At 44.6% G+C, this 55,716-nt stretch carries 67 protein-coding genes (2 of these 67 running past the window's edge); 49 read left to right on the top strand and 18 right to left on the bottom strand.

Annotation, left to right across the window (positions count from 1 at the left end; genetic code table 11):
- The 27 genes from rplW to RT064_RS03360 all read left to right on the top strand — a co-directional run.
- Positions 1-227, top strand: partial view of a 50S ribosomal protein L23 gene (rplW, locus tag RT064_RS03230; RefSeq protein WP_007115547.1) — the 3' portion only. The gene continues 97 nt to the left of window position 1, outside the view; only the last 227 of its 324 coding nucleotides appear in the window; its start codon lies beyond the left edge, outside the window; the stop codon is at positions 225-227.
- Positions 228-237: 10 nt separating this feature from the next.
- Positions 238-1,068, top strand: a complete 831-nt coding sequence (gene rplB / locus RT064_RS03235) for a 50S ribosomal protein L2 (RefSeq protein WP_007115548.1) — start codon at positions 238-240, stop codon at positions 1,066-1,068.
- An 11-nt stretch (positions 1,069-1,079) separates the two neighbouring features.
- Positions 1,080-1,355, top strand: coding sequence for a 30S ribosomal protein S19 (rpsS, locus tag RT064_RS03240; protein WP_007115549.1), 276 nt, complete (start codon positions 1,080-1,082; stop codon positions 1,353-1,355).
- A 10-nt stretch (positions 1,356-1,365) separates the two neighbouring features.
- Positions 1,366-1,695, top strand: a complete 330-nt coding sequence (gene rplV / locus RT064_RS03245) for a 50S ribosomal protein L22 (protein WP_007115550.1) — start codon at positions 1,366-1,368, stop codon at positions 1,693-1,695.
- 1 nt (position 1,696) lies between these two features.
- Positions 1,697-2,449, top strand: coding sequence for a 30S ribosomal protein S3 (gene rpsC / locus RT064_RS03250; RefSeq protein WP_007115551.1), 753 nt, complete (start codon positions 1,697-1,699; stop codon positions 2,447-2,449).
- 5 nt (positions 2,450-2,454) lie between these two features.
- The gene (gene rplP / locus RT064_RS03255; RefSeq protein ID WP_007115552.1) at positions 2,455-2,868 is read left to right on the top strand and encodes a 50S ribosomal protein L16; all 414 of its coding nucleotides are present in this window, start codon (positions 2,455-2,457) and stop codon (positions 2,866-2,868) included.
- Positions 2,868-3,074, top strand: coding sequence for a 50S ribosomal protein L29 (gene rpmC, locus RT064_RS03260; protein ID WP_007115553.1), 207 nt, complete (start codon positions 2,868-2,870; stop codon positions 3,072-3,074). The genes rplP and rpmC overlap by 1 nt, the downstream gene beginning before the upstream one ends.
- Before the next feature lie 2 nt (positions 3,075-3,076).
- Positions 3,077-3,361 carry a 30S ribosomal protein S17 gene (gene rpsQ, locus RT064_RS03265; RefSeq protein WP_007115554.1) on the top strand — a complete coding sequence of 95 codons (285 nt, stop codon included), beginning with the start codon at positions 3,077-3,079 and terminating at the stop codon, positions 3,359-3,361.
- Positions 3,362-3,477: 116 nt separating this feature from the next.
- Positions 3,478-3,846 carry a 50S ribosomal protein L14 gene (rplN, locus tag RT064_RS03270; protein ID WP_007115555.1) on the top strand — a complete coding sequence of 123 codons (369 nt, stop codon included), beginning with the start codon at positions 3,478-3,480 and terminating at the stop codon, positions 3,844-3,846.
- 7 nt (positions 3,847-3,853) lie between these two features.
- Positions 3,854-4,171 (top strand): 50S ribosomal protein L24, encoded by a 318-nt coding sequence (rplX, locus tag RT064_RS03275; protein ID WP_036593426.1) that lies wholly within the window; start codon positions 3,854-3,856, stop codon positions 4,169-4,171.
- Between the two features lie 19 nt (positions 4,172-4,190).
- Complete coding sequence (gene rplE, locus RT064_RS03280; protein WP_007115557.1) at positions 4,191-4,730, top strand: 50S ribosomal protein L5; 540 nt, start codon at positions 4,191-4,193, stop codon at positions 4,728-4,730.
- An 18-nt stretch (positions 4,731-4,748) separates the two neighbouring features.
- Positions 4,749-5,054, top strand: coding sequence for a 30S ribosomal protein S14 (gene rpsN / locus RT064_RS03285; protein ID WP_007115558.1), 306 nt, complete (start codon positions 4,749-4,751; stop codon positions 5,052-5,054).
- An 11-nt stretch (positions 5,055-5,065) separates the two neighbouring features.
- Positions 5,066-5,464, top strand: a complete 399-nt coding sequence (rpsH, locus tag RT064_RS03290) for a 30S ribosomal protein S8 (RefSeq protein ID WP_065263086.1) — start codon at positions 5,066-5,068, stop codon at positions 5,462-5,464.
- 73 nt (positions 5,465-5,537) lie between these two features.
- Positions 5,538-6,071, top strand: coding sequence for a 50S ribosomal protein L6 (gene rplF, locus RT064_RS03295; RefSeq protein ID WP_007115560.1), 534 nt, complete (start codon positions 5,538-5,540; stop codon positions 6,069-6,071).
- Between the two features lie 11 nt (positions 6,072-6,082).
- Entirely contained in the window at positions 6,083-6,433 is a 351-nt protein-coding gene (gene rplR / locus RT064_RS03300; RefSeq protein ID WP_007115561.1) for a 50S ribosomal protein L18, read from the top strand.
- Positions 6,434-6,435: 2 nt separating this feature from the next.
- Positions 6,436-6,933: a 30S ribosomal protein S5 gene (gene rpsE / locus RT064_RS03305; protein ID WP_007115562.1), complete on the top strand. Its 498-nt coding sequence runs from the start codon at positions 6,436-6,438 to the stop codon at positions 6,931-6,933.
- A gap of 16 nt (positions 6,934-6,949) precedes the next feature.
- Positions 6,950-7,129 carry a 50S ribosomal protein L30 gene (gene rpmD, locus RT064_RS03310; protein WP_007115563.1) on the top strand — a complete coding sequence of 60 codons (180 nt, stop codon included), beginning with the start codon at positions 6,950-6,952 and terminating at the stop codon, positions 7,127-7,129.
- Complete coding sequence (gene rplO, locus RT064_RS03315) at positions 7,129-7,569, top strand: 50S ribosomal protein L15 (protein WP_007115564.1); 441 nt, start codon at positions 7,129-7,131, stop codon at positions 7,567-7,569. Before rpmD ends, rplO begins: the two co-directional genes overlap by 1 nt.
- Positions 7,570-7,575: 6 nt before the next feature.
- A complete protein-coding gene (gene secY, locus RT064_RS03320; RefSeq protein WP_065253363.1) occupies positions 7,576-8,913 on the top strand; it encodes a preprotein translocase subunit SecY in 1,338 nt (445 codons plus the stop codon).
- A 19-nt stretch (positions 8,914-8,932) separates the two neighbouring features.
- Positions 8,933-9,049 (top strand): 50S ribosomal protein L36, encoded by a 117-nt coding sequence (gene rpmJ / locus RT064_RS03325; RefSeq protein WP_040403280.1) that lies wholly within the window; start codon positions 8,933-8,935, stop codon positions 9,047-9,049.
- A 155-nt stretch (positions 9,050-9,204) separates the two neighbouring features.
- On the top strand, positions 9,205-9,561 hold the full coding sequence (gene rpsM / locus RT064_RS03330) for a 30S ribosomal protein S13 (protein WP_007115566.1): 357 nt from the start codon (positions 9,205-9,207) through the stop codon (positions 9,559-9,561).
- A gap of 20 nt (positions 9,562-9,581) precedes the next feature.
- The gene (gene rpsK, locus RT064_RS03335; RefSeq protein ID WP_007115567.1) at positions 9,582-9,971 is read left to right on the top strand and encodes a 30S ribosomal protein S11; all 390 of its coding nucleotides are present in this window, start codon (positions 9,582-9,584) and stop codon (positions 9,969-9,971) included.
- A gap of 10 nt (positions 9,972-9,981) precedes the next feature.
- Positions 9,982-10,623, top strand: coding sequence for a 30S ribosomal protein S4 (rpsD, locus tag RT064_RS03340; protein WP_135889650.1), 642 nt, complete (start codon positions 9,982-9,984; stop codon positions 10,621-10,623).
- Positions 10,624-10,652: 29 nt separating this feature from the next.
- Positions 10,653-11,660 carry a DNA-directed RNA polymerase subunit alpha gene (locus RT064_RS03345; protein WP_007115569.1) on the top strand — a complete coding sequence of 336 codons (1,008 nt, stop codon included), beginning with the start codon at positions 10,653-10,655 and terminating at the stop codon, positions 11,658-11,660.
- Between the two features lie 20 nt (positions 11,661-11,680).
- Positions 11,681-12,040, top strand: a complete 360-nt coding sequence (rplQ, locus tag RT064_RS03350) for a 50S ribosomal protein L17 (protein WP_036593417.1) — start codon at positions 11,681-11,683, stop codon at positions 12,038-12,040.
- 89 nt (positions 12,041-12,129) lie between these two features.
- A complete protein-coding gene (locus RT064_RS03355; protein WP_313061578.1) occupies positions 12,130-12,882 on the top strand; it encodes a TSUP family transporter in 753 nt (250 codons plus the stop codon).
- 53 nt (positions 12,883-12,935) lie between these two features.
- Positions 12,936-13,505, top strand: coding sequence for a DUF4126 domain-containing protein (locus RT064_RS03360; RefSeq protein WP_007115572.1), 570 nt, complete (start codon positions 12,936-12,938; stop codon positions 13,503-13,505).
- Here RT064_RS03360 and radC read toward each other — a convergent pair.
- Positions 13,502-14,179: a RadC family protein gene (gene radC, locus RT064_RS03365; RefSeq protein WP_007115573.1), complete on the bottom strand. Its 678-nt coding sequence runs from the start codon at positions 14,177-14,179 to the stop codon at positions 13,502-13,504. The two genes, RT064_RS03360 and radC, sit on opposite strands and share 4 nt — an antisense overlap.
- Positions 14,180-14,266: 87 nt before the next feature.
- Between radC and coaBC the strand changes: the two genes are divergently transcribed.
- A complete protein-coding gene (gene coaBC, locus RT064_RS03370; RefSeq protein ID WP_313061420.1) occupies positions 14,267-15,628 on the top strand; it encodes a bifunctional phosphopantothenoylcysteine decarboxylase/phosphopantothenate--cysteine ligase CoaBC in 1,362 nt (453 codons plus the stop codon).
- A gap of 45 nt (positions 15,629-15,673) precedes the next feature.
- Complete coding sequence (locus RT064_RS03375) at positions 15,674-16,423, top strand: TSUP family transporter (protein ID WP_313061423.1); 750 nt, start codon at positions 15,674-15,676, stop codon at positions 16,421-16,423.
- Here the strand turns inward: RT064_RS03375 and RT064_RS03380 are convergent.
- Positions 16,420-16,959 carry a hypothetical protein gene (locus RT064_RS03380; protein ID WP_135889636.1) on the bottom strand — a complete coding sequence of 180 codons (540 nt, stop codon included), beginning with the start codon at positions 16,957-16,959 and terminating at the stop codon, positions 16,420-16,422. The two genes, RT064_RS03375 and RT064_RS03380, sit on opposite strands and share 4 nt — an antisense overlap.
- A 12-nt stretch (positions 16,960-16,971) precedes the next feature.
- Complete coding sequence (gene rsmI / locus RT064_RS03385) at positions 16,972-17,811, bottom strand: 16S rRNA (cytidine(1402)-2'-O)-methyltransferase (protein ID WP_313061428.1); 840 nt, start codon at positions 17,809-17,811, stop codon at positions 16,972-16,974.
- A gap of 66 nt (positions 17,812-17,877) precedes the next feature.
- Between rsmI and RT064_RS03390 the strand changes: the two genes are divergently transcribed.
- The 7 genes from RT064_RS03390 (at position 17,878) to hisD (ending at position 23,088) form a co-directional block, all read left to right on the top strand.
- Complete coding sequence (locus RT064_RS03390; protein ID WP_313061431.1) at positions 17,878-18,435, top strand: hypothetical protein; 558 nt, start codon at positions 17,878-17,880, stop codon at positions 18,433-18,435.
- A gap of 7 nt (positions 18,436-18,442) precedes the next feature.
- Complete coding sequence (locus tag RT064_RS03395) at positions 18,443-18,847, top strand: YraN family protein (RefSeq protein WP_313061434.1); 405 nt, start codon at positions 18,443-18,445, stop codon at positions 18,845-18,847.
- A gap of 92 nt (positions 18,848-18,939) precedes the next feature.
- Entirely contained in the window at positions 18,940-19,197 is a 258-nt protein-coding gene (locus tag RT064_RS03400; RefSeq protein ID WP_313061436.1) for a BolA/IbaG family iron-sulfur metabolism protein, read from the top strand.
- Between the two features lie 19 nt (positions 19,198-19,216).
- Positions 19,217-20,482: a UDP-N-acetylglucosamine 1-carboxyvinyltransferase gene (gene murA, locus RT064_RS03405; RefSeq protein ID WP_313061440.1), complete on the top strand. Its 1,266-nt coding sequence runs from the start codon at positions 19,217-19,219 to the stop codon at positions 20,480-20,482.
- A 13-nt stretch (positions 20,483-20,495) separates the two neighbouring features.
- Positions 20,496-21,158 (top strand): ATP phosphoribosyltransferase, encoded by a 663-nt coding sequence (hisG, locus tag RT064_RS03410; RefSeq protein WP_313061442.1) that lies wholly within the window; start codon positions 20,496-20,498, stop codon positions 21,156-21,158.
- A 16-nt stretch (positions 21,159-21,174) separates the two neighbouring features.
- A complete protein-coding gene (locus RT064_RS03415; protein ID WP_313061444.1) occupies positions 21,175-21,522 on the top strand; it encodes a gamma-glutamylcyclotransferase family protein in 348 nt (115 codons plus the stop codon).
- Between the two features lie 270 nt (positions 21,523-21,792).
- On the top strand, positions 21,793-23,088 hold the full coding sequence (gene hisD / locus RT064_RS03420; RefSeq protein WP_313061447.1) for a histidinol dehydrogenase: 1,296 nt from the start codon (positions 21,793-21,795) through the stop codon (positions 23,086-23,088).
- A gap of 83 nt (positions 23,089-23,171) precedes the next feature.
- Here hisD and RT064_RS03425 read toward each other — a convergent pair whose 3' ends face one another.
- Together RT064_RS03425 and RT064_RS03430 are read right to left on the bottom strand one after the other, a co-directional pair.
- Entirely contained in the window at positions 23,172-24,284 is a 1,113-nt protein-coding gene (locus RT064_RS03425; RefSeq protein ID WP_313061451.1) for a lipase secretion chaperone, read from the bottom strand.
- 10 nt (positions 24,285-24,294) lie between these two features.
- Positions 24,295-25,344 (bottom strand): esterase/lipase family protein, encoded by a 1,050-nt coding sequence (locus tag RT064_RS03430; RefSeq protein ID WP_313061453.1) that lies wholly within the window; start codon positions 25,342-25,344, stop codon positions 24,295-24,297.
- A 315-nt stretch (positions 25,345-25,659) separates the two neighbouring features.
- Between RT064_RS03430 and RT064_RS03435 the strand changes: the two genes are divergently transcribed.
- Entirely contained in the window at positions 25,660-27,228 is a 1,569-nt protein-coding gene (locus RT064_RS03435) for a TerC family protein (RefSeq protein ID WP_099808434.1), read from the top strand.
- Between the two features lie 71 nt (positions 27,229-27,299).
- Here RT064_RS03435 and RT064_RS03440 read toward each other — a convergent pair whose 3' ends face one another.
- The 3 genes from RT064_RS03440 to RT064_RS03450 form a co-directional block, all read right to left on the bottom strand.
- The gene (locus RT064_RS03440; protein ID WP_313061459.1) at positions 27,300-27,773 is read right to left on the bottom strand and encodes a hypothetical protein; all 474 of its coding nucleotides are present in this window, start codon (positions 27,771-27,773) and stop codon (positions 27,300-27,302) included.
- A gap of 64 nt (positions 27,774-27,837) precedes the next feature.
- Entirely contained in the window at positions 27,838-28,566 is a 729-nt protein-coding gene (locus RT064_RS03445) for a pantothenate kinase (RefSeq protein ID WP_313061461.1), read from the bottom strand.
- A 26-nt stretch (positions 28,567-28,592) separates the two neighbouring features.
- Positions 28,593-29,522 (bottom strand): biotin--[acetyl-CoA-carboxylase] ligase, encoded by a 930-nt coding sequence (locus tag RT064_RS03450; protein WP_313061465.1) that lies wholly within the window; start codon positions 29,520-29,522, stop codon positions 28,593-28,595.
- A gap of 107 nt (positions 29,523-29,629) precedes the next feature.
- On the opposite strand from RT064_RS03450, the gene RT064_RS03455 reads away from it, so the two are divergent.
- Both RT064_RS03455 and RT064_RS03460 read left to right on the top strand, forming a co-directional pair.
- Entirely contained in the window at positions 29,630-30,442 is an 813-nt protein-coding gene (locus tag RT064_RS03455; RefSeq protein ID WP_313061467.1) for a sulfite exporter TauE/SafE family protein, read from the top strand.
- Positions 30,443-30,509: 67 nt separating this feature from the next.
- The gene (locus RT064_RS03460; protein ID WP_135889722.1) at positions 30,510-31,157 is read left to right on the top strand and encodes a LysE family translocator; all 648 of its coding nucleotides are present in this window, start codon (positions 30,510-30,512) and stop codon (positions 31,155-31,157) included.
- 40 nt (positions 31,158-31,197) lie between these two features.
- Here the strand turns inward: RT064_RS03460 and ribA are convergent, their stop codons facing one another.
- Complete coding sequence (ribA, locus tag RT064_RS03465; protein ID WP_313061470.1) at positions 31,198-31,830, bottom strand: GTP cyclohydrolase II; 633 nt, start codon at positions 31,828-31,830, stop codon at positions 31,198-31,200.
- 497 nt (positions 31,831-32,327) lie between these two features.
- Between ribA and RT064_RS03470 the strand changes: the two genes are divergently transcribed.
- Both RT064_RS03470 and RT064_RS03475 read left to right on the top strand, forming a co-directional pair.
- Positions 32,328-34,469 (top strand): 1-deoxy-D-xylulose-5-phosphate synthase, encoded by a 2,142-nt coding sequence (locus RT064_RS03470; RefSeq protein ID WP_313061473.1) that lies wholly within the window; start codon positions 32,328-32,330, stop codon positions 34,467-34,469.
- A gap of 35 nt (positions 34,470-34,504) precedes the next feature.
- Positions 34,505-35,338 carry an inositol monophosphatase family protein gene (locus RT064_RS03475; protein WP_007115595.1) on the top strand — a complete coding sequence of 278 codons (834 nt, stop codon included), beginning with the start codon at positions 34,505-34,507 and terminating at the stop codon, positions 35,336-35,338.
- Positions 35,339-35,588: 250 nt separating this feature from the next.
- On the opposite strand, the gene fdxA is transcribed toward RT064_RS03475, so the two are convergent.
- The 3 genes from fdxA to RT064_RS03490 form a co-directional block, all read right to left on the bottom strand.
- On the bottom strand, positions 35,589-35,912 hold the full coding sequence (gene fdxA, locus RT064_RS03480) for a ferredoxin FdxA (protein ID WP_007115596.1): 324 nt from the start codon (positions 35,910-35,912) through the stop codon (positions 35,589-35,591).
- A 72-nt stretch (positions 35,913-35,984) separates the two neighbouring features.
- Positions 35,985-38,897, bottom strand: a complete 2,913-nt coding sequence (gene mutS / locus RT064_RS03485; protein WP_313061477.1) for a DNA mismatch repair protein MutS — start codon at positions 38,895-38,897, stop codon at positions 35,985-35,987.
- Between the two features lie 163 nt (positions 38,898-39,060).
- On the bottom strand, positions 39,061-40,071 hold the full coding sequence (locus tag RT064_RS03490; protein WP_409519522.1) for an adenosine deaminase: 1,011 nt from the start codon (positions 40,069-40,071) through the stop codon (positions 39,061-39,063).
- Between the two features lie 278 nt (positions 40,072-40,349).
- Between RT064_RS03490 and secA the strand changes: the two genes are divergently transcribed.
- Positions 40,350-43,160 (top strand): preprotein translocase subunit SecA, encoded by a 2,811-nt coding sequence (secA, locus tag RT064_RS03495; protein WP_313061480.1) that lies wholly within the window; start codon positions 40,350-40,352, stop codon positions 43,158-43,160.
- A 115-nt stretch (positions 43,161-43,275) separates the two neighbouring features.
- Entirely contained in the window at positions 43,276-43,701 is a 426-nt protein-coding gene (locus RT064_RS03500) for a hypothetical protein (protein WP_313061482.1), read from the top strand.
- Positions 43,702-43,770: 69 nt separating this feature from the next.
- On the opposite strand, the gene RT064_RS03505 is transcribed toward RT064_RS03500, so the two are convergent.
- From RT064_RS03505 to tsaB, 3 genes are all read right to left on the bottom strand, one after another.
- Positions 43,771-44,571 (bottom strand): class I SAM-dependent methyltransferase, encoded by an 801-nt coding sequence (locus RT064_RS03505; RefSeq protein WP_313061485.1) that lies wholly within the window; start codon positions 44,569-44,571, stop codon positions 43,771-43,773.
- Positions 44,572-44,577: 6 nt separating this feature from the next.
- On the bottom strand, positions 44,578-45,414 hold the full coding sequence (locus tag RT064_RS03510) for an undecaprenyl-diphosphate phosphatase (RefSeq protein ID WP_313061489.1): 837 nt from the start codon (positions 45,412-45,414) through the stop codon (positions 44,578-44,580).
- Between the two features lie 113 nt (positions 45,415-45,527).
- Positions 45,528-46,199 carry a tRNA (adenosine(37)-N6)-threonylcarbamoyltransferase complex dimerization subunit type 1 TsaB gene (gene tsaB, locus RT064_RS03515; protein WP_313061492.1) on the bottom strand — a complete coding sequence of 224 codons (672 nt, stop codon included), beginning with the start codon at positions 46,197-46,199 and terminating at the stop codon, positions 45,528-45,530.
- Between the two features lie 336 nt (positions 46,200-46,535).
- Between tsaB and RT064_RS03520 the strand changes: the two genes are divergently transcribed.
- The 3 genes from RT064_RS03520 to ubiA all read left to right on the top strand — a co-directional run bounded on the left by RT064_RS03520 (position 46,536) and on the right by ubiA (position 49,196).
- On the top strand, positions 46,536-47,351 hold the full coding sequence (locus tag RT064_RS03520) for an oxygen-binding di-iron domain-containing protein (RefSeq protein ID WP_313061495.1): 816 nt from the start codon (positions 46,536-46,538) through the stop codon (positions 47,349-47,351).
- 16 nt (positions 47,352-47,367) lie between these two features.
- Positions 47,368-48,192, top strand: coding sequence for a methyltransferase domain-containing protein (locus RT064_RS03525; protein WP_313061497.1), 825 nt, complete (start codon positions 47,368-47,370; stop codon positions 48,190-48,192).
- 92 nt (positions 48,193-48,284) lie between these two features.
- Complete coding sequence (gene ubiA, locus RT064_RS03530) at positions 48,285-49,196, top strand: 4-hydroxybenzoate octaprenyltransferase (protein WP_313061499.1); 912 nt, start codon at positions 48,285-48,287, stop codon at positions 49,194-49,196.
- Positions 49,197-49,265: 69 nt separating this feature from the next.
- Here ubiA and purN read toward each other — a convergent pair whose 3' ends face one another.
- Positions 49,266-49,958 carry a phosphoribosylglycinamide formyltransferase gene (purN, locus tag RT064_RS03535; protein WP_313061503.1) on the bottom strand — a complete coding sequence of 231 codons (693 nt, stop codon included), beginning with the start codon at positions 49,956-49,958 and terminating at the stop codon, positions 49,266-49,268.
- 159 nt (positions 49,959-50,117) lie between these two features.
- Complete coding sequence (gene purM, locus RT064_RS03540) at positions 50,118-51,164, bottom strand: phosphoribosylformylglycinamidine cyclo-ligase (RefSeq protein ID WP_099834354.1); 1,047 nt, start codon at positions 51,162-51,164, stop codon at positions 50,118-50,120.
- 314 nt (positions 51,165-51,478) lie between these two features.
- Between purM and RT064_RS03545 the strand changes: the two genes are divergently transcribed.
- Positions 51,479-52,705 carry an AI-2E family transporter gene (locus tag RT064_RS03545; RefSeq protein WP_313061505.1) on the top strand — a complete coding sequence of 409 codons (1,227 nt, stop codon included), beginning with the start codon at positions 51,479-51,481 and terminating at the stop codon, positions 52,703-52,705.
- A 463-nt stretch (positions 52,706-53,168) separates the two neighbouring features.
- Positions 53,169-54,224: a tRNA 2-thiocytidine(32) synthetase TtcA gene (gene ttcA / locus RT064_RS03550; protein WP_313061583.1), complete on the top strand. Its 1,056-nt coding sequence runs from the start codon at positions 53,169-53,171 to the stop codon at positions 54,222-54,224.
- A gap of 258 nt (positions 54,225-54,482) precedes the next feature.
- Here the strand turns inward: ttcA and RT064_RS03555 are convergent, their stop codons facing one another.
- Positions 54,483-55,148 carry a DUF2799 domain-containing protein gene (locus RT064_RS03555; protein WP_313061508.1) on the bottom strand — a complete coding sequence of 222 codons (666 nt, stop codon included), beginning with the start codon at positions 55,146-55,148 and terminating at the stop codon, positions 54,483-54,485.
- A gap of 241 nt (positions 55,149-55,389) precedes the next feature.
- On the opposite strand from RT064_RS03555, the gene RT064_RS03560 reads away from it, so the two are divergent.
- Positions 55,390-55,716 carry the 5' end (the start) of a ParA family protein gene (locus RT064_RS03560; protein WP_313061511.1) on the top strand. 429 nt of this gene lie beyond the right edge of the window, so only the first 327 of its 756 coding nucleotides appear in the window; it begins with the start codon at positions 55,390-55,392; its stop codon lies beyond the right edge, outside the window.

The raw sequence follows: 55,716 nt of genomic DNA on the forward strand, positions 1-55,716 counted from the left end.
TTGACACCAACGCGACAAAAAAAGAGATTAAAAAAGCCGTAGAATTAATGTTTGAAGGTGTTGAAGTAGTTAAAGTTAACACTTTGAATGTTAAAGGTAAGACAAAGCGATTTGGTCGCACGGTAGGTCGTCGTCAAGACTTCAAAAAAGCCTATGTGACCTTAAAAGCTGGTCAAGATGTTCAAGTAGCCGACGTAGCAGAACAACCTGCTGCCGACAACGAATAAGGATTACACAATGCCTATCGTAAAAGCCAAACCGACATCACCAGGTCGCCGATTTGTCGAGAAAGTGGTGCATCCACACCTTCATAAAGGTCGTCCTTATGCAGCATTAGTAGAGTCAAAAGGCAAAACTGGTGGTCGTAACAACAACGGTCGCATCACTACCCGTCATATCGGTGGTGGTCATAAACAGCATTACCGTGTTGTTGACTTCAAACGTAACAAAGACAACATCCCTGCTGTTGTAGAGCGTATTGAGTACGATCCAAACCGTACTGCACACATCGCACTACTTAAATATGCAGACGGTGAGCGTCGTTACATTATCGCACCAAAAAAATTGCAACAAGGCGATACCGTTATTTCTGGTGAAACTGCACCAATTCGCCCAGGTAACTGCTTACCACTACGTAGCATTCCAGTGGGTACAGTGATTCACAATATCGAACTTAAAATCGGTAAAGGTGCACAGATCGCTCGTTCAGCAGGTGCTGCGGTTCAATTATTGGGTCGTGATGGTATCTATGCAATCGTTCGTTTACGTTCAGGCGAAACTCGTCGTATCCACGTAAATTGTCGTGCGGTTATCGGTGAAGTATCAAACACTGAAAATAACCTTAAATCATTGGGTAAAGCAGGTGCCAACCGCTGGCGCGGCGTTCGTCCTACCGTTCGTGGTACTGCAATGAACCCAGTTGACCATCCACACGGTGGTGGTGAAGGTCGTAACTTCGGTAAACACCCAACCAGCCCATGGGGTCAAAAGGCTAAAGGCCTTAAAACACGTTCTAACAAACGTACTGACCACATGATTATCCGCCGTCGTCGCGTCAATAAGAAATAAGGAATAATTTCATGCCTCGTTCATTGAAAAAAGGTCCATTCATCGATGCGCACTTGTTTGCCAAAGTTGAGAATGCGTTAGAAACTAACTCACGCAAACCAATCAAAACTTGGTCACGTCGCTCAATGATTTTGCCACAAATGGTCGGCTTAACTATTTCTGTTCATAACGGTCGTACACACGTACCTGTTATCGTAAACGAGCAAATGGTTGGTCATAAACTTGGTGAATTCGCCCCAACCCGTACATATCGTGGTCACGGCGTTGACAAGAAATCTAAGAAATAAGGTGCTCATCATGGAAGTAACTGCAAAATTACGCGGTGCCGCCATTTCGGCACAAAAAGTACGCTTAGTTGCTGACGAAGTTCGCGGCAAATCAATCGAGCGTGCATTAGATATCTTAACCTTTAGCAACAAAAAAGCCGCTAAATTGGTTAAAAAATGCTTAGAATCTGCGATTGCTAACGCTGAGCATAACAATGGTTTAGACATCGATACATTGCGTGTTTCTACCATTTATGTGGATGAAGGTATTACGTTAAAACGTGTTTTACCACGTGCCAAAGGTCGTGCTGACCGTATTAGCAAACGTACTTGCCACATCACAGTTAAGGTAGGAGCATAATATGGGACAGAAAGTTCATCCAATCGGCATCCGTCTTGGCGTAATCCGTAAATCAAACGCTAACTGGTATGCAGATCCAAAAAAATACTCTGAATACTTAATCAACGACTTACAAGTTCGTAAATATTTAGAGAAAAAGCTTAAAGCAGCGATGATCAGTGGTATTAGCATCGAACGTCCTACGGGCGCAGCTAAAATCACTATCGCCACGGCACGTCCTGGTATCATCATTGGTAAAAAAGGCGAAGATATCGAAAGCCTACAAAAAGAACTTACCAAATTAATGGGCGTACCAGCACAAGTTAGCATTGAAGAAATCACCCAACCAGACTTAGACGCGCGTCTAGTGGCTGATGGTATTGCTTCACAACTTGAACGTCGTGTCATGTTCCGCCGTGCTATGAAACGTGCTGTTCAAAACAGTATGAAAGCTGGCGCACAAGGTATCAAAGTTGAGCTATCAGGTCGTCTTGGCGGCGCTGAGATTGCTCGCTCAGAGTGGTATCGTGAAGGTCGTGTACCTTTGCATACATTACGTGCAGACATTGACTACTCAAATGTACGCGCAGAAACCACTTACGGTACTATCGGTGTAAAAGTTTGGATTTTCCGTGGTGAAGTGCTTGACGGCATGAACCGTGTATATAATCCAGTCAAAGAAGAAAAGCAAGCACGTGCACCTCAAAAACGTCGTGCTCGTAATGATCGTAGCGACCGCCCACGTAGTGAGCGCCCAGCTAAAGACAGAGGTTAATCGATATGTTACAACCAAAACGTACCAAGTTTCGTAAAGTACAAAAAGGACGTAATACGGGGTTAGCTCACCGTGGTAGTAGCGTATCTTTTGGTACAATCGGACTTAAATCAGTAGAACGTGGTCGTATGACTGCACGTCAAATCGAAGCTGCTCGTCGTACGATTTCACGTCGTATCAAGCGCGGTGGTAAAATTTGGATTCGTGTATTCCCAGACAAACCAATTACCGAAAAACCACTAGAAGTTCGTATGGGTAAAGGTAAAGGTCCAGTAGAATACTGGGTATGCGAAATCAAACCAGGCAAAATGCTTTATGAAATCGAAGGGGTTTCTGACGAGCTAGCAACTGAAGCGTTCACGCTTGCAGCTGCCAAGTTGCCTTTCAAAACCACCATTGTTAAACGGACGATAATGTAATGAAGATCAGTGAACTTAAAGACAAATCAGTCGAAGAGCTGACCCAATTACTAGACGAAAAACAGTTAGAAACATTTCGTCTTCGTATGGCAAAAGCCACTGGTCAGTTAGGCAACACCCATGAGATTAAAGCAAATCGTCGTACGATTGCTCAAATCAAGACTCTTATCTCTGAAAAACAGAACACCGAAAACCAAGGGGCTTAATCATGAGTGAGCAAAATACCAACCAAGCTAACGCTACTGAACAAAGTACAGTCACTGGTAAAGTTGTCAGTGACAAAATGGATAAAACCATTACTGTACTTGTTGAGCGTCGTATTCGTCATGCCAAATACGGCAAAATGATTCGCCGTTCGACCAAACTACATGCTCATGACGAAAACAATGAGTGTGGCGTTGGTGATACAGTTCGTATCAAATCAACACGTCCACTATCAAAAACCAAATCTTGGGTATTAGTAGACGTCGTAGAAAAAGCAGTTAATATTTAATTTAACTTAAATAGATAGTTATAATTGCAAAGCAAGTCAGTAACTGCTACAATACGCCACCTTAAAAATGGCTTATTGTGGCAAAGACTTGTTTTGCCAATTTATGGAGTAACGCGATGATTCAGACTGAAACAATGCTGGAAGTTGCAGACAACAGTGGTGCAAAACGAGTTATGTGCATTAAAGTGCTAGGTGGCTCACATCGTCGTTATGCATCAGTAGGCGACATCATTAAAGTGACTGTGAAAGAAGCAATTCCACGCGGTCGTGTCAAGAAAGGTGATGTAATGAACGCGGTAGTCGTACGCACGAAGTTTGGTGTACGTCGTCCTGACGGTTCAGTACTACGTTTTGATGATAATGCAGCTGTGTTGTTGAACAACAATAAAGCACCAATTGCAACACGTATTTTTGGACCAGTAACCCGCGAACTACGTGGCGAACAATTTATGAAAATTGTTTCATTAGCCCCAGAAGTATTGTGAGGAAAACATGGCAAAATTACGTAAAGGCGACCAAGTGATTGTAATTGCTGGCAAAGACAAAGGCAAGCAAGGTACAGTACTAGCAGTAAAAGAAGACCGTGTAAAAGTTGAAGGCATCAACATCGTTAAAAAACACCAAAAGCCAAACCAACAGACTGGCGTTGAAGGTGGTATTATCGAGAAAGAAGCATTTTTACACATTTCAAATGTTGCAATTTATAATGCAGCAACCCAAAAGGCAGATCGTATTTCTTACCAATTGAATGACGAAGGCAAAAAACAACGCGTTTATCGTTCATCTGGTGAAGTTGTGGCGACTGCATAACCATCTAAGGGTATCAGTAATGGCAAGACTTAAAACACAATATAACGAACAGCTTAAGCAAAAAATTCAGCAAGAGCTTGGTTTAGCCAACGTTATGGAAATCCCTAAAATCACCAAAATCACCCTAAACATGGGTGTGGGTGATGCAGCTCAAGACAAAAAAGTTCTTGAAGGCGCATTAGCGGATATGACGGCAATTGCCGGTCAAAAACCTGTAGTAACCAAAGCTCGCAAATCAGTTGCAGGCTTTAAAATCCGTGAAGAATGGCCAATCGGCTGTAAAGTAACGTTACGTGGCGAACAGATGTACGAATTTTTAGATCGTTTAATCTCAATCGCTATTCCACGTATCCGTGACTTCCGCGGTTTTACAGATAAAGCATTTGATGGCCGTGGTAACTATTCACTAGGTATCAAAGAGCAAATCGTTTTCCCTGAAGTTGACTTTGACAAAATCGACCGTATTCGTGGTTTAGATATTACCATTACGACTACCGCAAAAACTGATGATCAAGGTCGTGCATTGCTTAAAGCATTCGGCTTCCCATTCAAGGGCTAACAGCAAGGATAAGGCAATATGGCAAAGAAAAGTATGATTAATCGCGAATTTAAACGCGAAGCGACTGTTGCTAAATATGCTGAGAAGCGTGCAAAGCTTAAGGCAATTATCAGCGACATCAACGCAACTGACGAAGAGCGTATGGACGCCATGCTGGCATTACAAGCATTGCCACGTGACGCTTCACCTGTACGTTTACGTAACCGTTGTGCATTGACAGGTCGTCCACATGGTTATTTCCGTAAATTTGGTCTTTCACGTAACATGATTCGTGAAAAAGTAATGCAAGGTGATGTACCTGGCGTTCATAAAGCAAGCTGGTAAGGGGAAACAATATGAGTATGCAAGATACCGTTGCTGATATGTTGACTCGTATCCGTAATGCACAAATGGCTCAAAAAGCGTCTGTGACTATGCCAAGCTCAAAACTACGTAAATCAATTGCTGATTTACTAGTGAAAGAAGGTTATGTTGCAACCGCAGAAACTCAAGAAGTTGGTACAGGTAAAGCTGAATTAACCATCGAGTTAAAATATTTTGAAGGTAAACCAGTTATTGAGACGATTAAACGTTATAGTCGTCCAGGTTTACGTCAATACCGTGGTAAAGATGCACTACCAAGCGTCCAAAAAGGTCTAGGTGTAGCAATCATCTCTACCAATAAAGGCATCATGAGCGACCGTGAAGCTCGTGCAGCTGGATTAGGCGGCGAAGTTATTGCGTTCGTAGCTTAATTAACATTAAGAGGGACAGGCATAGTTTGTTGTGCCTGTTCGTTTTTTTATCACTTTTATAGGAATTACCCGTATGTCTCGTGTGGCTAAAGCCCCTGTAGCACTACCAAATGGTACAAGTGTTACTTTGAACGGTCAGCAGGTTGAAGTTAAAGGTAGCAAAGGTACGCTAACTTTACGCCTGCATGATTTGGTCGAGCTAAAACAGGAAGATAATCAAATTATTCTTTCACCAAAATCTGACACCAAAGACGGTTGGATGCACACTGGTACAGTTCGTGCATTATTAAGCAACATGGTTAAAGGTGTTACTGAAGGCTTCGAACGTCGTCTACAATTGATTGGTGTTGGTTATAAAGCCGCTGTTGCTGGCAATAAAGTCAACCTAAACTTAGGTTACTCACACCCAATCGAATATGTACTACCTGAAGGTGTTACTGCTGAAACCCCAACTGCGACTGAAATCGTGTTAAAATCTAGCGACAAACAAAAGCTAGGTCAAGCAGCAGCAAACATTCGTGGCTATCGCCCACCTGAGCCTTACAAAGGCAAAGGCGTTCGTTATAGCGATGAGTATGTCGCTCGTAAAGAAGCTAAGAAAAAATAAGGTGAAATGACATGTTTGATAAAAAAGCTGCTCGCCTTCGCAGAGCGAAAAAAACCCGTGCACATATCCGTGGTTTAGGCGTAAATCGTCTATCTGTTAATCGCACTAACACCCACATTTATGCACAAGTTATCTCACCAACAGGTGGTGAAGTGTTAGCCCAAGCTTCAACGTTAGATACTACTTTACGTGCTGGTCAAACTAGCAACATCGAAGCTGCAACTGCCGTTGGTAAATTAATTGCAGAACGTGCTAAAGCTGCTGGTATTACTAAAGTTGCGTTTGATCGTAGCGGTTTTAAATATCATGGTCGTGTTAAAGCATTAGCTGAAGCCGCTCGTGAAAATGGATTGGAGTTCTAATCATGGCAAAAGTTGAACAAACAGACGGTTTAGTAGAGCGCTTAGTCACAGTTGGCCGTGTATCTAAAGTTGTAAAAGGCGGTCGTATCTTTTCTTTCACCGCACTCACAGTGGTAGGTGATGGTAATGGTCGTGTTGGTTTTGGTCGTGGTAAAGCGCGTGAAGTGCCTGCAGCGATTCAAAAAGCACTAGAAGCTGCCAAACGTAATATGATTACCGTTGATTTAGCGGGTACAACCCTTCAACATCCTATTACTGCTAGCCACGGTGCAAGCCGCGTGTATATGCAACCAGCCTCTGAAGGTACTGGTGTTATCGCAGGTGGTGCAATGCGTGCAGTATTAGAAGTTGCAGGCGTAGAAAACGTATTAGCAAAATGCTATGGTTCAACCAATGCTGCTAACGTTGTACGTGCAACTTTCAACGGGTTAAAAGAAATGTCTTCTCCTGAAAAAGTTGCGGCAAAACGCGGCAAATCAGTTGAAGAAATCTTGGGCTAAGCTAAGGTGAGCTAACATGAAAAAAATGAAAGTTACTCAAGTAAAATCGAGTGCCCATCGCCTAGCAAGCCATAAAGCTTGTTTGAAAGGTTTAGGGTTACGTCGTATTGGACATACTGTCGAAGTTGAAGATACCCCTTCGACCCGTGGTATGGTAAACCGCGTTAACTACTTAGTTAAAGTGGAGGAAGTATAATGGGTCTACGTTTAAATGAATTGAGCCCAGCTGAAGGTTCAAGAAAAAATAAACTTCGCCGTGGTCGTGGTATCGGTTCTGGTATCGGTAAAACTGGTGGTCGTGGTGTCAAAGGTCAAACCTCACGTACAGGTTCTGGTATTCGTTCAGGTTTTGAAGGCGGTCAAATGCCTTTATACCGTCGTTTGCCAAAATTTGGTTTCACCAGTAAACTTGCAATGGTAACCGCAGAAGTGCGTTTATCAGAATTAAATCAAGTTGATGGTGACGTGGTAAGCGTTGAGTCTTTAAAAGCAGCGAATATCATTCGCCACGATATGCAACGTGTTCGTATCATCCTTTCAGGTGACGTAACCAAAGCGTATACTTTTAAAGGTGTTAAAGTGACTAAAGGTGCTAAAGCCGCTATTGAAGCAGCTGGTGGTACTGTTGAGGAGTAATCCTACATGACTAAGCATTCAACATCGATGAATCCTCTAGCATTTATTCGTAAGTACGATGAATTATTTAATCGTTTACTATTTTTGTTGGGTGCTTTAGTCGTCTATCGTTTCGGTTCACACGTACCTATTCCTGGTATGGATCCAGAAAGCTTATCGAAATTTTTTCAAACCAATGAAAATACTATTTTAGGTTTGTTTAATATGTTTTCTGGTGGGGCATTAGAGCGGATGTCAGTCATGGCACTCGGGATTATGCCTTATATTTCTGCTTCAATCATTGTCCAGATGATGACGGCGGTTATACCATCACTGGATGCATTAAAAAAAGAAGGCCAAGCCGGTCAACGCCAAATCAACAAGTATACACGCCAATTAACCCTTGCCTTAGCTTTGGTTCAATCAATTGGTATGTGTACAGGGTTGATTAGTCAGAATCTCACATTGACCAGTGGTCTTGGTTTTTATATTCCTGCGGTAACCTCGTTGGTTGCAGGGTCGATGTTTTTGATGTGGTTAGGTGAACAAATTACTGAACGTGGTATTGGTAACGGTATTTCAATGCTAATTTTAGCGGGTATCGTAGCGACCTTTCCACAAGTGGTCACGCAGTCCATTAACTCTGTCCAGCAAGGTCAAATGAATATGATTGCCTTGTTGATATTTAGTTTATTGGCGTTAGCGGTGGTGGCAGGGATTGTGTTTATTGAGCGCGCACAGCGCCGTATCCCAGTCAACTATGCCCAAAAGCAATCGCAAGAACGAAAAATATATGCACAGCAGCAATCGCATTTGCCATTAAAAATTAATATGGCAGGGGTTATTCCAGCGATTTTTGCCAGTTCATTGTTGTTATTCCCAGCGAGTTTGGGACAATGGGTAGGTCAATCTCCCAATCCTAATATTTTTCAAAGCTTCTTGCAGAATATGGCATTAGTGTTATCACCGGGTCAGCCATTGTATTTGGTAATTTTTGCAGCCCTGATTATTTTCTTTTGTTATTTTTATACCGCGTTGGTATTTAGTCCAAAAGAAGTATCAGAGAATTTGAAACGAAGTGGGGCGTATATTCCAGGCATTCGTCCAGGTTTACAAACTCAACGTTATTTAGATCATGTATTAAATCGCTTAACCTTTATTGGTGCGATTTATATGACAATTATTTGTTTGATGCCGATGATATTGCAATCTGCGTTTGGTATTCCGTTTCATCTAGGTGGTACCTCAGTACTGATTAGTGTGGTCGTGATTATGGACTTTATTGCCCAAGTTAAAGCGCACTTAATGACGCACCAGTACCATGATTATTCGCTCATTCAAACCATGGAAGTCAAGCATTCATAACTACTACTAGGAGCTGAAAATGAAAGTTCAAGCATCTGTAAAAAGAATCTGCGGTAGCTGCAAAATTGTACGCCGCAAAGGCGTTGTTCGCGTTATTTGTAGTGCAGAACCGCGTCATAAACAACGTCAAGGTTAATCTAAATTGTTAGATTGGACTTGAAATCAGGTAGCGGATACTGTATTATCCGCTACTTGTCGTTATTTTGTCACATTTGTAGATAACCAAATGTGTCAAAATGCTACATCAGTAGATGATTAACTCATCTTTTCCTTATAATTGGAGAAATGTCAATGGCTCGTATTGCCGGTGTAAACATTCCGGACAACAAGCATGCTATCATTTCACTCACTTATATTTTTGGTATTGGTCGTACCACTGCTGCTAAAATTTTAGAAGCGGTAAACATTGCACCAACTACTAAAATCAGTGAACTAAATGATACTCAGCTTGATGCTGTCCGTACCCAAGTTGCAGAATATGCGACTGAAGGTGACTTGCGTCGTGAAATCTCGATGAATATTAAACGTTTAGTAGACTTAGGTTGCTATCGTGGCTTGCGTCATCGTCGCGGTTTACCAGTAAATGGTCAACGCACAAAAACAAATGCGCGTACTCGTAAGGGTCCACGTAAAGCAATCAGAAAATAATTAACTTAGGAAGCTAAAAGATGGCAAAAGACACTCGTAGTCGCAAAAAAGTGACTCGCCGCTCGGTAGCTGAGGGCGTAGCGCACATCCATGCGTCTTTTAATAACACCATTGTAACGATTACCGATCGTCAAGGTAATGCTTTGGCTTGGGCCACCGCTGGTGGACAAGGCTTCCGTGGTTCACGTAAATCTACACCATTTGCTGCACAGGTTGCGGCTGAAGTTGCTGGTAAAGCAGCACAAGAATATGGTGTCAAGAATGTTGATGTCTTGGTTAAAGGTCCAGGACCTGGTCGTGAGTCTGCGGTAAGAGCCTTAGGTGCATTGGGTTATAAAATAAACAGCATTAGCGATATAACCCCGATTCCTCATAACGGAACTCGTCCACCGAAAAAACGTCGCGTATAAGGAGACTTTCATGGCCCGTTATCTAGGTCCAAAATTAAAACTTTCTCGTCGTGAAGGTACTGATTTACAATTAAAATCAGGCGTAAAAGCGTACGAAGAAAAAACCAAAAAAGCTGACCGTGCCCCTGGTCAACATGGTAATCCACGTAGCAAAACGTCAGAGTATTCTGCACAGCTTCGTGAAAAACAAAAAGTAAAACGCATTTATGGTGTATTAGAGCGTCAATTCTCAAACTACTATAAAGAAGCTGCGCGTATGAAAGGCGCAACTGGCGAAAACTTGCTTCAAATGTTAGAACGTCGCCTCGATAACGTTGTTTATCGTATGGGTTTTGGTGCAACTCGCGCAGAAGCTCGCCAATTAGTTAGCCACCGTGCTATTCTAGTAAAAAAAGCGGGTCGTGATGAGTTTGTTCGTGTGAACATTCCTTCAATCCAATTGCAAGATGGTGATGTGATTGCCATACACGAAAAAGCCAAAGAACAATTACGTATTAAAAACGCAATTGAATTGGCGGGTCAACGTGGTACACCCGTATGGTTGGAAGTGGATCACAGCAAATTGCAAGGTACTTTTAAACAAGCGCCAGAGCGTGCTGATTTACCAACTGAAATCAACGAAAGCTTAATCGTTGAGTTGTACTCTAAATAATTAATTTTACTATAAAGTCGAGGTGACAAATGATGCTAAATGCTACTGAGTTTCTTACACCGAATGCCATTCATGTGGACACGGTCAATGAAACACACGCCAAAGTCACGCTCGAACCGTTAGAACGAGGTTTTGGGCATACATTAGGTAATGCCCTACGTCGTATTTTATTATCTTCATTGCCTGGTGCAGCTGTAATCGAAGCTGAAATCGAAGGCGTTGATCATGAGTATTCAACCCTTGAAGGGTTGCAAGAAGATGTGTTAGATCTATTATTAAATTTAAAAGGTTTAGCGATCCAATTGCATGATCAAAATGAAGTATTCTTGACCCTTGACAAACAAGGTCCTGGCACTGTACTAGCATCAGATATTGAGTTACCTCACAATGTAGAGATTATCAATCCTGATTTAGTTTTAGGTACATTAAGTGATCGTGGTCATTTAAAAATGCGTTTACGTGTAGCAGTAGGTCGTGGTTATGAGCCTGCCAATGTACGTAAAGATTCTGGTGATAATAAAGTTATTGGTCGTTTAAAATTGGACGCTAGCTATAGCCCAATCTTACGCGTGGCATACCAAGTTGAAAATGCCCGTGTTGAACAACGTACTGACTTAGACCGTTTGGTTATCGAACTTGAAACCAATGGTACCATCGATCCAGAAGAAGCAATTCGTAAAGCAGCAACGATTTTGCAGCAGCAAATTGCCGTATTTGTTGACCTTGAAGCGGAAGCTACCCCAGAACCTGTTAAGGAAAAAGAAGAAGTTGACCCTGTGCTACTGCGCCCAGTGGATGACTTAGAATTAACGGTTCGCTCAGCAAATTGCTTGAAGGCGGAAAATATCTATTACATTGGCGATTTGGTACAACGCACCGAAACTGAGTTGTTAAAAACCCCAAATCTCGGTAAGAAATCATTAACTGAAATCAAAGACGTCCTTGCTTCTAAAGACTTAGAGCTTGGTATGCGCCTTGAAAATTGGCCACCTGCTGATTTACGTGTTGATGACCGCTTCTCTTACCGTAGCCGTTAAAATTTAAAGGAAGTTTGACCATGCGACATCGTAACAGTGGAGTTAAGTTGGGTCGTACCAGCAGCCATCGTAAGGCCATGTTCCAAAATATGACCAACTCACTATTTGAACATGAACTCATCAAAACTACTCTTCCTAAAGCTAAAGAGCTTCGCCGTGTGGCAGAGCCGTTAATTACTTTGGCAAAAGAAGATTCAGTTGCTAACCGTCGTCTAGCGTTTAACCGCTTACGTAATAAAGCGACTGTAGGTAAATTATTCACGACATTGGGTCCACGCTATAAAGCGCGTCCAGGTGGTTATTTACGTATTATCAAATGTGGTTATCGCGATGGCGATGCTGCGCCGATGGCATACGTTGAATTAGTAGACCGTGACTAATCATACTGATTAAAAAAACCCCATAAGTTCGCGCTTATGGGGTTTTTTGTTTGATAGTGATATATCCTCAATTTACCTTTGGAAATATGATGCAATTGAGTTTTGATGTGCTAATGATGTTAACCTTGGTCGCGGGGATTGCAGGATTTTTAGATGCCATGGCAGGGGGTGGTGGCTTATTGACCATTCCTGCCCTGTTAATGGCAAATGTTCCTACCCTATATACCTTGGGCACCAATAAGCTGCAAGCAACGGCAGGTTCGCTTTCTGCTTCTATTACCATGATACGCAAAGGCAAAATTCACCCCAAGCAAATTTGGCGTTCAATTATCGCCTGTTTTGTCGGCGCCGTACTAGGCGCGATGGCTGTACAATTTTCTCCGCCAGTGCTATTAGCCAAAGGCATTCCTTTTTTAATCGCGCTTATTGGTATTTATTATCTGTTTGCACCTACTATCGGTGAGGTCAAATCTGCCCCACGAATCAGCAAAAATAAATGGCAATATGGGATGTCACCCTTGATTGGCTTTTATGATGGCTATTTGGGGCCTGGTACAGGGATGTTTTTTGCGCTAGGCGGTATCACCATGCGCGGTTTGGATATGATTACCGCGACTGCCAATGCCAAATTACTCAACTTTACTAGCAATGCCGCGTCGCTGATGTTTTTTGTATTGGGAGGGAAGGTGCTTTGGTCAGTGGGGTTTGCTATGATGGTGGGGCAATTTATCGGTGCTTCATTGGGCGCGCAGATGGTGGTCAAAGGCGGTACCAAGTTTATTCGACCAGTGATTGTGGTGATGTGTTTTGCGATGCTAATTAAATATGTGTTTTTTTCTTAATAATTTTTATTTATGATAGCGGTAGCATTATTCATACTTTGAGTATCGAGAATATGACAACTGAAATGATTTTAAGTATCTTTCTTGGGATTGGCTTAGCGGCAAGTAGCGGGTTTCGTGTGTTTGTACCGCTGTTTGCGCTCAGTTGTGCTGCGTATTTTCATATCATTCCCCTTAATGATAGCTGGCAGTGGGTGGCATCTACGCCTGCTTTGATTATTTTGGGTGTAGCCAGTATTGCAGAGTCGATCAGTTATTTAATCCCGTTGGTTGATCATCTGTTAGATACGGTTGCTGTACCGCTCGCAGGGATTGCAGGAACATTGGTCATGGCTTCGACATTGACCGATATGAGTCCTGCCATGACTTGGGCGCTAGCGATCATTGCTGGCGGCGGCGCCGCGGCTACGATAAAAGGTACAGCTGCCACCACGCGCGTGGCTTCGACTGCCACGACGGGCGGTTTGGCAAATCCCGCTGTTTCAGTGGCAGAGACTGGGACAGCGATAGGGCTGTCGGCTTTGTCGATTTTTTCACCCATGTTTGCGATGATTGCGTTAATCATTGGTTTACTGATGATGATTTGGGTGGTAATAATGGTTAAAAACCGCGTCAAACGCTAAGGCATCTTGCCTGTTTCTTGTAAAGAAAGCGTGCCATCTTGACCCACGATAATATGGTCAATCAAAGTCATATCGACAAGCTGACACGCTTTTGCCAAACTGCGAGTAATTTCCAGATCTGCCTGTGACGCTGTGGCAGAGGTGCTTGGATGATTATGGGCAATAATAAGCTGACTTGCCCCGTATTTTAACGCACAGCGCAACACTTCCCGCACACACACCGAGCACGATGAAATACCACCTGTGAATAATACCTCATACTGGATTAAGGTGAGTTGATTGGTCAAAAACAGCACCGCAAACACTTCGCGATTGAGCGGTCGCAGCTGCGTAGTAAGATAGTCTTTGACTAACTGACTGGCGTTAAGGGTAGGGGCTTGTTTGACTTGGCTGGCAAGGTAGCGTTTGCCCATCTCAAGGCTTGCCAAAATCTGCGCGTATTTTGCCATGCCGATACCATGACACGCCATGACTGCTTCACTAGGCGCAGCTAGTAACTGAGCTAGACTACCAAATTTTTCAATCAAGCCACGAGCCAGTTCGATAGCGGATTGGTCTTTGGTGCCTGTGCGTAAAAATATTGCCAAAATCTCGCTATCTGATAGACTCTCAGCGCCTTTTTGCAGTAGCTTCTCTCTGGGGCGCTCGTCTTGGTGCCAGTCTTTGATTGCCATAGGCATTTCCTAATAAATGATGATTAATCATACCTAAAGTGGCGGAAAATTGTTACTATAGGCGAAATTTTTTAGTGCTATTATCTTATGAAAAATATCCTTCTTGGTATCACAGGCGGTATTGCTGCCTACAAATCCGCCTCGTTTGCCCGACTATTGATTAAGAGTGGCTATGACGTCCGTGTTATTATGACAGCAAGCGCGCAAGCCTTTATCACACCGTTAACGCTGCAGGCCTTGACGGGCAACCCAGTGCATATCGACTTGTTGGATGAGACCGCTGAGCTAGGAATGGGGCATATTGAACTGGCAAAATGGGCGGATTTACTAATTATCGCGCCTGCTACTGCTAATACGATTGCTAAATTGGCCATGGGAATAGCGGATGATTTACTCACTACCGTTTGCCTTGCTACCGCTGCTCCGATTTTAGTGGCACCTGCTATGAATCAGCAAATGTGGCAACATCCATCGGTCAAACTTAATTTGCAGACGTTAACCGATTATGATTATGAAATCATCCAACCAGCCAGCGGTGAACAAGCCTGTGGTGATATCGGTGAGGGAAGATTGCCAGAGCCAGAGCAGTTGCTTGAATACGTGCAATATTTCATCGCTAGACAAATCACCCCGCAAGTATTGGCGGGTAAAAATGTGACAATCACCGCAGGTCCGACGATTGAAGCCATCGACCCTGTGCGCTATCTATCCAATCATTCCACAGGTAAAATGGGTTTTGCGCTGGCAAAAGCGTGCCGCAATGCAGGCGCGAGGGTAACCTTGATCGTTGGGGGTAAAGTACCGCTGCCAACGCCACTACTGGTCAATCGTATCGATGTGTTATCGGCTGAAGAAATGCTAATGACCGCTCGCCAATGCGCCAGTGACGATATATGTGAGTGCCATGACGATCACGACCATGACCATCACCACGATCACCACCATAACCACAATCATCATGATCATCACCACCATCATGACCATGATGAATTTGGCAATGATATCGAAGTCGAGCCTGTTAGCACAGCGACCGATATTTTTATTGCCACGGCTGCGGTCGCTGATTACCGCACGCGTGATGTCGTGCCGCAAAAGATTAAAAAAACGCAAGATCAGATGGCACTGGATTTGGTGAAAAACCCTGATATTTTGGCGACCATTGCCAAAGAATTCCCTGAGGTTTTTGTGGTAGGATTTGCGGCAGAAACCCAAGATATCGAAAAATATGCTCGTGGCAAGCTTGACGCCAAAAACTTAGATATGATTGCTTGTAATGATGTGTCCCGCACCGATATTGGTTTTGGCAGTGATGACAATGCCATGACGGTATTTTTTAAGGGCAAAGATGCCGCAGTCAGTCTCGAAAAAGCCAGCAAGGATATCATTGCCAATCAGCTGGTCAGCTTAATCGGTAAGCAATTAGCGGGTAAATTCACCTTGGTAAGATAGTCGCTGATGGCGATTTTTTCCGTTCAGCAAGGCGTTATGCTTTCGATGCTCATGATCCCCGCGATATTTGCCATCGCCAGTATGTTTCATGGGCTGACAGGGATTGGCGTGACGCTGATTGCAACTACAGCATTGGCAAGTTTTTATCCGATGTCGCATGTGCTGCTGCTGACGGTCGTGCCGTGTTTAGTGATTAACTTGGTGGTGTTTTTGGAGGGTGGCAATATTGGCTACTACCTCAAAAAATATTGGCTATTGGTGTTTACTAGTTTTGTGGGCAGTCTGATCGGCACAAAGTTGGTGTTTCTCATCGCACCGCATTATTTGCTGATCGGGCTTGGGCTATTGATTGTCGGATATGTGCTGCCCCAGTTTTTGGCAAGTCAAACAGGCAAAAATATTCGACTGCCCAATAATCAACCAAGTTTAATCTTCAGTGGGCTGGTGGCAGGCGTGCTCGGCGGTGCGACCAATGCCATGTCGCCACTTTTGGTGATGTATTTATTGCCTGCAACTGAAGAAAGTGATAACCCAAAAATTGAGCTGATTAAAGCCAGTAATCTATGCTATGTGGTGGGCAAAATTGCTCAGCTCATCGTGCTGTGGCAAGGGTTTGTGAGCCTACCAACGACAGAATTGGGCGTGATTGGCGTGGCGACGCTGTTGTCGTTGCTGTGTTTGTATATTGGGTTTTATTTTCGTCATAAAATCTCACAAAAAATGTTCAAAAATATGACATTAGTGATTTTATTATTATTAGGTATCAACGCTTTGTTTAAAGCATTTACCGTTTAATCTGAAAAACCTAAATGTAAAATGAAAGTTGCCCTTGAATTTTTTAAGAAAATATCTTTCCAATGGATTTCGTACCATTTACCAGTCGCTCTGATGCTATATTCTGTTGGTATTAAAATTTCGTTGGCTTGAGTTGCATTTAGGATTTTTTCGGTTAAAAGATCTGAATAGTTTACTCTTCGCCAATCCTGTGTGACCATACCAACAGGAAAGGAATCTATTGTACTTTTGAGTGAAATATAATTTAAAAAACTAAAAGCTTCATGACAAATAGTTTGAGAAATTATTTTTTGAATTTCATCAAGGTTCTTATACACTTCAAATTTTGAGCAAACTTCATAAGTATCAACTAGCTCATAATACTTATTTACTGTTTCTAAATTTAAATCTTTAAATGGTAGTTCTTGAATAAAGAAAGTGTAACCAACATCACTTTGGGGCGTATTGAAGTGGGCTAATGCTTCAAGATAACCATTAATTATATCAAGGCTGTCAGTCGTTCCATATTCATGGATTGACTCGAAATTTAAAACCATTCTCTCAAATCCTTATTTACCTTGTAAAAGCAAAGCACGTTCATATAAGGCATTTTTCTTAGCCCCTGTGATATCGCTGGCGAGCTGTGCCGCTTTTTTTACCGACAAATCTTCAAGTAAGCGTTTTAGCAATTTATCATGTTTGCCGTGATCGTCTGTCGATTCGCTCGCTCCTGCCACTACGAGTACCATTTCCCCTTTTTGCTGATTGGCATCGCTTGCAACAAACTGCTTTAGTTCACCAAGCGTTGATGGATAAATGGTTTCAAACGTTTTGGTTATCTCACGGCAAAACGTCACTTGTCGATTGTCGCCAAGCACCATAATCATGTCATCGATACACTCAACAATACGATGGGGCGCTTCATAAAAAATCAGCGTAGCGGTTAAATCTTTGATTTTGGCAAGTTCGCTTTGTCGTCCTGCGGTTTTGGCAGGCAAAAAGCCATAAAAATAAAACTTGTCTGAGGGTAATCCTGCGACCGATAGGGCGGCTATGGCAGCACTGGCGCCGACAACCGGTGAGACTTTGATACCGGCTTGGTGACAGGCGCGTACCAGTCGAAAACCAGGGTCGCTAATCAGCGGGGTACCGGCATCACTGATAAGCGCGATACTTTGCCCTGACTGTAATATCTCAATCAGTTTAGGGGTCTGTACTTCGGCATTGTGGTCGTGATAAGCCCAAGTTTTGGTGGGGATGTTAAAGTGATTGAGCAGTTTGCCCGAGGTGCGGGTGTCCTCGCAGGCGATGATAGCCACGCTTTTTAGGCAGTCGATAGCGTGGGCGGTGATATCGGATAAATTACCAATCGGGGTGGCGACGATATAGAGTGTGCCGTTTTGGTCCATGATTTTCTCAAATTTTGCTAAATATTGGTGGTATTATAAGGTTTTCTGCGGAAAAAAGGATTTGTCGTGAAAACAATTTGCTTTGCTATTTTAGGTGTAAGTTTAATTTCAACCGCAGAGGCTTGTTTACCCTCATCCCCGGCCGATGTGTTGGTCGGACGCATTGCCAGTATCGAAAAAGGCGGTGAATTGCAACGTGAAAGCCAAGCAAAGCAAGGTTTTAGCTTAAAATTCACCGATTATCACTGGGCATTTCGCACATGGCGTCAACGGCTTATTTTGCCATCGGCGCAGCGTTTTGAAGGTATTTTTGCTACTAATTCACTAAAACCCAACGATATCGTCGTGGCATTAGCCAGTTATTATGATGGGGGTAAACTGCATAATTACCGCATTGATAGTGTGGCAGAGCTGACTTGTCAAAACAACCAGCTGATTTTACAAAAGCCGCTGATAATACCCGTCAGTTGGAACCGACAACAGCAACGATGTGGAATTGGTCAAAATTATGCAGGGATTTTGGATGGCTTTATCGACAACAACCAAGCCTATTATTTGGCAAAATTACAGCAAAAATACCCAACTTGTGCCGCTTTAGAAAAATCCTTTGCAACAGTAAAATAACGCAACAATGAAACTCACCGCCCCAAAACAGCGCCAAGGCGATTATTATGAAACCCTCGCCAAACACTACCTTGAAGCGCAAGGTTTAACGTTTTTTGCCAAAAACTGGCACTACAAAAACTTGGGCGAGCTTGATTTGGTGATGCTTGAGCCGACACAAAAAATCCCATGCTTAGTCATTGTCGAAGTGCGTCAACGAAAATCCAGCCAATTTGGCACAAGTTTAGACAGTATCACCCCCGCCAAACAACGTAAAATCATTAAAACCACCGCAGCTTTCTTACAAGCGCATCCGCAATTTGATAACTTTGACATTCGCTTTGATGTGGTAAGTTATGAAGGCGCTCAAGCTGTAGGGGAGGCTGTCATGCCAACGCCTACGTGGATTAAGGACGCTTTTAGCGTAAATTAAGCATTTTGTATAACGTATAAACTTAGCAAAAATTATGCTATGCTACGCAGCAAAATAGTATAATTTTACCCCTCTTTTATTAGGTATTTCCCATGAACGCACAAGATTTAATTACTTTACTACAACCCCATTTTCCGAGTGGCAAAATCGAAGCCGCCAATCAAGGCAACAAATTTGATGTGCGCGTGGTGGATGATAGCTTTGAGGGTAAACGTCCTGTCGCGCGTCAACAAGCCTTATTGGGGTTGGTGTCTGATAAATTTGCGTCAGGTGAAATCCATGCACTGAATATCCAAGCGTTGACCTATGCCCAGTGGCATGAGATGCAAGCCAAACAAGCTGCGCAATAAGCCATTTTAGGAGAAACACATGGATAAATTTTTAATCACGGGTGGCACTCAAGTTAAAGGGGAAGTGGTCATCTCTGGTGCTAAAAATGCGGCATTGCCCTTGCTTGCGGCAATGATTTTGGCAGAAACCCCAGTCACCCTGCACAATGTACCGACACTCAAAGACGTCAATACCTTGGTCAAATTGATTGCGGGCACGGGTATCACCATTGAAAAGAACGGCGATACGGTGACTTGCGATACCAGTACCATCAATAGCTACTATGCCCCGTATGAGCTGGTCAAAACCATGCGTGCATCGATTTTGGTATTGGGGCCGCTGCTTGCGCGCTTTGGGGAGGCTGAAGTGTCGCTGCCCGGTGGCTGCGCAATTGGCTCACGCCCTGTCGACCAACACCTAAAAGCCTTGGAAGCGATGGGGGCGACCATTACCGTTGAAAATGGCTATGTCAAAGCCAAAGCACCTGCTAGCGGTCGGCTAAAAGGTTGTCATTTCACCTTTGATATGGTCACGGTTGGCGGCACTGAAAATACCATCATGGCAGCGGCATTGGCGGAAGGAACCACGCACCTAGAAAACTGTGCGCGTGAACCAGAAGTAGTTGATCTGGCTAATATGCTTGTCAAAATGGGTGCAAAAATTGAAGGCATTGGCACCGCTTATATGACCATTGAAGGCGTTGATAAATTAAATGGCTGTGAGTACTCAGTAGTACCAGACCGTATCGAAACAGGCTCATATCTTGCGCTTGCCATGATGACAGGCGGGGAAGTGACTGCCAAAAAAACCGAAGCAAGCTTGATGCAATCCGTGCTTAAAAAATTTGAAGAAATGGGCGCCCAAGTCACGGTTGGCAGCGACTGGATTAATGTCAAAATGGCAGGTCGTCCAAAAGCCGTTGATATCCGCACATTACCACACCCTGCGTTCCCAACCGATATGCAAGCCCAGCTCATGACAGTTTGCTGTATTGCAGAAGGTACTAGTACCATTATTGAGAATATTTTTGAAAATCGCTACATGCATGTCCCTGAGCTGCAACGTATGGGCGCCAATATCAAAGTCGATGGCCATACCGCCGTTGTTCAAGGCGTCGATAAACTCAATGCCGCGCCTGTCATTGCAACCGATTTACGCGCTTCCATGTCACTGGTAATGGCAGCGGTGGCAGCCCAAGGCGAGACCTGTATCGAGCGCATTTACCACATTGACCGTGGTTATGAATATGTGGAAGATAAACTGCGCGGCTTGGGCGTGACCATTGAGCGGGTAAAAGGCGAATAACAGGTATAAGACAATGACACAAGCAAATGATGCCAATTATAACGGTCTTACCTTAGCGTTATCCAAAGGGCGAATCTTAAAAGATACCTTGCCTCTGCTAGAAAAGGCAGGTATCGAACTACTTGAAGACCCCGAAGAATCACGTAAACTTATTTTCCCGACCACGCATGCTGACGTGCGGATTTTGATTTTACGCGCCAGTGACGTGCCAACCTATGTGGAGCATGGGGCGGCAGATTTTGGTGTGGCGGGTAAAGATGTGCTGATGGAGCATGGCTCAAGCAATTTATATGAATTGCTTGACTTACAAATTGCCAAATGCCGTTTGATGACGGCAGGTAAAGTGGGGCTACAATTACCCAGTCGTCGTCTTCGAATTGCTACCAAATATGTCAATGTGACGCGCGCATTTTTTGCCAGTCGCGGTGAACAAGTGGATGTGATTAAACTCTATGGTTCCATGGAACTTGCGCCCTTGGTGGGCTTGGGAGATTTGATTGTGGATGTGGTCGATACCGGTAATACCTTAAAAGCCAATGGTCTAGAGCCGCGCCAAGAGATTTGCCAAGTCTCTTCGCGTTTGATTGTCAATCAGGTCAGCTATAAACGCAAATTTGCCCTACTTGAGCCAATCATTGAAAGCTTCAAGCAAAGCGTCGCTGATAACACCCAGTAACGGTTCAAAAATCACCATGATGCAGCATCTTTTTGTGTATGGCACGTTAGCGCCCAATTGCGACAACCACGCTATCATGACACCTATCAACAACGGCAGTTGGCAGCCTGCGACTATTCGTGGGCATTTGATGCCAGATGGCGGTTGGGGCTCGGCGCTCGGATTTCCTGCAGTCATCCCAGATGAACAAGGCGACATGGTAGCCGGATGGGTGTTTTCGTCGGATGATTTGGCCAATCATTGGGCGCGGCTAGATGAGTTTGAAGGTGAAGCCTATCAGCGCATTGAAGTAACCGCCACGCTTGACAATGGTGCGAAAATCCAAACCTTTGTGTATGCACTCGATAATCTACAGCATTATTAAAGTTGTCTTTGAAGATAAAAACATTGAAAATCAAGACATTGAAAATTAAAAAAGACGTTATTAAGACGTCTTTTTTTAACTGGGCGAATTTTAACTGGGCGAAAACTAAAAGTGGTGACGGATTGGCCCAGTTTAGCCGATTTTGATGCGCTGGTTTTAATGCACTAATTTTGATGGGTTGGCGAAGCTTTGCAGGCTAAAAAGCCGCTTTCATCCATGAAGAAATTTGTTATGCTATGTGTTAGTCATTTTTATTCTTAGGGGAATACCATGCGATTGTTAAATAGCCAACAAGCCAGTTTTGAGCAGGAATTGACAGAGCTGCTTGCTTTTGAAACGGTAAATGATCCAGCGCTACTGGCTACGGTCGATGATATTATCGCGCAAGTGCGTCAGGGTGGGGATGAGGTGGTGTTAAAGCTGACCCAACAATTTGACAACCATCCTGCCAAAACTTTTGCTGAGCTAGAGATTCCACAAGAAAAGCTCAAACAAGCATTTGATGGGTTAAATCCTACAATCAAGCAAGCGCTTGAACTGGCAGCACAGCGCGTCACATCTTTTCACGAGCGCCAACGGCAAGAAAGCTGGACGTATCAAGATGCGCTAGGCAATACGCTTGGACAACAAGTTACGCCACTCGATAAAGTGGGTATTTATGTGCCAGGTGGGCTGGCAAGTTATCCCTCCAGCGTCTTGATGAATGCGTTACCCGCCAAAGTGGCAGGGGTCGGGCAAATTATCATGGTGGTGCCTGCCCCGCATGGTGAACTAAATCCCTTGGTATTGGCGGCCGCTTATTTGGCGGGTGTGGATAAAGTCTTTACCATTGGGGGCGCGCAAGCGGTGGCAGCGTTGGCTTACGGCACTAACACAATCCCGCAAGTCGATAAAATCACAGGACCTGGCAACAAATACGTGGCAGCCGCCAAACGCGCCGTGTTTGGGCAAGTGGGCATTGACATGATTGCAGGTCCCTCGGAAGTACTGGTATATGCCGAAGGTGTGGCAAATGATAAAGCGGATTGGTTAGCCATGGATTTATTGTCGCAAGCTGAGCATGACACTGTCGCGCAAGCAATTTTTGTCACCCCATCTGAGCCATTACTCAAAAAAGTTGCGCAGGAAATCGAAAAAGCCTTAGCAGATTTGCCAAAAGCTGAAATCGCTAAAGCGGCGATTGCCAACCGTGGCGCGCTGATTTTGGTGAAAGACCGAGCAGAGGGTGTTGAGGTTATTAACCGCATTGCGCCGGAGCATTTGGAATTATCGGTAGATGATCCAGAGGCAATGGTCAAAGATGTCCGCCATGCGGGCGCTATCTTTATGGGGCGCTATACTCCTGAAGCCATTGGTGATTATTGCGCTGGCCCTAATCACGTATTGCCAACGTCAGGTACCGCACGCTTTAGTTCACCGCTCGGCGTGTATGATTTTCAAAAGAAATCTTCGATTATTTATTGTAGCGAGCAAGGTAGCCAAACGCTGGCAAAAACTGCCGATATATTGGCAGTGGAAGAAAATTTGGATGCCCACGCACGTTCAGCCCGTTACCGTGTAAAATAGGTTCAAACGCGCCTTTGGTAATTCAACAGCTTATGGCAATTCAACAGGGCATTTAACTCCTTTAACTCATTTTAACGGGGAAGTTAACGCTGCTTTGTCAATACATCTAGGCGTAGCCGTTCTTCAGGCGTAAACATCGTCTGCTGTAACGCCACAATTTGTTGCTGTGCTTGCGGCACATTACCCAATTTGCTCAGTATTTGGTTAGACTGTGTCTGATAAGTTGCCACACGCTGCGCAAATTGCGCTTCGGACTGGTCAAGCTGCTCAAGCCGTTTGACCGCTTCGGGGGAAACGTATTGACTACGCATGGCATTGATTTGGCTTCGCGTTGCTCCTTGCTGCTGCATTTGCTGCGTTTGCGCTAATAACTTGTCAATATTGCGCTGCTCGGTTAGCTTTGTCTGTAGATTTGGGTCTTTAACACTGGCGATATAGGCGGTTTGCGCCTTATCAATGATGGCTTGGCGCTGGTCATTGCTCAGTTGTGCGTTTTGGTTGGCTTCGACGACCGTCATGTTGTAGTCATTGAGGGCTTGTTCATCCCCAAAAAAGGCTTCACGGGTTTTGGCGTCAAAATAGCGGGCTTGCAGCTGTTGTACTGCGCGTAATTGGTTCTTAATGGCAGATAAATCTAATGCGCTGACATTGGGGTTTTGCTGTACTTTAGGCTTATCTAGCTGGCTGACCGCAGTCAAATAGGTGAGATAATTTTGAAAAATGTTAACCGCTTGGCTTGCGGCAGGCTCAGGCGTATGTTCACGAATATACGCAATCACCCGTTGTTCAATCTGGGTTAACGGCTCTTCCCCTTGTGCGGACAAAAAGTAATCAAACAGTCGGCGCAAACCTGCGGTCACCACCAATTGCTTATTTTCATCGATAATAATTTCGCCATCGACTTGGGTGCCTTGTAGCGATTTGGGCAGCGATGTGGCCAGTGATATGGGCAGGGGGGCAGTGTTCGCGGTGACGGAGGACGCGTTGGCGAGCGTTACGGTTTGATTGGAGGGCAATTCGCCCGATGGCATCGTACTAGCGGCATCCTGCGGCAAAGGATTGGCTATTTTGACAGCGTCCTTAGGTTTTAACCACAGTATGCAGGCTATCAATAATGCGATGATGCCACTGGCTAATACGATTATTAGCCAGTTTATCGGTCGTTGGTTTGTGTTAGGGTTGTTTGAAGGAACCATAGGCATAAGCTTACAACGATTGACCTTTTAAGCGATTGACTTGGTTGCGATAGACAGTCAATGGATTGGTGTCTAGCAAACTGACAATGCCAAATACCTGATTGACTGAATCCATGTGGTTCATTTTATAGTTATCACGAATCACTTCACCGAGACGACTTGAACAGGGTGAAACAAGACCATCATTGGCTTCGCCATTGAATGATAAACCCGTCAACCCCAGCACCGTATCAGACGGATCGACAAGCATGGTCATAGTTTGGGCGCCACTAAGTGAGTAGTAACGTACATTATTGACCACCGTGTTTTTTGGGTATCCACAATAACTGGTCGGCATGGCTGCAGGGAATTTTTGGTTAAATTTGGCCACATAATTGGTGGTAAGTGCATTGACGGCTGCCCAGCCATCTTGCTGCTGCAGTTGATTGAGTGGCACGCCAGATCCGATATCCATCGCACCGCCCACCAATTCAAAAAACTTGATTGCCATTAAAGAGGCGGTATTAAATTCGCCAGCCGGTAAGCCATCAGCCGCACTGCCTTCAGTCACCATTTTGACCGTCCAATCCGCCATTTTTGAGCCTTGCTCAGGGCTGGAAATCGCCGTCACGGATGAGACTAGCGATGGCGCCACACCCGCCACATAGCGAATATCAATCCCACCTTGGCTATGACCGATTAAGTTAACCTTCGGGCTGCCGGTGATGGCAATGATGGTTTTGACTTGTTGGAGTAGCTGCTCGCCGCGCACTTCGGTGTCATTGACACTTGATGTCTTGGTCACATACACACTGGCGCCATTTTTGGTGAGATCTTGAGGGATGCCATTAAAATAATCGACCAAACCAAACATTTTGCTCCAGCCACCAAGCCCATGAGCAAGCACGATAGGGTATTTGGTTTTTGCATAATCTGAGGTGGCGGTGAGGGAGGGGACTGCGACACAGCCTGTGGCATTGGCACAGTTGTAATAGCTTGACGCATAAGAAGACGCAGAAAATGCGATGGAAGAAAAAAGCAATCCTTTGGCGGCACGGCGCATAAAGCGATGATTTGACATATACTGATCCTTGTAAAGTCATAATGAAGTTTCGCTGTCCTATGGATTAATTTAACCTAAATCAACAATTTGTGAATCAAATAAAATGACTTATCAGTATATTTTTTGGCAAAGTCAGTTGATGCAGTAGCTATGTAGGGTTTGGGTAAGGTTAAATATCAAGTGATGTATTGGCACAATTGGCGTGCCATCTACAAAAGCAGACACAAATTATCATTGATTTTTTGCTATGATTTGCTAAGGTAACGGCTGATTTTTCGTTTTTGCTGTTTATTGATTTTTTGCCCCTCATTACAAGAGAATAACTGACCCACTATGTTAGAACTACTATCTGACCCGTCAGCGTGGCTAAGCCTTGCGACGCTTGTCATTCTTGAGATTGTTTTAGGTATTGATAATCTTGTCTTTATTGCCATCTTAGCCAATAAACTCCCGCCGCATCAGCGCGCTAAAGCCCGAAATTTAGGTCTAGGTCTAGCACTACTCATGCGATTGGTGCTCTTATCCATGATTTCATGGCTCATTACCTTAACCGATCCTGTGCTCACCTTGGGAAGTTTTGATTTATCGGTTCGCGATATTATTTTATTGGTAGGCGGGGTTTTCTTGCTGTTTAAAGCAACGACAGAGCTGCATGAGCGGCTGGAAGGAAAACCTGAACATACCAACCAAAGCAAAGTGCAAGCTGGGTTTATGGCGGTTGTCGCACAGATTGTGATTTTGGACGCAGTGTTCTCGTTTGACGCGGTGATTACCGCCGTAGGCATGGCAAAACACCTTGAAATCATGATGGCGGCAGTGATCATTGCCATGGTATTGATGGTGGCTGCGTCTAAAGCCTTGACTGAGTTTGTTGGTCGTCACCCGACTGTGGTGATTTTATGCTTAAGTTTCCTACTGATGATTGGCTTTAGCTTGATTGTCGAAGGACTAGGCTTTCATATGCCAAAAGGTTACTTGTACGCGGCGATTGCGTTCTCAATTTTGATTGAAGTGTTTAACCAAGTAGCCAAACGCAATAAAACCAAATATGAAAATCAAATTCCGATTCGTGACCGTACTGCGGATGCGATTTTACGCTTAATGGGTGGTAAAACCGAAGAAGCGGTTACCCCAGAGAATAATTCAGAACATTTTGATTTTGATAGTATGCCCTTTGCGCAAGAAGAGCGTTATATGATTAGTGGCGTACTAGCGCTCAATGAGCGCGATGTACATACCATCATGACGCCGCGCAATGATATCTCTTGGGTCAATATCAACGGTAGCCGCGAAGAAATGCGCGCGCAATTGCTTGATACGCCGCATAGCTTGTTCCCTGTGTGCCGAGATACCATTGATAAAGTGCTTGGGGTAGTACGCGCCAAAGACTTTTTGGATTTGCTCGATAACAATGTCGCAGATATTGAAACCGCCATTAAACCATTACTTAACAAGCAGCAGCCTGTGTTTGTGTCAGAGAGCATTGACAATCTAAAACTGCTCAATATGCTTAAAAAAGCCAAAGGTAATTTGGCGATGGTGATTGATGAATATGGTCAAGTAGCAGGGCTAGTGACACCGCTTGATGTGCTAGAGGCGATTGCAGGTGAGTTCCCTGATGAAGATGAAACTTTAGAAATTATCCCGTATGACGATTATTGGATAGTTGAAGGTACGGCAAGTTTACACCAACTACGTTTGGAGCTTGACGATCCAGATTTGCTACTCGATGCCGATCAGTTCACCATTGGCGGGTATTTGATTTCGCAGTTGACCGATGTTCCAGAAGTCAATCAAACCATTGATATCGGTGCCTATAAGTTTACCATTTTAGAAACTTCAACATCGCGCATTTTGAAATTAAAAGTTGAACGTGAAGCCCCGATGGTGGCAACGGTTTAAATCACTGATTGGGTATAAAAAAAGGGGCAATTAACCCCTTTTTTTTTATGACTTTTTTAGGGATATAACAATTAAGGAATTTGCTGAATCGTCAAGGTGATAGTAGGCAGATTGCTGCTTGACGTGGCAGCAGATTGACTGGACACAGGCGTGGATGATAGCGCAGTCAGGGTGATATCCATATTGGCAAAACGCTGTGTTTGACGCAAGTCACCGCGCAAAGCCCCAATCGATAGGTTGAGGGTTTGTGGGCGAGAGGTGGTGGTCATAGCCGTGACCGCTACTGTGGCATTGCCTGCCCAAATACACTGCACGCCTGTGGCACAGCGGCTATCATTGAGCACTTTATCAAAAGTCAGATTTAGCTGGTGTTCTTTAACAAAGATGTTTTGACCCAGTGCAAGCGTGACCGTGCGAGTGGCATTGGCGGGCTGGTTGACTATTGAAGGTGTTGGCTTGGCGGGTAACGTAGGCGCAGTCATACAGGCGGTTAATAGGCTCGTAGTGAGTAAGGCAATGCTTGTGGTTTGAATGATTTTTTTCATCGGTGATTTCCTTTTTTTCTTAACGGTTAATTTTATTTCTGGTTTTTAGTTTTGTTTTCTAGTGTTAGTTTTTAGCGGCAAAAAAACGCTGTAGTCCCGCCAATACCAAGTCTTGCCGAATTTCCACGCTGGCTGATAGGTGCGGCTCAAAAGTATGGGCGTCACCGCCTGTCATGGTGATTTCAAATTGTGGGTAGCGATGAATTGTTTCATTGATTGCCCCAACAATAGATAACATAATACCATGATGCACCGCGTCTTGGGTATTGGTGCCTGAATCTATACTATCAAAAGTGCCATCAATAATACTAATCTGGCGCGTTCCTGAGAATAGCGACTCGCGCTGCAAATAGATACTGGGGAAAATATAGCCCCCCAAATGATGACCCTGATCGACCAAATCAATGGTAACGGCAGTGCCGCAGCCAATCACGCATTGTTTTTTGCTAGGCTCGATGATACCGAGCATTTGTAGCCAGCGGTCAACGCCAAGTTGGGCAGGGTTATAGTCGCTCGACATCAGCGCGTGCTTGGCATGGACTTGGGCAAATTCAAACGGTTTTTGCAATCGCTCTAGGCTTTCAGCGACGTGATTATTGACGGCTTGTCCAAGCACGGATGACACCCCGATAAAGTCAGGATTGAGTCGTTCAAGCCGAAAGGTCAACCCTTTGAGCAATTCAGCAGGGGCTTGCAAATGCTGCTCAGCCGCATGATCGAGCACTTGACCGCTATCGTCCGTGAGCCAATATTTTAAGCGGGTATTACCCAAGTCTAGCCAAAGTTTTGTCATAAATAATAGCCTTTGAATGGGATGCTTTATTTGTGTTTATTTGCCTGCAACGATGAAACGGCTGAATCCAAAACTTGAATGGTGCCTGTCCAAATCGTTTGTATGCTGCCATCTGCTTGCTCAATGAGTAGACAGCCTTGCGCATCGATACCTGCTGCAATGCCTGTGATTGATTGCTCAGATAAGGCGTTATGAATTTGCAAATACTTGTTTTTTAATACGTCTTTTTGGGCAAAATCATGGATAAATTGTTGGCTCGCTTCAGCCGCTTGCAGCTGATTAAATTGCCCAATCGCATTAGTTATGGCATCGCGAACGGGCTGATAAAACTCACTGGGTTGTAAGCGCTGCGTTGTCAAATCTTGCAGGCTTATTGCTTGGTAGTTTAAGCCTTCTTGGGTTTGCTCGGTCAGCACAGGGGCATGGGCAATATTGACCCCCACACCGATGACGACCCCTATCATCTGACCTGCGACATTGACAGGCTCTATCAAAATACCTGAGAGTTTTTGAAATTGGTCAGGTAGGTTGTCTTGTGGTTGATAAAAACCCACATCGTTCACCCATTTGACACCAATGGTTGGCAAATGCTTTGCCAGTCTTGTTTGGTTGATGGCTTCTATAATAGGGATTTGACAGAGCTGATAACCCACGCACAGTGACAAGCGACCATCTAATCGATAAGATAAGCAAAGATTTTGCTGCCAAGCATAGGCTTGTGTCGGCACATACAGCGATAAATAAACATTGCCTAGCGGTGATTGCCATGTTCTGCCATGTTGACCACGTCCGCCTGATTGGGTAGCGGCGGTGAGTACATGCGGTCGGCTAAAATGCGGTCGGTTAGGGTCGGTGGGCGACTGCTCGTGATAGCTTAGCACCATCCACTCAATCAGCTGGCTGTTGGTTGAGTGGGTGCTGGCTAAGTGGGTATGGCAAAGCGAATCAATTCTCATGGGGATGGGTACATAGGGTGGGTTTTATAAGCTTAGGCACAATGTTACAAACGTCAAAATAAAGTTTGCTATACTAACGCTATTTTTAATCAAAGGAAATGCAAAAAATGATGTATCTGTGGTTTTTGCTGGCGGGGGCATTTGCTGGCACGTGTGCGGGGCTATTTGGTGTCGGTGGCGGATTGATTATCGTACCCGTGCTGATGGCGATTTTTAAAGCGTATGGCTATCCAAGCGATGTCATTACCCATTTGGCGGTAGGGACATCGCTTGCCACGATTGTGGTGACATCGATAAGCTCCATGCAATCGCACAATAAGCGCGGTGGCGTGCGCTGGGATGTATGGCGCAATATGTCAATTGGCTTGGTGGTTGGTAGTTTTGTTGGTGCTTATATCGCAGATTTATTGCATGGTAAGGTCTTGGCGTTTTTGATTGCTGGCATGGCGCTGTTTATGGGGCTAAAAATGCTTTTGGCTAAAAAATCGGAAGTTATCGCGACCACTCACTTGCCATCTGCGCCTGTACAAACAGGGGCCGGGGGCTTGATTGGCGCAGCATCAGCGATTTTCGGTATTGGCGGTGGCAGTTTTACTGTGCCGTTTTTGAGCCGTTTTGGTTTGACCATGCAACAAGCGGTGGGTACGTCAGCAGCCTGTGGCTTACCGATAGCCATTGCAGGGGCGCTCGGGTTTATGTTTTTTGGCAAAGATGTACAGGGCTTGCCCGCTGAGGCGATTGGCTTTGTGCATATCACTGCGTTTTTGTGTATTTCAGTGATGAGTTATGTATTTGCCAAGGTGGGGGCAAAATTGGCGCACCAATTGCCTGCCAATACCTTAAAACGCATGTTTGGTGGTCTGCTGCTTATGGTGGGTGCAAAAATGATGCTGGGCGCGCTTGGCATTAATTTATTCTAACTACATAGAAATATAAAAACCGCTCATAACAATGAGTAAATGAAAGAATAAATTAGGAATGATAGATATGTTAAGTTTTTCGATGATTATGACTGTGATAGTTGCCCATCTTTTGGCATTAATTAGTCCAGGACCTGATTTTCTGCTAGTTGTGAGAAGTGCCATACGCAATACCCGTCGTAAAGCTTTGGGAGTTGCCTTAGGCATTGCTTTCGCAAATGGTTTTTATATAGGGCTATGTATATTGGGTGTTGGCACCTTAATTGCCCATTCTGTGTTTTTGATGATAGGGCTAAAACTCTTTGGAGGCTTGTTTTTAATTTATGTTGCCTATCATGCATTACAAGCAAAACCAAGTGACTATCAATTTATTGCCCAAAAACAATCAGGGATGGATAACAAAAAAACGCCCACGTTTTGGCAAGAGTTTATTTTAGGTGTGGTATCAGGCTTATCAAATCCTAAAAATATTATCTTTTATTTAAGTTTATTCTCAGTAGTCCTAACACCCAATGTCAATACCAAAATTACAGCCCTGCTCGGGGTATGGATGACTTTTATTGTCTTTGCATGGGATAGTTTAATTATATTGTTTTTATCTCAACAAAAAATCAGAAAAGTTTTTAGTAAAGTTGCTTTTTATTTTGATAAATTTGCAGGCGTATTTTTAGGATTCATTGGGCTAAAACTTGTACATTCGGCAATCAGAAATTAACATAATATTTTTTGATGAATTAAGTTGGCTAAAAATCATTTTAGCCAATTAAATGCCCCATACGCTCTTTTTTGGTGTTGAGGTAGGCTTCATTGTGGGGGTTAACACCCACCAACAGCGGTACGCGCGCTACCACCTCAATACCAATATCATTGAGATAGTCAATTTTGTTGGGGTTGTTGGTTATCAGCTTTACCTTATCCACACCGACATGCTCAAGCATCGGCTTGCACATCTCATAGGTACGAGCATCGGCAGGTAAATCGAGCAGCAAATTGGCATCAAGCGTATCATGTCCTTGGTCTTGCAATGCGTAAGCTCGGATTTTGTTGGTCAGTCCAATCCCACGTCCTTCTTGGCGCAAATATAAAATCGCCCCGCAGCCGCCATTTTTAGCATAAGCTTGAATCATCTGCATGGTGGCGTTGAGCTGGGGACCGCAGTCGCATTTAAGCGAACTAAAGGCATCCCCTGTCAAACATTCGCTATGAATGCGTACCAATGGGATTTTGGATTTATCGGCCGTGGGCAAACCAACCGTCAGCATGACGTGTTCATGTTTGCGATTGCCAAGCGCATCGCGTGCCGTGTCGTCCGTATCTTCAAACACATGAATATCAAATAGCCCATGCGCTGTTGGTAAGGTTGCTTGCGTGATAAATTGATACGACACCCACTACTCCAAAAAAATGACCAACTGACCCAAACAACTGAACCAAGTCGGTAAACCCAAAAATAAAAGTGCCCTTTACATGAAGGCGTTGATTAAAATATCAAGAAGGATAGCGTCATTACGCATCTTATCAATAACCCGCAAGCTAGGCTCACATGCTATCTGACGCAACTTTTTTGTCAAAATTTATCAAAAATTCAAGGCGCTAAGCTAAACTTTATAGAAGCTATAAGATACAATCTAAAATAGCGAGGTTTGATGTTTAATCAACAAAAAAATGCTATTATGCCACATTCATGCGCCACATTGGCAATTCAAAGCTGGTAATGCCAGCTTAGCCACCTAGATTTTCAAGCGCCCAACGCTTTGGCAGTCTGTCAATTTTGTGCCAGCAATAAGGTGTTAATAGTCATTGTGCGTTTTACCATTTATTTTTTTCACCTGTGTCAACAGGGCTCATCGAGTCCCTGTAAGCAATGAAAAGTGTCAGCCAAGATATGTCAAAAACTAAAATAGCTAACCAAAAATACCCATTAAAAACCTTTGATACCATCCCTATGCTAAAGCCGCATACGCCGCTGCTCGATGGGGTGGACAGTCCTGCTGACCTAAAAAAAATGAGTACCGCGCAATTGCAACAATTAGCCGATGAACTGCGCGAGTTTTTGCTGTATACAACGGGCGTCAGCGGCGGGCATTTTGGTTCTAACCTTGGCGTCGTAGAGCTTACCATTGCACTGCATTATGTCTTTAATTCACCCAAAGACCAAATTGTCTGGGACGTAGGGCACCAAGCCTATCCCCACAAAATTTTAACGGGTCGCCGTGACAAGCTTACCACCATTCGTAGCCAACATGGGCTAACTGCCTTTCCTGAGCGTCATGAGTCTGAGTATGATACCTTTGGCGTTGGGCATTCATCGACGGCGATTTCTGCAGGGCTAGGCATGTCGCTTGCTATGCGCTATTTAGGCAAACGTGACAAAGTAGTTAGCATCGTCGGCGATGGGGCTATGACAGGCGGCATGGCGTTTGAAGCGATGAATGACGCGGTGCAGCAAAATGCCGATTTGATTGTGGTGCTCAACGATAATGACATGTCAATCTCACAGGCAACGGGCGGATTTTCTAAACATTTAGCCACCCTATGGCAGCGTGGTTTGGCAGTGGATATCGATAAAAATGGTGATGCGATTTTTACCAAGCGCGTCATCTCCAGTGAAGACCGCCGTATTCGTCATTATTTGCACATGGCAAACGAAGCCTTAGATGACTGGACCTCGCGTCTGCCCAATAAAATTGTCGAAAAATTGGCAGAAAAAGGTATTCCTAAACCCTCTCAGTTAGAGACATTACCTGAGAAAATCGCCAATAAACTCATTGATGAAGTGTTCCCTGAAAACTTGTTTAAAGCCATCGGTTTTCAGTATTTTGGACCATTTGATGGGCATGATGTTGCCAAATTGACTCAAATATTTGAACGGGTCAAGCAGTTAAAAGGGGCAGTACTCGTTCATGTGCATACGGTCAAAGGTAAAGGTTTTTTACCGGCAGAATGCGACCCGATTACTTATCATGCCATTACCAAACTTAAAAAAATCAACCCAGCGCAAGAAAAATCTGTGCCAGTTGACAGCCAAAAGCCAGTGCCTACTCCCGCCAAAAAATACTCGCAAGTGTTTGGTGAATTTATCTGCGATAAAGCCGCCACTGACAAAAAACTGATGGCGATTACCCCTGCAATGGCTGAAGGCTCAGGCATGACTGAATTTGCCAAGCGCTTTTCAAGTCAATTTTTTGATGTGGCGATTGCTGAGCAACATGCAGTGACCCTAGCAGGTGGTATGGCAACCCAAGGCGTCAAACCGATTGTCGCGATTTACTCCACATTTTTACAACGTGGCTATGACCAACTGATTCACGATGTGGCTTTGCAAAATTTGGATGTGATGTTCGCCATTGACCGTGCGGGCTTGGTCGGTGAAGACGGTGCGACCCATGCGGGGGTGTTTGACATCGCTTTTATGCGAACTGTGCCTAATATGGTGATTGCTTGTCCAAAAGATGAGAATGAGTGTTATAACTTACTCAATACTTGTTATGAGCATATTGGACCCTCTGCGGTGCGTTATCCACGCGGTAATGGCATTGGGGCAGAGATTGATAAAAACCAAGCGATGTATCCAATCGGTAAGGCAGCGCTTGAGCAGACTATTGATGCCAATGCTACAGGTACTGGCAACGTGGCGAAAAAAGTTGCGGTGCTTGCTTTTGGTACCATGGTAAAGACAGCGGTTACGGCGTGTCAAAACTTAGCCGAAACTTACCCAACGACGACGTTTTTTGTTTATAATATGCGGTTTGTTAAACCGTTAGACAGCGAATTACTGGATACGCTATTGGCACAAAACTGCTCCATTGTTACCCTTGAAGAACACCAAGTCATGGGCGGTGCCGGTAGTGCGGTCAATGAATACATCGTTGCCCAAGCAGCAAAAACAAGCCAAGTCTTGCCAACGCTACTTAATATCGGTATCCCCGATAAATATATCGCGCATGGCAGCCCTGAGCAGCAATTAGCCGATTGTGGGCTAGATGTCGCGGGTGTGGTCAAACAGATGCAAACGATTTTGTCATAAATTTTAGATTTTTATCCTTCAATAAAAGGTCAATTATGGAACCGATGGTCGTCATGGCAGCCCGCGCTGCACAAAAAGTAGGTCAAGAGATTTTAAATGCACACAACAATCGCCACAAGCTAGAGTTCACGATTGAAAGCAAAGGCTTAGATGGTTTGGTGACCCAAATCGACCGTTACAGCGAAGAATTATTGATCGCGATGCTCAAAGAAAGCTACCCAACCCACTCGTTTTTGGGCGAAGAGTTTGGGCTACAAGAAGGCAAGGGCAATGATAAAGACTGGTGCTGGGTTATTGATCCATTAGACGGTACTCACAACTTTATTCATGGCTTACCGCATTTTTGTGTCTCAATCGGTGTGCAAAAAAATGGCGTCACCGAACACGGCATCATCTATGACCCAGTGCGTGATGAGATGTTCTCAGCCAGTCGTGGTAAAGGTGCGCGTCTCAACCAACGCCGTATCAGCGTCAGTGAGCATAAAACCATTGATGGCGGCTTTTTTACCACAGGTCATCCGCTTGAGCGTAACCGCGCGGAAGGTAAAGTATCGTATGCCAAAGAGCATTTTGAAAGCTTACAAAAAATCTGCGAACAAGGCGGTCAAGTGCGCCGTGTGGGTTCAGCCGCGTTAGATTTGGCATATGTAGCAGCGGGACGGTTTGATGGTTATTTTGAAATGTCTATCAAACCTTGGGATATCTGCGCTGGTGAATTGATTGTCACTGAAGCACGGGGTACTGTGGTTGACCATACAGGCGCGCACAATGCCATGCAAACAGGCTCTATCTTTGCGGCAAATATCAAACTGTTAAAACCATTGATGCAAACTGTGGTGCCAGTTTGGGGCAGTGCCGTTAAAGGCTGATGTTACTATGACACTAAAAACGCGCTAATCCATAGCGCGTTTTTTTATTTCATAATCAATTCGTAAAAAAAAATCTAAGCTAAAGAGGGTAAGTTAAGCAGATAGACAACAACGTTGGCATAATAAGAGATGACAATATAAAAACGGCAATCAATATTCACTGATTGCCGTCCTCATTCTATATGCTGTTTTATAGCATCCTGTTTATAGCATCTTGCTAAAAATCACCTAAATGGGTATGTTAGAAAGGCTATCTTTCAATATACTGTAATTTATTGGGTACGCCATCCCATTCTTTGGCATCGGGTAGTGGGTCATGCATGGCTGAGATGTTTGGCCATTTTTCAGCAAGTTCTGCATTCAGTTCGATGTATATCTCTTGACCTTTTGGCACTTCATCTTCTGAGAAAATTGCATTGGCAGGACATTCTGGCTCACACAGCGCACAGTCAATACATTCATCAGGATGGATGACCAAAAAATTCGGACCTTCATAGAAACAGTCCACAGGACAGACTTCAACGCAGTCAGTATATTTACAACGAACACAGTTATCAGTAACGACGAAAGTCATGGCGGTGGCTACCTTTTTTTAGTTGCACAAATGTTAAAAGCATAAAAAATACAATCGTATTATTTTAGCGCGTTACGCTTTTTTTAACAATTCCTTTAATGAATAAATAAATTCTAACGCCTGTTTCGGTGTCAGCTCGTCAGGGTTTAGGGCTTTTAGTTGTTGGCTAAGCTTACATTCATCAGCCTTCAAAGTTTGATAGTCAGCCGCGGCACTTTGCAAATCCAGACCCATTTGTTTCTCGTCTTTTGATGGATAGGGTAAAGGATTGTTTGGCAAACTTTTTTGTTCGCTTTGGTTATCCAAATAGTGTTGTGCTTGGGCTAATAAGGCTTGCGGCAAACCTGCCATTTTGGCGACATGCAATCCAAAACTGCGATGCGTCGCCCCCGGTGCGATTTTATGCAATAGCAGCAACTGCCCGTTGATTTCTTGGGTGACAAGGTGTTGATTAAACATTTTGGGGTGGCGCTCAGCCAGTTCAGTGAGCTCAAAATAATGGGTAGCAAATAGGGTCAAACAGCCGATTTTTTCTGCTAAATAATTTACGCACGCATGCGCAATCGCTAGACCATCTTGGGTGCTGGTGCCACGACCGACTTCATCCATGAGTACCAATGAGTTGGCATTGGCTTGGTTCATGATATTGGCGGTTTCAATCATCTCGACCATAAAGGTTGATTTACCACTTGCCAAGTCATCTGCCGAGCCAATGCGGGTAAAAATCCGCTCAATACGACCGAGTGTCACCGACTGCGCAGGGACATACGCGCCACAACAAGCAAGTAGGACGATGAGGGCGGTTTGACGCATGTAGGTCGATTTACCACCCATATTGGGCCCGGTGATGAGCATCAAGCGTTCAAGTTGATTGGCTGTCCCCATGACACAGTCATTGGCGACAAATGGGTCAAGCGATGACGTCTGATGGTGAGCTTGGCGCTGTTGACCTGCTTCAACCACGATATGGCGTCCGCCTTGAATATTGAGGCTTGCGGTATCATCCGTGGTATTAAACAACGGGCGGCACCAGTTTTTACTATGATGAGAGCGATTCTGCAAACGCGTTAGGCTGACCCAGTTGGCAAGTACATCCAAATACCCAATCGCTTTGGCAAGGCGCTGCACATCGCCAAGCTGTGACTTGAGCTGATGGAGCAGATTTTCATAGATACGCTTCTCAAGGGTCAACGCTTGCCCTTGAGCCGATAGATAGGATTCTTCAATGATTTTGAGCGCTGGCGTGATAAAGCGTTCAGCATTTTTGAGCGTTTGACGGCGAGTAAAATATTCAGGTGCGTTCTTGGCTTGTAGCGCACTGAGTTCAAAATAAAATCCGCTCACTTTATTAAATCCCACTTTGAGCATGGGCAGGTTGTTTTTTTGCCGCTCTTGCGCCGCCAATGCTTCCAAAGTTTGCTCGATATTGCCATGCAGATTTTGCCATTCATCAAGCTGTGGGTCATAGCCCTTTTTTATCATGCCGCCATCACGGATGTGGGCGGGCGGCTCATCGACAATCGCTTGCTCTAGCAAGGCATGGATATTGGCAAAGCTATCAGTTAAGGCTAAGTCAGGTAGCTGTTTGCTAAGCATGGCAAGCAAAGGCGTCTCGGCAGTTAGCGTCGTTATGGTGGTAAAATCAAAATGTTGCTGTAGCTGCTTTGACAACGCTAACGCTTGCGCCAAGCTCAGACGCAATTTGAGCAAATCGGTCGGTTTTGCTGAACCCAAGCCAATGCGTCCCCCAATGCGTTCGATATCGCTGATTTCGCTTAAGGTTTGTTTAAGCAATTCAAACGCTGCTATCGGTAATGTCATCAGTTGTTCAACCGCATCAAGCCTGCGGTTAATCAGGGTGACATTGCGTAGTGGTCGGTGCAAATGATGCACTAAAGCGCGTTTACCCATCGGCGTTTGGCAATGATCAATCACTGATAACAGCGAAATACCCGATGCCAACACGGGTTTAAAAATTTCCAAATTTTGCTGACTGATGGTATCAAGCTGCAAAAAATCGCCGTTATGCTCGAGCTGCAGGCTGCGAATATGGCGTAAATCAGCTTGCTGTGTCTGTTTGCCGTAATGCAGTACAACCGATGCCGATGAGATGGCAAGCGGTTTTTGCTCAATGCCAAACCCTGCCAGCGTGGTGACACTTAGATGCTGGGTCAGATGCTCAAGCGCGTTATTGGGGAGAAAATAACTGTGCGGCTGTGACAAAATCGGCGGCAGGCTAGCTGTTGGACTATTTGCGCTCAGACAATCCTGCAAAAAATGTTGCCATGCCTCAGACAGATGTTCATCTATCAGCACTTCACTGGGATCAAAGCGCGCGAGTGCGTTAGCAAGCTCGCTTTGTAGCGCAGTATGACTATCGCAGTTAAGCTCAGTGACGCGGATTTGCCCTTGTGCCAAATCCAGCTGTGCCAATCCCACCGACATTTGCTGTTTGGCAAAGCTGATCGCGACGACCGTTGGTGTTTGTCCTTGGGTGATGAGGTTATCATCGGTCAGCGTTCCTGCGGTTAAGGTACGGACGACTTTACGTTCCATAATCTTAGCGGCATTGGCTTTTGTTTTGCTGGTTTTTTTTGCTATGCTTTTGGCTGCAATGTTTTCTTCAAGGCTGTCTTCAAGATTGTGTTCTGGATTCTTTTCTGAGCCGTCTTCTGGCTTTTCTTCTTCGACTTGTTCACAGACCACCACGGTTTGCCCGGCATTAATCAGCCGAGCAATATAGCCGTCTGCCGAATGAAACGGCACGCCTGCCATCGGGATGGTATTGCCCTGTTTATCTTTGCCACGTCGGGTCAAGGTGATGCCCAAAATATCGGCAGCAAGCTTGGCATCATCGAAAAACAGTTCATAGAAATCGCCCATCCGGTACAGCACCAAGGCATGCGGATAATCCGCTTTAAGCGTGAGATATTGCTGCATCATGGGGGTGTGATGGTCAAGATTGTGAAGCATGGTCTGGGGCATAATAGTTAAACGTTATGAAATTAAGCAGCAGGTGCGTTTGTCGCACCATGTTGGGTGTGTGAGGTTAGTTAAGGCTGGCATGCACGTTACTTGTAGCTTATTTCTGCCAGCCTATTTTTCTGAGCTTGTTTCTTCCAGCTTATTTAAAATATTATTTAAAAGCTTAAAGCGATTCAATTTTTGAGATCCAATGCTGTTTTTCAGCATCCCCTATAAAAGACGCGTTAAAGCTGTTGATGGCTAATTGTTTGATATCGTCATTTGATAGCGCTAACGCCTGCTCAATGGCGACAAAGTTGTCATTCATATAGCCACCAAAGTACGCCGGGTCATCTGAGTTCACTGTCACGCACACGCCTTGGTGCAGCATGGTTTTGATATTGTGCTCGCCCATGTCTTGCACCACTTTTAGTTTAAGGTTACTTAACGGACACACCGTCAACGGCATTTGCTCCGCTATCAAGCGTTGCATGAGTTTATCATCTTCTGCCGAGCGCACACCATGATCGATACGATTGACCTTTAACAAATTTAATGCTTCCCAGACATACGCGGGATCGCCTTCTTCGCCCGCATGCGCAACCGTCAAAAACCCAAGCGCTCGAGCTTTGGCAAATACCCGTTCAAACTTGGCGGGCGGATTGCCCACTTCGCTAGAGTCAAGCCCCACGCCAATGATATTATCTTTAAAGGGCAAGGCCTGCTCAAGGGTGGCAAACGCGCTGTCTTCGCTCAAATGACGCAAAAAACACAAAATCCAATGCGAGGTGATACCCATTTTTGCTTTGGCATCTAAGCTGGCTTGATAAAGCCCTTGAAAACAGGTGGCAAAATCCACCCCCCGCTCAGTATGCGTCTGTGGGTCAAAGAAAATCTCCGTATGCACCACATTATTAGCCTGGCATTTTTCAAAATACGCCCACGCTAAATCATAAAAATCCTGATGTTTGACCAAAACGTTTGCGCCGGCATAGTAAATATCCAAAAACGATTGTAAATTATGAAAATTGTAGGCATTTTTGACATCTTCAATAGTTTGATAGGGTATATTAATTTGGTTGCGTTTAGCGATGGCAAACATCAGCTCCGGCTCAAACGTGCCTTCGATATGCACGTGTAGTTCGGCTTTGGGTAATTGATGAATCAGTTGTTGTGGCGTCAATGTGGCAGTCATAGCAAACTCGATAGCATAATGGCAAAGATGGGATTAAAATCTTCCAAGAAAATTTCAACAATGAAAATCTCGAAAATAAAGTTCAATTATGGGGATGGATTTATAAAGATAAAGGTAATAGAGGGGAGCGGGTCAAACTTACAGGCTGTCATAACCTTGTATCTAAAAAAAGCAAACCCATATATAATAGCAAAATTTATTTTGAACACCTTTATTAACCGTCATCGTATTAAAAGTCATCGCACTTATTGATTTGAGCACTTTAGGAAAATCCTCGTATGTTAGGCAAAATGATAGGCAAGGTTATTGGCACCAAAAACGACCGTGAGCTTAAGCGAATGCGTAAGTTGGTCGACAAAATCAACGCCTTAGAACCCAAAATCCAGCCCCTCTCTGACGAAGCATTAAAACAGAAAACTGCGGAATTTAAAACCCAGTTTGAGCAGGGTACTAGCCTAGATACCATTTTACCTGAAGCCTTTGCAGTTTGTCGTGAAGCCTCAAGCCGTGTCCTTGGTATGCGTCACTACGATGTACAGCTCATCGGGGGTATCACCCTGCACGAAGGTAAAATCGCCGAGATGCGCACGGGTGAGGGTAAAACCTTGATGGCAACGCTTGCGATATATCTCAACGCGATTAGCGGTAAAGGCGTGCATGTCGTCACCGTCAATGACTACTTGGCAAGCCGTGATGCCGAACTAAACCGCCCGTTGTTTGACTTTCTGGGTTTGACTGTCGGCGTGATTTACTCACAGCAAGACCCGATGGAAAAATTTGAGGCCTATGCCGCAGATATTACCTACGGTACCAACAATGAATACGGCTTTGACTACCTGCGTGACAATATGGTATTTCGCCTAGATGAGAAAAAACAGCGCGGACTCAACTATTGTATCATCGATGAGATTGACTCGATTTTGATTGATGAAGCGCGTACGCCGCTGATTATCTCGGGTCAAGCCGAAGACTCATCGGCTATGTACAGGCTGATTGACACCATCATCCCGCGCCTTAAACGCTCAGAAACCGAAGAAGGCAACCGCGAAAACCGTGAGCAGGATTTTTGGATTGATGAAAAAAATCGCCAAATCGAAATCAGCGAAAAAGGCTACGAGAAAATCGAAAAATTCTTGGTGGAAAAAGGTGAGCTTGGCGAAAACGAGAGCCTATATAGCCCAACGCGCTTGCCCCTACTAGCCCACGTCCAAGCCGCGATTCGTGCGCACCATTTATTTGTTAAAAACATTCACTATATCGTGCATGAAGGCGAAGTCATCATTGTCGATGAAAACACAGGGCGCACTATGCCCGGTCGCCGCTGGTCAGAAGGGTTGCACCAAGCAGTTGAAGCCAAAGAACAAGTTGAAATCCAAGCCGAAAACCAAACGCTCGCCACCACGACATTCCAAAATTATTTCCGTCTGTATGACAAACTCTCAGGCATGACGGGTACAGCCGATACCGAAGCTGCGGAGTTTAAACAGACTTACGATCTAGATGTGGTGATTATCCCCACCCACAAACCGATTCAGCGTATTGACCTTGATGACCAAATTTTTCTAAGTAAAATGGGCAAATATCAAGGCATCATCCGCGAAATCAAACGCATTCAAGAAAAAAAGGCACCGATTTTGGTGGGGACGGCAACCATTGAAGCCAGTGAAGTGCTTTCAGAGTTACTGACGCAAGAAGGCATTCAGCATAACGTCCTTAATGCCAAACAGCATGAGCGTGAAGCCGATATTATCGCGCAAGCGGGTAGGCCTAATGCGGTCACTATTGCCACCAACATGGCAGGTCGCGGTACCGATATTATCTTGGGGGGTAACTGGCAAGCTGAGCTCGCCAAAATCGACAACGTCACCCCTGAAATGAAACAGCAAGCCCATGCCGAATGGCAAGTGCGAAACCAACAAGTGCTAGAGGCGGGTGGTTTACATATCATCGGTTCTGAGCGTCACGAATCGCGCCGTATTGATAACCAATTGCGCGGTCGTGCGGGTCGTCAAGGTGACCCTGGAGAATCACGGTTTTTCTTGTCGCTTGAAGATGACTTGATGCGGATTTTCGCTGGTGATCGCGTGGTAAATATGATGCGCGCCATGGGGCTAAAAGAAGACGAAGCCATTGAGCACAAAATGGTATCACGCTCGATTGAAAACGCCCAAAGGAAAGTGGAAAACCGCGACTTTGATGCCCGTAAGAGTCTACTCAAATACGATGACGTTGCCAACGAACAACGTAAGGTTATCTATAAACAGCGCGATGAACTGCTTGCCGAAAGTAATCTACAAGCAGCTATCGAAGCGATGCACTACGATGTGTACAATGCCTTGATTGACCAGTTCGTGCCACCCGGTTCGATTGATGACCAATGGGACATTGATGGGCTTGAAGACGAGCTTGAAAGTGAGTTTCGTATTTATATGCCAATCAATGACTGGCTAGATGCCGATCGTCGTTTGGATGAAGAAGGTTTACGCCAAAAAATCATTGAGGCTGCGTTACTCAACTACCGCGCTCGCCGTGAGCAAATGGGCGAGGAAAATGCCGCCCAGCTTGAGCGTCACTTTATGCTATCTAGCCTAGATAAGCATTGGAAAGAACATCTAAACCAAATGGATCAATTGCGTAAAGGTATCCATCTGCGAGGCTATGCGCAAAAAAATCCTGAGCAAGAATATAAATCTGAAGCCTTCTCATTGTTCCAAAGTATGCTCGGTGCTATCAAGTCTGAAACCGTGCAAGATTTAGCGCGTGTGCATATCCCAACGCCAGAAGAAATCGCTGAGCTTGAGCGCCAGCAACGTGAACAAGCCGAGATGATGCGTCTGCATTTTGAGCACCAAGAAATGAATGGCGTGACCGGTGAGCTAAGTGAAGATGAAGACATGATTGCGCGTAATAGCCAGCAACGCACGCGAGCCACGTATTCATTTGGTCTAAGCGGCTCAGCAGCGGCAACCGCGAGTCCAGAGATGGCTGAAAATGGTGACAATCCGTATGCCAACTTAGCGATTAGCCGAAATGCCCCTTGTCCATGTGGCTCTGGTTTAAAATACAAGCAATGCCATGGTAAAATTTAAGGTGACATCATTATCATCTTTAAATTAGCCGCATCATGGCTTCAGCAATTTTTACAATATAGGCTATCAAGTACGTTGTCGGATTGAGCGATTTATTGATAGTAGAGGAATACCCATGCAAAATACACTAGCAAAAATCACCATGCTGAGTTTAGTATCGGCGCTTACGTTGACAGCTTGTGATAAAAAGACGGACAGCACAGACAACGCGACGGCAGCATCAGCGGCAGAATCACAAGCCGTACCAATGTCAGCTGCGCCTGCCGATGAAAAAAATAGCGCCGCTGTGACCGAAGCCAATGCCACCGTAGATGCCGGTCCTGATGCTACCAGCGCCAGTGGCACAGCGACCACTGTTGATGCGATGCCAGCGAGTAGTACCGAGGCAGACGCTACAGATGACGGCGGCGCGGATAATTCAGCCATGGATAAGATTACGGAAAATGATACCGTGATTGATAATGCGCCTGCCTCGCCCAACGCACCAAAAGCCAGCGATGATGCAGCGCCTGCCGTCGGTAACCAAAAGGTTGGTCAATAACGACTAAACCCACAAAAAAAGCTGATACCCATCAGCTTTTTTTAACACTTCATCTAAACGCTGTTCAAACTAAATGCTGTTCAAATAATTATCAAAACGCACGATATCATTTGATAGGCTTAGCTTAGGCGATTGGTCCGCAAGAAAAGGCGCTGATTTAGGTCGTTTGACTACCACCATACCCTGTGGGGTTATTTGTGCCAACGCCGCCGACAATAATTGTTGGGCTTGTGCAATCGACGGTGGGGTCGTCACAGTATGCAACATTTGCATATGTTTATTCACCGCTGATTTGTAGCTATCAGCAGGAAACATCGGATCTAGATAGACACGGTCGGCTTTAGGCAACTTAGCCAGCAATTCTATGGCATCGCCATGATAAATCGTTAATCGACTCATCAATTTTTGCCAGTTGCGATGCTGCGCCATTTTTTGCTGTTCCAGTTGCAGTAGCAAAAACATAAGTGGCTGCTGTTCAAGCAACGTCACACTGGCACCGGTACTTGCCAAGATTAGGCTATCATGCCCAAATCCTGCGGTGGCATCAATGACAGTCATGTTAGCTTGTAGCTGCATGGCTTTGAGTAGCAGCTCAGTTTTTTTGCCCGCTTTGACCACCCGCTGTTGTAGGCTTTGCCAATTGGGGCTGACTTTCATGCCCGCTGCGATGACAAAAACATCGCCTACCTCATCAATCAGCACACTGTTATCATCGACTGATTTCAGCCATTTTTGAGTTACTTTGCTAGTAATCTTTTGTGGTTGTAAATTGACGGATAAAGGGGCGAGTATGGTTTCGACGTTTGCCAAACGCTGCTCGCTTGGCAAAGTGTCAACATAATACAGTTGGATTGATTGATGAGATAGCATGGCGAGTTAAATATAGCCCAGCATACCAGCAATGAGTACCAGTACGCCTACCACGATGCGCCACCACGCAAAAATCGTAAAATCACGGGTACTAACCCAGTTAACCAACCATTTGATGAAAATCATGGCAAAAATAAATGAGACCACCACACCCACTGCCATGATGGTCCAGTCTTCAGTGCTGGTTAAAATATGATGGTTTTTGGTCAGGTCTAATAGCCCAGCACCTACTAATACAGGAATACCTAAGAAGAAAGAATACTCCGCAGACGCCTTACGTGATACCCCCAAAAATAGGGAACCGATAATGGTAGAGCCTGAGCGAGAAGTACCAGGAATCAAGGCAAGACATTGAATCAAACCAATGATAATCGCCGTTTTAATATCAATATCTTCCGCTTCGGCATATTTGACCGTATGTTTGTGTTGTTGGCGCTCTGCCCAAAAGATAATCAAACCACCGACAATCAATGAGATTGCCACCACGGTTGGGTTAAACAACGCCGCTTTTAACGCTTTATCAAACATCAAACCTATCAGCATAATCGGAATGGTGGAAATAATCAGCGAGATGCCCAATTGACGCGGGTTGTTACGCTCAGGGTCTTTACCCGTAATCAGTCCCATCAAGGCACGCCATAGCCTTCCCCAGTACAAATAAATTACCGCTGAAATCGCACCCAGCTGAATGACGACGATAAACAAGTCGGCTTTGTCTTTGGTCCAAAAATTTAACAGGGAATCGGCAAGAATTAAATGCCCGGTACTTGAAATCGGTAAAAATTCGGTAATGCCCTCAACCATGCCCATGATGATGGCTTTAAAAATCAAAATAAGATCCATAACGTATCCAACAATGTTAGTGATTAACAGTCAAAGCTAACAATTTTTGCGCTTATAACAAGATAAAGAGTAGCGAGTCAAACTTAACACAATCTGAGTAATCAGCCGATAAATTAAGTCTTTTGTTGTTCGGCTAGGGTTTTCCACGCGTTATTTCTTAAATAAACCGGCAACGCCAGCTCAGCAGGGACGGATTGCTGCTGCTGATACAAGGCTAGCCCAAGTTTGGCAATGATAACCGCTGAGGGGAGAATATCGGCAAAGATAGCTTGACCTAGCTGCGCATTGACCAAGGTTGCGCCATTGCCTACTAAGGCTAAGTCTTTGTCTATCACACTGTCATAATCAAGCAAATGCTCAGTAGCGCCTGCCACAAGCTGCATGATACCATCGCTCATGGCGTATTCACCGGCGTATACTTGGTTCATGCGCGCATCTGTCAGCACCAATACGTGGGGGCGTTGGTGTCGTTCAAATGCCGTTTGGGCGATAGCTTGCAGGCTTGATACAGGCAAACATGGCACATCATGGGCAAAGGCGATGGCTTGCGCTACCGCCGTATTAATGCGTATGCCACTAAAAGCCCCGGGACCTCGATTAAAAGCAATCGCAGTCAGTTGTGACCAATCAATCGATGATGCTGTCATCAGCGCTTGTATCATCGGCAAAATTTGCTGGGTTTGCAGACGATTTCCCGTAAGCGTCTGTTCAGCGACGACATTACCCGCTAAATCCATGAATGCCACTGAGCATTGGTCAAACACACTTTCAAGTGCCAAAATCATAACAAATTGCCTTTACCGTTTGCAGTAATCATGCGCTTACAACGCACAAATTTTGCCTAAAAAATTGCTTGGTATGATACCACTAAAAACAAATTTGAGCATAATTTAGTTAACAGGGATTTAGGCAAAAATACCCTCGATCCCGTCAATAAAGTGCTATAATCCTTACTATTTTTAGGGATTTAAAGCCAACGTATTGAAGTTGATAGCTAACGGTTAACAATGGTTTGCAAAGCCATTCAAAAGTCACTTTGCTGCACAATTTTATAGCGTGTGTGATAGCATTTTTTATTAGTAGTTTAAGTTTTATTTGTCGGTTAAATGGGTAGATAGGTTATGAGCGGTAAAATAATTTTTGATAATGGCAAGCATCAGTGCATTATGTTTAGTGATTTGGTAAAAGGTGACGGTATTCAGTCCAATCAATTTTTAATTTTGCACGCAGATGAGGAAACTGTCGGCGCGGTTATTGACCCAGGTGGGGACTTGACCTATACGCCGCTAACCCTAGCACTGCTCAAACATACTGATATAAGGCATATTCGCTATGTGATTGGCTCACACCAAGACCCCGATATCATTGCGTCATTGCCGCGTTGGCTACTGCATACCCAAGCCAATATCGTCATCTCAAGATTGTGGGAGCGTTTTTTACCGCATCTTAACTCCGCGTTTACCACTGACCGTCTGCAAGAAGGGTATCTTAAGCGCTTGATTGCGCTGCCGGATGAAGGCGCGGTGTTACCTTTGGGAAAAACCCAGTTATTTGCTTTGCCTGCGCACTTTCTGCATTCAGAAGGTAATTTTCAGTTTTATGACCCTATCAGCAAAATTTTATTTTCAGGCGATATGGGCGCTTCGTTGTTGGGTGATGCGAATGTGCCAGTGGAAGATTTTGATTCCCATATTCCGACCATGCGAGGATTTCATCAGCGCTACATGGTCAGTAATAAAGTCACCCGCTTTTGGGCAGATGCGGTTCGGCAGTTAGATGTCGAGATGATTGTGCCGCAGCATGGCAAATCTTTTGTTGGCAAAGCCATGATTAATCGCTTTTTGGATTGGATAGGCAATTTGCCTTGTGGGGTTGATTTGCTCACACAAGACGATTATGACTATGCAGGGCTAATCAATAGTGTTAAAGTTGACTGATTTGTTGTTTTAGTCGATGATGTCCTATACTGTCACCCCTGTTTTTGAACAATTTGCCAACTCATACGATGCCGCCACACCGATTCAATCGCAGGTGGCAGAGCACTTGGCGCAGCTCATTGCGCGTTACCATACCGGCGTAACCGATATGTGCGTGGTTGATGTGGGCTGTGGCACAGGAAAATTGACTCAAGCGGTGATGTCAAAGTTTTTACAAAACGCAGCGCTAGCTTCCGCTCAGTTATATGGTGTCGATACTGCTGCCAGTATGCTTGCAATATGGCAACAGCGAGTCGCGCATCTTTTGTCGATGCCGCTGTCATCTACCCCAGTCTCGTCGCTACCAAATTCCCCAATGACACTGCACAGCCAAGCGCTTTGCGCCAATATGGCAGATATGGCATTGGCAAATCAATCTGCCGATTTGGTGATGAGTAGTTTTGCCCTTCATTGGACATCGCCAAGCGTTATCGCAGAGCTTGGGCGCATCGTCAAAACCAAAGGTCAGCTGCATTTGGCGATTCCGGTGGCAGGCTCTTTTCATCAAGTCCGTCAGCGCTTTCCCAAGTTGCCTGTTTTTGATTTTTTACCCAGTCACGCTTGGCTAGCGGCGATAGAGACCTTGCGGCAACAGCGTCAAGGCACGCTAATGTATCAAACCGAGCAATCGTTTGCTTTTTTTTATGACAATTTAAAAATTCTGTTAAAAAATCTCAAGCAAATGGGCGGCGCCGTCTCTGGCAAAGACAGCATCGATACGGCGACATTTAGACGCTATCTGCAAGACCAATCACCGATTGGGCTGGATTACCAACTGCTGATGATTGGCTTGCAGCTGTAAGGGTAACAAATTTATCGACGATTTGGCTAACATTTAGCGCTACACTAACTTCAACCTTCTATTCCTTTTTGATTAGTTTAATTAAACATGCTATGACTACACACACTCTGTCTTTTAAAGATAAGCTTCAAGCCTATATTCACCTGACCCGCTTTGATAAGCCTGTGGGCATTGAACTTGTGTTTTGGTCGACTTTATGGGCGGTGTTTTTAGCGGCGAAAGGGTTTGAACAACTCCCTCCTTGGCATGTGGTGGCAATCTTTGCAGTGGGTGCGGTGTTGATGCGAGCGGCAGGCTGTGCCATCAATGACTTTGCTGACAGAAAAGTCGATGGCCATGTGTCGCGAACCAAAGGTAGACCGCTGGCGGATGGTCGCTTGACGGGTAAAGAAGCGGTTTGGACGTTTTTAATTTTATCTTGGGTGAGTGCAGCGCTATTAGTATTTTTGCCCATACAGGTTTTTATTTGGTCATTTGGTGCGGTGGCGCTGGCGTTTATCTATCCGTTTATGAAACGCTTTACCCATTTGCCGCAAGTGTTTTTGGCGGCGGCTTTCGGCTGGGCGATTCCGATGGCGTATGTTGCGGTATCGCAAGTATTAACGGGGCAGACCGAGGTTGATATTTGGTGTTGGCTGCTGTTTTTCGGCTATATGGGCTGGACGGTGGCGTATGATACCCAATATGCGATGGCAGATCGTGAGGATGATTTAAAAATTGGGGTCAAATCCACCGCGATTTTATTTGGTAAACACGATGTGTTGATAATTAGCCTACTTCAAGGGGTGTTTTTGCTCAGTTTGGCGGGCGTGTTTTGGCATTATTTTGGCGCGCTTTCAGTATTGGCGCTGCTACCTATCGTTGCCATGTTTTATCGACAAAATAAACAATGTCTCACTTACGATCGCAAGCTTTGCTTTAATGCGTTTTTAGATAACGTGTGGGTAGGGCGCTATGTATTTTTGCTAATCGTGATATTGAGTGTATGGGCACTTCGAGGATAAACTCTGATACAGATAAAAAACGCCTAAATTTGATTGTAGGCGTTTTTTTTGACTATCGCCATAATTTGACTATAACCATAACTTGATAGGCAGATTGAGTCCAAGGCGGTTGGTGAGTTGGTTATTTTTCAGCGAAACAATCCGCTCAGCAAATAACCCCACCACCATAGGCAGCAGTTGGTGTTCCATCGCATGAACGCGCTGCTGTAATTGGTCAGCATTCTCAGCCGCGTTGACGCAGGTCACCGCTTGGGCGATGACTTCCCCTGCATCGAGTTCGCTCGTTACCAAATGTACACTGCAACCATGATAGCGCTCGCCAGATTGTAGCACGCGGGTATGGGTATCTAAGCCTTTATAGTTGGGTAGCAGTGACGGGTGCAAATTTATCATCGGCACGTTTAGTTCAGTGCTGCTGGTGACACCATCAATAAACAGCGGCGTTAAAATCCGCATAAATCCTGCCAACACCACCAAATCAGGTTGCCACGCGCGCAATTCTTGCAGTGCCCGTTGTTCAAAACCGACACGGGTATATTTTTTGCCATTATCGTCACGCTCAATCACTGCGGTTGCAATATTGGCTTGCTGCTCATTGGCAAGGCGAATGCGCTCAAGCGCGTAGGCATCGGCTTTATTACTAATCACGCCCACGATTTGAATGTTCAATAGTTGCTGTAGCTGCTTATCAATTAATACTTGCAGGTTACTGCCACTGCCAGAGACGAGGACGGCAATTTTTAACGGGGTAGGGTTTGTCATGTTCAACTTCATAATGATAGTAAAGCAATAGGTTGGAAAAAGTAAGGTGCGTAAAAACGCACCTTTTAAATTAACTAAAGGGTAAATTGGCTCAATGGTAAATTAGCTTAAGGGAAAAATAGCCCAATAGTAAAGTAACCGATTGAGTCGCTGATAAAATTAGCGATAGGTTACCGCATCGCCCTGTCTTTCAACGATTTCACCCAATTTCCATGCAGTTTCGCCTTGCTCATTGAGTAAGTCAATGGCTTGGTCTGCTTTATCTGCCGGCACCACGACGACAAAACCCACGCCGCAGTTAAAGGTGCGGTACATTTCCATCTGCTCGATATGCCCTTTTTGCTGAAGCCATTGAAACACAGGCGGGAATGTCCAAGAATTCACATCAATTTGCGCCGCCAAATGGTCGGGCAATACGCGTGGTAGGTTCTCCGTCAAGCCGCCACCGGTGATATGTGCCATCGCATGCAAGCTTGCGTTGCCCAAGGTTTTTTGCAGTTGCCCAATGGCTTTGACATAGATTTTTGTCGGTGCCATCAGCACGTCTTTTAATGCTTTGCCGTCTAATTGTTCAGTGGCAACATCGGCACCACTGACTTCAATCACTTTACGCACCAGTGAGTAACCATTTGAATGCACGCCGCTAGAGGCGATACCGATTAACACATCACTGTTGGCAACGTTTTTACCCGTAATCACTTCCGACTCTTCGACGACGCCGACACAAAAACCTGCCAAATCATAGTCGTCATCTTGGTACATACCCGGCATTTCAGCCGTCTCGCCACCGATGAGCGCACAATTTGCCAATTTACAGCCGTCACCGATACCGGTGATAACCGTTGCTGCGGTATCGACATCCAGTTTTCCTGTGGCGTAATAATCCAAGAAAAATAACGGCTCGGCGCCACAGACTAGCAGGTCATTGACACACATCGCGACCAAGTCTTGACCAATGGTGTCGTGCTGCTGCAGTTGTAAAGCCAGTTTGAGTTTGGTACCGACACCATCAGTCCCTGAAACCAATAAAGGGGATTTATAGCCTTGCGGAATACGGCACAAGGCGCCAAATCCACCCAAACCACCGACTACTTCAGAGCGGCTAGTTGCTTTGGCAACTGATTTAATGCGCTGAACTAACGCTTCGCCAGCATCGATATCGACGCCAGCATCTTTATAACTTAACGAAGTGGGTTGTGTAGTCATGGTCTTCCTATCGCCAGAATCATTGGGAAAAGTAATACGCGCATTATACCCAAATTCCCATCAAAAAGAAAAATAATCCATCGCTTTGCTACCTGGCAATATTAGGCTGTTTATCATTGATGACGCCTTCTAGCCCCACAAATGTGATAGGGCTTTATAACATAGCTTCGAATATTTGTATGAGTTGTGCAGTTTGCGCTATCTATTTTTGTCAAATTACCTAAAATTAGTCGAAAATACAACGATGGCAGTGACCGTCTTTTATTTAACTTTACCCTTATATTTTTGGCGTATTTGGCTTTTTTGAGGAACCTATGTACAACCCATCCCCTTATCGATTTACGAAAGATGTATTTTTCAAACGGGTATTTATATCGCTATTTTTGGTTGCAATAGGCTATATCATTTATCAATTACAATCGGTAATTTTGCCATTTTTGGTAGCATTTATTTTATCGTATGCGATTAATCCGTTGGTGCAAAAATTACAGGACAAGGCACACATTCGCCGCTGGGTGGCAATTTTGCTGGTATATTTGTCCACTGCGCTAATGATTGGATTGATACTTTGGTGGCTTATTCCACTGGTTTGGGAGCAGTTACAATCGGCATGGAAGTATGTACCGACAGCAATTGACTATTATAACAATACGTTTCGAAGCTGGGTGCGTTCTCACACCCCCATACGCTTGCCTGCCATGCAAGTACGAGATATGTCAAAAGGCTTGGTCGATTTTCTCAAAGAAAACTACAATATCACCGATGCGCGCTCATTTTTTACCAATTTAATGTTATCAGGCATGAATGTAATCAACGTGGCGGGCATTGTGGTGCTCGTGCCGATTTTAATGTTTTATTTTTTATATAATTGGGATGAGCGCTTGGTAAAAATGCGTCATATGATTCCCAACCGTTATATTCCATCTGTTTATCGTATCGCTAAAGAAAGTGATGAAGCGTTGATGTCATTTATCAAAGGTCAGCTACTGGTGATGGTGCTGCTGGGTATGGTGTATGCGGTACAATTGCAACTCATTGGACTTAAAGTCGGTCTTATCATCGGTATGATAGCGGGTATCGCAAGTTTTGTGCCGTATCTTGGCTTTACTCTTGGCTTTATCGCGGCGATTATTGCAGGGCTGTTTCAATTTGGCGTGGACTGGGTGCATTTACTGCTAATTGTCGGTGCCTTCATGGTAGGGCAGGCGGTGGAAGGTTATGTTTTGCAGCCGTTATTGTTGGGGGATAAAATTGGTTTATCACCATTATGGGTGATGTTTGCGGTACTTGCCGGGGCGGCACTGGCAGGCATTGCAGGTATGCTGATTGCTTTGCCGCTCGCCGCTGTACTCAATGTGCTATTCCAACATGCGTATGACAGTTACCGTGAAACTGAGTTTTACAAAGGCGATGCCCAATATAGTCTATTTAAAGAAAAAAATCTGATGGATATCAAGCTTGAGCAGCAACAAAAACAAATCGAGGAGCAAGTAAAAAAAGAAAATACCAGTTGGATGACGCGGATAAAAAATATCTTCTAAAACAGCAAGCTGTCATTCAAGTGACTACAAGCGCGTAATTTTGCCGTATAATAGCCGACTATGTGATAGGCGTTTTCTATCTGATAGGCGGTTATAGATACGCTCAATCAAGCATTTATTGTGAGGGGGTTGGCCTGCCTTACGTTAAATGCTTTTTTTATTTGCAATTTTTCCAATAAATGACGCGTCGTTGATAGCCGATAGCGTCCTCATATTTTTATTTATTGGTTTATCATCAGTTAGGTATCTTATGCAATCAAACAATTCTGTAAGCCCAGTAGCAGCCATATCTGCTGTTGAGTTAAATCCCCAATTATCAGCCCAACTATTAGAGAGTGACATAGACTCAGATAGTGACATAGATGGGCTTGATGATAATGATTGGGATGATGATGCGTCAAACAATGAAGCTTTAGACAATGAAGCGTTAAACGAAGCATTAAACAATGAGGCGCAGCAAACATTGGGCGATGCCAAAGGGGACAGCCAAGGCGATGACATCAAATCCACGCGTTTTCGCAAGCTACAAAAAAAATTGCGTAAGCTGGTCTCTTGGGCGATTCGCGACTACAACATGATTGAAGACGGTGATGTGGTCATGGTGTGTATTTCAGGCGGTAAAGACAGTTTTACCTTACTGGATATTTTATTGTTCTTAAAGAAAATAGCACCGATTCAGTTTGATGTGATTGCCGTCAATCTTGACCAAAAGCAACCTGACTATCCTGAAGATATTTTGCCCAACTATCTGACCGAGCATGGCATTCCGTATTATATTCTAGAAAAAGACACCTATAGCGTGGTCAAGCAAATCGTACCAGAAGGTAAAACTTACTGTTCTGCGTGTTCACGTCTGCGCCGTGGTTCGTTATATGGATTTGCCAAACAAATCGGTGCAACCAAAGTGGCACTGGGTCATCACCGTGATGATATCATGGCAACGTTTTTCTTAAATTTATTTCACGGCGGTAGTCTCAAAGCGATGCCACCAAAACTGCTATCGGATGATGGGCAAAATATTTTGATTCGTCCGCTTGCGTATGTGGAAGAAAAAGACATTATCAAATATGCCAATTACAAGCAGTTTCCGATTATTCCTTGTAACCTGTGCGGCAGTCAAGAAAACCTACAACGGGCGATGATTAATGACATGCTGCGCGCATGGGACCAACAATACCCGAATCGCTTGGATTCGATATTTGGCGCGATGCAAAATGTCGCACCGTCACAGCTCGCTGACCGTGAGTTGTTTGACTTCGAAAATTTGCAGTTAAGGCGTGATGAGCATATCCGTGTATTTGAAGGGGAAAACATCCAAGCTGGGCAGATTGATGAGCAGCTTCAGCAAAAAGGGGTGCCAACCGCACCTGATGTGCAAACCTTTGACCCCACCCAGTTTCAGAAAAACAAAGGGTCTCAGAAAAACAAAGCGCCTCAAAAACCCGAAGTGCCTCGAAAATCCAACGCCAGCCAAAACGCTGAGAGCCAAAAAATACCGACAATCAATCCTGTGATTTGATAACCAAGCCGATCAAGCACACGGCTATTTTGGTTGCTGTAATGGTTTAAGCTATTGAGGTGATAAGCGGTTGATTTAATAAGCTACTGGTTTAATAAAAAAGTTCGGTTAAATACACCCGAACTTCTTTTTTAGTTTTAACCTTTAAATTATTGTCATCACGCCGCGGGTCATATCGCTAAACGAGATTGCGCAACTAGACTTCAAAACAAAATTTCACGATAAGTTCGTCGCGTTGTTTTTTTATCTTAGCCGCGATTATTTTTTTGACCCTATGGTTGCATCATTGCTAGTCGTAACGGGGCTTGGCATAACAGGGCTAGGCGCTACAGGTTGGCTTGATGTAGGCTGATGGGTATCGCTGTATTTTGGGTAGCGGTTGTTAGGTGCAATGCGGGGATAATACGGACGTGACCCTCTGTCTAAACCGCCCCAACCACCAAAACGGCTACCGTAGAAGGGCGAGTCCCAAAACGGGTCGGTGTTGTACCACAGTTGATTTAGCCTTTGCTCACGTTGGTAGTTGAGATAACCTTCATCATGCGCTTTTAACAAATCAAGCGTCATCGATTGTGGGCATACATCATTATAGTCATAGCCCTCACGTCCCAACTGGTAAGCGCGTAGCGGCGTGCAATAACGTTTTAACCCTGCTTCACGACCTTGTCGCCACTGTTGCTGGTTGGGTACAGCATTGGCTTTAGCGCATTGCTTGATATGCTTTTGAATATAATCTTGATTGCGACCTAGTAAACCGTCTTGATAACCAATGGTTTGCCAATTGCTTTGTTGGCACTGAGTGGGTGTTAATCCGCCACCCAAGGTAGCACAACCTGTCATCGAGGCAGTGACAGCAAACAGTCCAAGCATTTTTTTTGAGGTGGTTGCTGGGTGATAGGCTTGTATGAATGAAAGCATCGTCATGGTGTCACCTTTGAGGTTTCCGGTCGCCATTAGTCAGTTAAAAACTGGCTAAACCGATTAAACCGTTAATGAATTGATATTTTTTAATTTAGCAGATTATTTATATAAAAGCATTTATCAATGGTTAAAATTTTGTTAGGCTATTTAATATAATCAAATGAATAGCGTCAAATTAACAGGGTTAAAATTTTGGGTTAATGTGGTGATATTGCATTAATTTTTTATCAACAGGGTGAGGGTCATGCGAAAAATTTTAATCGCCAATCAAAAAGGGGGATGTGGTAAAACCTCGATTGCGGTGAGTCTAGCGGCGGCATTGGCAAACCAAGGCAAAACAGTGGCATTGGCAGATGCAGACCCCCAAAAATCAAGCCTACAGTGGCTAAAAATGCGCCCAGCGGACGTGCCTGCCATTATCGGTATTGACTGGCGCGATAGCAATGATATAGGTGATATCCCAAAAACCTTGGGTAAAAATGACTGGCTGATTATTGATGCCCCCGGTGCGTTATCAGGCACTAAAGCCGAGCAGCTGATTGCCGAATGCAAGGCGATTTTAATTCCTGTT

The organism is Moraxella sp. CTOTU49097 (assembly GCF_032064105.1).
GTDB lineage: Bacteria > Pseudomonadota > Gammaproteobacteria > Pseudomonadales > Moraxellaceae > Faucicola > Faucicola osloensis_B.

Bases quoted from the DNA above. Each gene is read 5' to 3' on its own strand.
- rplO (WP_007115564.1), top strand. From the start codon at position 7,129: ATGGGTCTACGTTTAAATGAATTGAGCCCAGCTGAAGGTTCAAGAAAA.
- rplR (WP_007115561.1), top strand. From the start codon at position 6,083: ATGTTTGATAAAAAAGCTGCTCGCCTTCGCAGAGCGAAAAAAACCCGT.
- RT064_RS03415 (WP_313061444.1), top strand. From the start codon at position 21,175: ATGATGCAGCATCTTTTTGTGTATGGCACGTTAGCGCCCAATTGCGAC.
- rpsD (WP_135889650.1), top strand. From the start codon at position 9,982: ATGGCCCGTTATCTAGGTCCAAAATTAAAACTTTCTCGTCGTGAAGGT.
- rpsC (WP_007115551.1), top strand. From the start codon at position 1,697: ATGGGACAGAAAGTTCATCCAATCGGCATCCGTCTTGGCGTAATCCGT.
- RT064_RS03470 (WP_313061473.1), top strand. From the start codon at position 32,328: ATGTCAAAAACTAAAATAGCTAACCAAAAATACCCATTAAAAACCTTT.
- rplQ (WP_036593417.1), top strand. From the start codon at position 11,681: ATGCGACATCGTAACAGTGGAGTTAAGTTGGGTCGTACCAGCAGCCAT.
- RT064_RS03435 (WP_099808434.1), top strand. From the start codon at position 25,660: ATGTTAGAACTACTATCTGACCCGTCAGCGTGGCTAAGCCTTGCGACG.
- murA (WP_313061440.1), top strand. From the start codon at position 19,217: ATGGATAAATTTTTAATCACGGGTGGCACTCAAGTTAAAGGGGAAGTG.
- rpsN (WP_007115558.1), top strand. From the start codon at position 4,749: ATGGCAAAGAAAAGTATGATTAATCGCGAATTTAAACGCGAAGCGACT.
- rpsE (WP_007115562.1), top strand. From the start codon at position 6,436: ATGGCAAAAGTTGAACAAACAGACGGTTTAGTAGAGCGCTTAGTCACA.
- RT064_RS03490 (WP_409519522.1), bottom strand. From the start codon at position 40,071: ATGACTGCCACATTGACGCCACAACAACTGATTCATCAATTACCCAAA.
- rpmD (WP_007115563.1), top strand. From the start codon at position 6,950: ATGAAAAAAATGAAAGTTACTCAAGTAAAATCGAGTGCCCATCGCCTA.
- ubiA (WP_313061499.1), top strand. From the start codon at position 48,285: ATGACTACACACACTCTGTCTTTTAAAGATAAGCTTCAAGCCTATATT.
- secA (WP_313061480.1), top strand. From the start codon at position 40,350: ATGTTAGGCAAAATGATAGGCAAGGTTATTGGCACCAAAAACGACCGT.
- hisD (WP_313061447.1), top strand. From the start codon at position 21,793: ATGCGATTGTTAAATAGCCAACAAGCCAGTTTTGAGCAGGAATTGACA.
- RT064_RS03375 (WP_313061423.1), top strand. From the start codon at position 15,674: ATGCTCATGATCCCCGCGATATTTGCCATCGCCAGTATGTTTCATGGG.
- RT064_RS03400 (WP_313061436.1), top strand. From the start codon at position 18,940: ATGAACGCACAAGATTTAATTACTTTACTACAACCCCATTTTCCGAGT.
- RT064_RS03460 (WP_135889722.1), top strand. From the start codon at position 30,510: ATGTTAAGTTTTTCGATGATTATGACTGTGATAGTTGCCCATCTTTTG.
- RT064_RS03395 (WP_313061434.1), top strand. From the start codon at position 18,443: ATGAAACTCACCGCCCCAAAACAGCGCCAAGGCGATTATTATGAAACC.
- RT064_RS03450 (WP_313061465.1), bottom strand. From the start codon at position 29,522: ATGAGAATTGATTCGCTTTGCCATACCCACTTAGCCAGCACCCACTCA.
- rplV (WP_007115550.1), top strand. From the start codon at position 1,366: ATGGAAGTAACTGCAAAATTACGCGGTGCCGCCATTTCGGCACAAAAA.
- RT064_RS03555 (WP_313061508.1), bottom strand. From the start codon at position 55,148: ATGACGATGCTTTCATTCATACAAGCCTATCACCCAGCAACCACCTCA.
- rplE (WP_007115557.1), top strand. From the start codon at position 4,191: ATGGCAAGACTTAAAACACAATATAACGAACAGCTTAAGCAAAAAATT.
- RT064_RS03355 (WP_313061578.1), top strand. From the start codon at position 12,130: ATGCAATTGAGTTTTGATGTGCTAATGATGTTAACCTTGGTCGCGGGG.
- rplN (WP_007115555.1), top strand. From the start codon at position 3,478: ATGATTCAGACTGAAACAATGCTGGAAGTTGCAGACAACAGTGGTGCA.
- RT064_RS03475 (WP_007115595.1), top strand. From the start codon at position 34,505: ATGGAACCGATGGTCGTCATGGCAGCCCGCGCTGCACAAAAAGTAGGT.
- rpmC (WP_007115553.1), top strand. From the start codon at position 2,868: ATGAAGATCAGTGAACTTAAAGACAAATCAGTCGAAGAGCTGACCCAA.
- rpsK (WP_007115567.1), top strand. From the start codon at position 9,582: ATGGCAAAAGACACTCGTAGTCGCAAAAAAGTGACTCGCCGCTCGGTA.
- RT064_RS03425 (WP_313061451.1), bottom strand. From the start codon at position 24,284: ATGGTTCCTTCAAACAACCCTAACACAAACCAACGACCGATAAACTGG.
- RT064_RS03360 (WP_007115572.1), top strand. From the start codon at position 12,936: ATGACAACTGAAATGATTTTAAGTATCTTTCTTGGGATTGGCTTAGCG.
- RT064_RS03430 (WP_313061453.1), bottom strand. From the start codon at position 25,344: ATGTCAAATCATCGCTTTATGCGCCGTGCCGCCAAAGGATTGCTTTTT.
- RT064_RS03440 (WP_313061459.1), bottom strand. From the start codon at position 27,773: ATGAAAAAAATCATTCAAACCACAAGCATTGCCTTACTCACTACGAGC.
- rsmI (WP_313061428.1), bottom strand. From the start codon at position 17,811: ATGGACCAAAACGGCACACTCTATATCGTCGCCACCCCGATTGGTAAT.
- rpsM (WP_007115566.1), top strand. From the start codon at position 9,205: ATGGCTCGTATTGCCGGTGTAAACATTCCGGACAACAAGCATGCTATC.
- hisG (WP_313061442.1), top strand. From the start codon at position 20,496: ATGACACAAGCAAATGATGCCAATTATAACGGTCTTACCTTAGCGTTA.
- fdxA (WP_007115596.1), bottom strand. From the start codon at position 35,912: ATGACTTTCGTCGTTACTGATAACTGTGTTCGTTGTAAATATACTGAC.
- rpsS (WP_007115549.1), top strand. From the start codon at position 1,080: ATGCCTCGTTCATTGAAAAAAGGTCCATTCATCGATGCGCACTTGTTT.
- RT064_RS03345 (WP_007115569.1), top strand. From the start codon at position 10,653: ATGATGCTAAATGCTACTGAGTTTCTTACACCGAATGCCATTCATGTG.
- RT064_RS03525 (WP_313061497.1), top strand. From the start codon at position 47,368: ATGATGTCCTATACTGTCACCCCTGTTTTTGAACAATTTGCCAACTCA.
- rplP (WP_007115552.1), top strand. From the start codon at position 2,455: ATGTTACAACCAAAACGTACCAAGTTTCGTAAAGTACAAAAAGGACGT.
- rplF (WP_007115560.1), top strand. From the start codon at position 5,538: ATGTCTCGTGTGGCTAAAGCCCCTGTAGCACTACCAAATGGTACAAGT.
- RT064_RS03545 (WP_313061505.1), top strand. From the start codon at position 51,479: ATGTACAACCCATCCCCTTATCGATTTACGAAAGATGTATTTTTCAAA.
- rplB (WP_007115548.1), top strand. From the start codon at position 238: ATGCCTATCGTAAAAGCCAAACCGACATCACCAGGTCGCCGATTTGTC.
- RT064_RS03510 (WP_313061489.1), bottom strand. From the start codon at position 45,414: ATGGATCTTATTTTGATTTTTAAAGCCATCATCATGGGCATGGTTGAG.
- radC (WP_007115573.1), bottom strand. From the start codon at position 14,179: ATGGCAATCAAAGACTGGCACCAAGACGAGCGCCCCAGAGAGAAGCTA.
- mutS (WP_313061477.1), bottom strand. From the start codon at position 38,897: ATGCCCCAGACCATGCTTCACAATCTTGACCATCACACCCCCATGATG.
- RT064_RS03500 (WP_313061482.1), top strand. From the start codon at position 43,276: ATGCAAAATACACTAGCAAAAATCACCATGCTGAGTTTAGTATCGGCG.
- RT064_RS03520 (WP_313061495.1), top strand. From the start codon at position 46,536: ATGAGCGGTAAAATAATTTTTGATAATGGCAAGCATCAGTGCATTATG.
- tsaB (WP_313061492.1), bottom strand. From the start codon at position 46,199: ATGATTTTGGCACTTGAAAGTGTGTTTGACCAATGCTCAGTGGCATTC.
- coaBC (WP_313061420.1), top strand. From the start codon at position 14,267: ATGAAAAATATCCTTCTTGGTATCACAGGCGGTATTGCTGCCTACAAA.
- purN (WP_313061503.1), bottom strand. From the start codon at position 49,958: ATGACAAACCCTACCCCGTTAAAAATTGCCGTCCTCGTCTCTGGCAGT.
- rpsH (WP_065263086.1), top strand. From the start codon at position 5,066: ATGAGTATGCAAGATACCGTTGCTGATATGTTGACTCGTATCCGTAAT.
- RT064_RS03380 (WP_135889636.1), bottom strand. From the start codon at position 16,959: ATGGTTTTAAATTTCGAGTCAATCCATGAATATGGAACGACTGACAGC.
- rpsQ (WP_007115554.1), top strand. From the start codon at position 3,077: ATGAGTGAGCAAAATACCAACCAAGCTAACGCTACTGAACAAAGTACA.
- RT064_RS03505 (WP_313061485.1), bottom strand. From the start codon at position 44,571: ATGCTATCTCATCAATCAATCCAACTGTATTATGTTGACACTTTGCCA.
- rpmJ (WP_040403280.1), top strand. From the start codon at position 8,933: ATGAAAGTTCAAGCATCTGTAAAAAGAATCTGCGGTAGCTGCAAAATT.
- RT064_RS03445 (WP_313061461.1), bottom strand. From the start codon at position 28,566: ATGACAAAACTTTGGCTAGACTTGGGTAATACCCGCTTAAAATATTGG.
- RT064_RS03455 (WP_313061467.1), top strand. From the start codon at position 29,630: ATGATGTATCTGTGGTTTTTGCTGGCGGGGGCATTTGCTGGCACGTGT.
- secY (WP_065253363.1), top strand. From the start codon at position 7,576: ATGACTAAGCATTCAACATCGATGAATCCTCTAGCATTTATTCGTAAG.
- purM (WP_099834354.1), bottom strand. From the start codon at position 51,164: ATGACTACACAACCCACTTCGTTAAGTTATAAAGATGCTGGCGTCGAT.
- rplX (WP_036593426.1), top strand. From the start codon at position 3,854: ATGGCAAAATTACGTAAAGGCGACCAAGTGATTGTAATTGCTGGCAAA.